Here is a 57,671-nt window from a genome sequence, read left to right on the forward strand (position 1 = left end):
CCAGGTGTTCAAGGATTTCGCCAGGCACGTGGTCGCCCATGTCGACACCAGTATGCTGTCAACCCCGACCTTCCTCTACGGCCTGCAGCCGGGCGAGGAAATCGCAGTCGACATCGAGAAGGGCAAAACCCTGATTATCAAATTCCTCTCGGTAGGCGAACCCCACGAGGACGGCGCCCGGCTGGTGACATTCGAACTCAACGGCCACCCGAGAAGCGTCACCATCACCGACCGCTCACTCGCCGGCAATTTTCCCACCGCAGTCAAGGCCGACCCGGCAAATCCCGACCATATCGGCGCCACGATGCCCGGTATGGTGGTCAAAGTCCACGTCGAAGAAGGCACCGAGGTCTCCAAGGGACATAAACTCCTGGTGCTCGAAGCAATGAAAATGGAAACCACGATCTACGCGGAGAAGGCAGGGAAAGTGGGTCAGGTGCTGGTCAAGCCCGGGAACCAGGTGGAAACCGGAGACCTGTTGCTCTCAATAGGCTAAGAACGAGACTCAACGGACTTGCTCTCCGATGAAACTCAAAAACACGCAACAACGTACATATATGCTTATGCTTATTAAGCTCCTGCATACCGCCGTTTTTATTTTCTTCACCGTTTGTATATTTGTTGTCTTGAGATGCGGCATAACCGGAAAAAAATCAAATACAATGCCGCTCTCTTCTACAAATCGAAATGCCATTCGTCCATTCACAACCGACGATTGTACATGTACACCTGAAGGGACAAAAGAAAACCCGACCCTGTGGAAACATTGTTGTAATGCACATGACAGTGCCTATTGGCGAGGCGGTAGCTTCAATGAACGCCGCGGAGCAGATTCATTATTGGCTGAATGCCTAGCCGAAGTCGGGCAAAAAAGAAGAGGGAAAAGGTGGTACAAAGCATTATTTTTTACCGGTGCTGCCTGGTTGCCGACTCCCTGGCGGTGGGGATATGGATGGAAATATCCAAGAAGTTACCGGCGGCTCAAGAAATTGAACAAACAAAAGCTTATTGCAGACTCCACCGATACGGATGATTAGGACCTTTCTCATAAACTCTTGGCGATATTCTCCGGCAACAGTAATGGCCGGTATAGTGATATAAATTTCCAAAGGAGAAGTAATTTATAGCTCCGTCCCCTATCCATCTCAAACGATCCCGACACAACATATTATTTTGTGATACGTAGATATTCGATGTTTTGCCCTGAATTTTCCTTGTTATAGCCAAAATTTTTATGCCTATGAAAAATCCGAACGACATCCCGCTGTTGATTTTCGACGGCGCCTGTGGAACGACAATCCAGACCATGCACCTTCCCAAATCGGCATGGGAAACCCATGAAGGGTGCAATGAATTCCTCAATCTTTCGGCACCCGATGCAATCGTTGAGATGCACCGCCGGTTCCTCGACGCCGGGGCAACCGTAATCGAAACCAATTCTTTCGGCGCCAACTCGATTGTGCTCAGTGAATACAACCTCCAGGATAAAACAGAAGCGATCAACAAAGCCGCGGCACGCAATGCTCAGGAGGCTCGGAAAGAATTCCCCAAGGCGTTCATCGCCGGATCGATCGGACCGACAACCAAGCTCCCGACCCTTGGGCAAATTCCGGTTGAAACCCTGGCCGATTCGTTCAGAGTCCAGATACGATCCCTGATGGAGACCGGGGTCGATCTCCTCATCATCGAAACAGTGCAGGACCTGCTGCAATTAAAAACCGCGCTCATTACCGCTCACGAGGTCTTTCATGACCTCAATCATGAAGTACCCATCATGGCATCCATAACCGTGGAACGGACCGGTACCATGCTGATCGGCACCGAAGTTGCCGCCGTTGCAGCCACCCTCGAACCGTTCGACCTTTTTTCTCTGGGCTTGAACTGCGCCACCGGTCCCGATCTTATGGCATCTCATCTCCACCTGCTCAGCAACACCATGCAATGCCGGATCTCCTGCATTCCCAATGCGGGAATTCCCGAAACAAAGGGCGACCAGGTGATCTATCCCCTCCAGCCTCAGCCTTTTGCCGATTACCTTAAAGAGTATATCGAAGAATACGGGGTGAGTATTGTGGGCGGATGCTGCGGGACTACTCCCGATCATATCAGGGCGCTGGCGCAGACAGTCAACAACGTGGTCCCGGGAAAGCGAAAACCCGAAAGTAAACCCGCAGTCAGCAGTGGCTTTGTTGCTGCTGAAATTCAACAGGATATCCCCCCCTTCCTTATTGGAGAACGAACCAACGTCAACGGGTCCAAAAAGTTCCGGGAGCTGATTCTTGCCGATGATTTTGACGGTGCTCTTGCGATCGGTCTGCAGCAGCAGGAAAACGGCGCTCATGCGGTCGATCTCTGCACCGCCTATGCGGGACGGGATGAACAGAAGGACCTGACCACCATGGTAAAACTCTTCGCCCAGTCGGTGAAAGCACCGCTGGTTGTGGATTCCACCCAGGCTGAATGTATCGAATCCTCCCTGAAAAACTACCCCGGCCGCTGTATTGTCAATTCGATCAATCTGGAAGACGGTGGTAAAAACCTCGAAAAAGTCTGCACGCTGGTAAAAAAATACGGCGCAGCGGTCATTGCCCTCACGATCAATGAAAAGGGCATGGCAATGACTATTGAAGACAAAGTCGAGACAGCCAAAGCGATATACCGTCTTGCGGTGGAAAAGCACGGGCTCCGCCCCGAAGACCTGCTTTTTGATGTTCTCACCTTTACCATCGGCTCGGGTGACACAACCCTGCAAGACGCTGCCTATAACACCATTGAAGCGATCAGAAAAGTCAAAGAGAAATTGCCCGGCGTCTCCACCAGCCTGGGTGTCAGTAATATTTCATTTGGTCTTCTGCGTCAATCACGGAAATTTCTCAACTCGGTATTCCTTCATGAAGCAATAGAAGCCGGACTCGATGCGGCGATTATCGATCCCGCAAAAGTTATTCCCCTGGCCCGAATGGATGAAGAGGACCGCAGGGTCTGTATGGATCTCATTTACAACAGAAAAAGCGACGAAGTACCGTCACCGCTGGAACAGTTTATCAATCATTTCAGCGAAGCGGCTCAGGATGAAAGTGAAGAGAAAGACTCCGGTAAAGAGGTTATTCCCGAAGTAGCGCTTGCCGATAAAATTATGAAAGGCGATAAAAACGGCATCGAAGACCTCCTTTCAATTCTTATGGGACGGATGACACCTGTTTCCATTGTCAATACTCATCTTGTACCCGCCATGCGTCGCGTGGGAGAAATGTTCGGACGGGGTGAAATGCTCCTCCCCTTTGTACTCAAATCCGCGGAGACAATGAAAGCATGTGTGAAATACCTTGAGCCTTTTATGGAGAGTACAGAGCAGGAATCAAGCGTAAAAGTCCTTCTTGCCACAGTGCAGGGCGATGTGCACGATATCGGTAAGAACCTGGTCGATATAATCCTTTCCAATAACGGCTATAAGGTTTTCAATATCGGCACCAAGGTTCCGGCCGAGGTGATTATTGAAAAGGCAAAGGAGCATGACGTCGATGTTATCGGCCTGAGCGGCCTTCTGGTCAAATCGGCCCTGGTCATGCGAGACAACATGGAACAGTTTCAGGAAGCCGGTCTGACTGCCCCCATTCTTTTAGGAGGTGCGGCGCTTACAAAGAAATTCGTGGCCGAATCCTGCGTTCCAAACTACACCGCACCGGTGGTGTACTGTTCCGATGCCTTTGCCGGATTGACTGCGCTCCAGCAGATTGAAGAAGGAACGCTCAAACCAACCACAGTGGAAGTCGCCTCCGAATCTAAAAAGATGAAACCCGGGGCAAAAAATGAACACATTCGTCGTGACGTAAAGATCCCTTCCCCGCCCTTTCGTGGGACAAAAGTGATCGCCGATATCAATACCGAGACGCTGCTGGAGTATATCAATACCCAGGCCCTTTTCAGAGGACGGTGGGGGTATCGACGAGGTTCCATGTCGGCTGAAGAGTATAAAAAAATGATCGAGGAGAAAGTTGCCCCTCTCTATGAATCGCTCAGGAAACGGCTTATCGATGAAAAACTGGCCCGGCCTGCTGTTTCTTACGGCTATTTCAATTGCAATTCAAAGGGTGATTCACTCGAGATACAATCGAACGGCAAAAACTATGAACTCACCTTTCCCCGTCAGGCCGATCCGCCACACCTGTGTATCGCCGATTATTTTAAGCCGGCCGGAGAGGGAACCGATGTTGTAGGCTTCTTTGTGGTAACCATGGGACCGGCAATCTCCGAGGCCACCAAAGAACTCTATGAATCCGATCAGTACCACGACTACCTTATGCTCCATGCCTTAAGCGTGGAGCTTACCGATGCCCTTGCCGAATACTGGCATGAGGTGATGCGTACCGAAATGGGAATCAATACGCAAAAACCGAACGATATTCTCGGCTATGCTGTCCAGGATTATCAGGGATCTCGATACGGATTCGGCTATCCTTCATGCCCCGATCTCGAAGCACACAAGGTTGTGTTCGAACTTCTGGAGCCGGAAAATATTGGAGTAGAATTAACCGAAAACATGGAGATGGTACCCGAGCAGTCAACCTCTGCGTTAGTGGCCCATCATCCGCAAGCCAAATATTTTGCAGTATGAAACGATATATCTGTACACAATGCGGTTATATTTATGATCCCGCCAAAGGCGATCCGATGAATAGTATCCCCCCGGGAACTTCCTTTGAAGACCTTCCGGAGGACTGGGTCTGCCCGATGTGTTATTCCGGCAAAAATGCATTCGACATGCTCGATTAATTGCGCCTGTGCCGTAAAAATACGTTGGCTCGATTGTAAATAAAACATCCACATACCGGGAGAAGAAATGAAAAATATCATCGACAGAATGAAAGAGAAACCTCTTCTGTTCGACGGTGCGACTGGGACTATGTTGTATCAACGGGGCGTGTTTATCAATACCTGTTATGATGAGTTATGCCTGACAAAAAAAGACATTGTAAAAAGCATTCATGAAGAATACGTTGCGGCCGGGGCGGAGGTCATCGAAACCAATTCATTCGGGGCAAATCGAATAAAGCTCGGAAGTTTCGGACTTGTCGAGAATGTCGATGCGATCAATCGCGCTGCAGCATCCTGTGCCCGTAAAGCAGCAGGAGACACGGTTTATGTAGCCGGGTCGGTTGGTCCCTGTACCAAGGCACCCGAGGCATTTCCCGCTTCTAAATATGAAGCGGTCAAAGAGGCATTCAAAGAACAGATCGAAAGCCTTACAAGAGCCGGAGTCGACTGCATTCTTTTTGAAACCTTTTCAAAGGAAGATGAGCTGAGACTGGCGATTGAAGCAGCCGCCGAAATTTCGATTCCCATCATCGCCTCCTTTACGGTAGGAACAAACAAAAAGACGGCATTCGGGACGCCGATGATTGCCATGGTCTCGATGCTTCAGGAAAACAAACACGTGGATGCAATTGGAATCAATTGCGGTACCGGTCCTGCTGAAGCCCTTTCGGCACTTGAGCAGATTGTGAAACAGACCGACAAACCGGTTGTTGTCATGCCGAATGCGGGATACCCTCGTGAAGTTGACGGTCGTTTACTGTATCTGACTAATCCCGAGTATTTTTCCGAATATGCCAAGCGTTTCATCCAGGTCGGTGCCAGGGGAATCGGCGGCTGCTGTGGGACAACTCCCGGGCATATTGCAGCGATGACCCGCACAGTGAAAAATATCGACGGGATTAAGACCTATGCTACAGTAAAGAAGGCAGTAGAGCCGGCACCTGATATCGAAATAATACCGCCGAAAAATAAATCCCGTCTTGCGGCACGATTACTCGCAGGCAAAAAAGTAACATCGGTTGAGTTACTCCCCCCCCGTTCAATCGATATGTCAACCATGATCGAAAAGTCCCGTGCTTGCGCCCGCGCTGGTGTGGATGCCATCAATATCCCCGACGGACCCCGGGCAAGTTTGCGCATCTCCCCTATGATCGCTGCAATGACCATCGCCAAAGAAGCCGGTATCGAACCGGTACTCCATTACTGCTGCCGCGACAGAAATCTCATCGGCATGCAGGCCGATATTTTAGGCGGATACGCAGCCGGGGTTGCCAATTTCCTGATTATCACCGGTGATCCACCCAAGCTGGGAGCCTATCCCGATGCAACAGGTGTCTTTGATGTCGATTCTATCGGCCTCACCCAGGCTGTCACAAATTTAAACCGGGGTATCGATATCGGCGGTAGTTCTGTTACCCCACCCACCGGTATCTTTATTGGCGTAGGCGCCAACCCCTGTTCACTCGATATGGAACGGGAAATCGAACGGTATCATCTCAAAATCAAAGCTGGAGCCGAGTTTGCAATTACTCAGCCGGTGTTTGATATTGATGCTCTCAACCAGTTCCTTGACAGGGTAAACAAATTCGAAAAGAAAATCCCGATCATTGCAGGAATATGGCCGCTGATAAGCTATCGTAACGCCGAATTTATGAACAATGAAGTTCCTGGTGTTGTTGTTCCCGAACCGATTTTAGACCGTATGCGCGCATGTACGAAAAAGGAAGAGGGAATCGAGGAAGGAATCACTATCTGCCGTGAGTTGATCGACCGGATAAAAGATCGGGTAGACGGCTTTCAGGTAAGCGCACCCTTTGGTAAAGTAGAAATTGCGCTCCGGGTCCTCGAGAGCATTCTGTAAGATAATTGATCTTCTACTGTCCACGAAAAAGTCTGGATTTCAGCCTCCGCGGAATTCTTCAAGCCGTTTAATGTGTTGCCGTTCATCACCGGCAAGTTTCATAAGCGTCGCTCGTACTGAAGGTATTTTGGCATCCCTTGCGAGTGAAGAATAAAATGCGGAAGTCTGCCGTTCGTGCTCAATAGCATCCTGAATGAGGCCCTCAGTTGTTTCACGATCTGTGGTTATTCGAGATGGGGTTATCTCCGCCGGTTTTATCGGAACCTCCTTAACTTCGGGATGTTTTCCGCTCAATTGCCGAATATGGGCAATATGTTTTTCTTCCTCCCGGGCAAGGTCCAGAAAGAGTTCTCTGAGATCGGCATTACCCTGGCGCTGGGCCAGAAGGTGATAATCTCCAGCCGATGCTTCCTCGAATTGAGCAGCGGCATCAAGAATAATAGAACTCAGCACCCCGGCTTTCGGCATTACTCCTTCTGCAGCCGTCTCTTCTGCCCGGGCCTGAAAGGCATTGGCAAGCAGTATAATTCCAAAGACAATAAACAACACGGCCGCGCCACCTTTGAGATAATGAATCGGCACGGCTTTTTGCAAAAAGGAGCCTGTAGCTACGGCGATTAAAGTTGCCAGAACCAGGGCAGACGCTGCGCCAGCAAAGACTGAAAGAGGCGATTTGGAACCTGCCGATGCGGCAAAGGATGCCAACTGCGTTTTGTCGCCAAGCTCCGCAAGAAAAATAAGCGAAAAAGTGCTGAAAAATAATTTCATGTCCATATACAGATCCTTCACCACGTTCAAAAAGACTTTTCTGAACAGATACTATTTAAGAACTTCGTTCATAGACCCGGTCCGATATCCTCTGCAATCGATTGCAGCATAAACAAATCCCGCATCCCGACATAGGCTGTCGATTTTTTCTCTCAGTGACCAGGCTTTATCCATGTCGGAAGCTGCAATTTCTATTCGCGCGAGATTCTCATGACTCCGCACCCTGAACTGGGTAAACCCCAGCGCGCGAATTTCCTCTTCTGCCTTCCCGACCCTTTCCAATTTCTTTTTCGTGATTGTTTCTCCATAGGGAAAGCGGGAAGCCAGGCATGCATAGGACGGCTTATCGGCGGTTGCCAGTCCCAGGCTGCGGGATAAAGTGCGAATATCATCCTTTGACAAACCAGCGTCGCAAAGGGGAGATTTGACGCCTCTTTCGGCTAAAGCCTTTCTCCCCGGACGAAAATCATGAACATCATCGGCATTACTGCCGTCAAAAACTACCTCATATCCCTCTGCCTTTGCTATATGCCCGATAACATCGAAAAGCTCCCCCTTGCAGTAATAGCAGCGGTCGGGAGGATTGTTGGTAAATCCCGGTATGTCGAGCTCTTCGGAAACAATGATGCGCTGTTGCAGACCCAGGTTCCGGGCAAGGGCCTTGGATTCTTCCAGCTCAAAATGGGGATAGGTCGACGATGTTGCGGTAATCAGTAGAATATTGTCACCAAGGACATCACCGGCCACCTTTGCCAGAAAGGTACTGTCAACGCCCCCGGAAAAAGCTACTACCGCACTACTGTAAGAGGATATTATCTTCTTTAACTGCTCAAACTTATCTGTGTTCATTTCTGCAGTGCGCCTTTTCATCGGTAAAAATCGTACATAAATATCTGTTTCAGATACTCACAGTATTAAAAATATATCATTCACTAACCTTGACAATTCTATTGCCGGCAGGAATAAAAAAGTTGCTGCATGCCTCCGTGCATGCAGCAACCACTCAGAAAGGAAAAGTGCTTTACGTTGGCGGGATTAACTATTAACATCAATTATCATGCCGGCATTGTAATGCCGCTTCTCAGTGATTAATACCGCGAATCGATTTTACTGAATTCGGCATCCTCAACCCATTGTTTGGGATTTCGTACCATTCTTATGATCTCCTCAACAATTCGCACATGTTTTTTTTCTTCACCAATAATAAAACCAAGTACATCTCTGGCATCCGAAGCTTTTACCTTTTCCAGTGCATCCTTGTAATATTGCACACTCTTCTTTTCCAGGCCCAGAGCTTTTTTATAGGCGTTTTCGGAATCATTAATAACTGCCGATTCACTGAATTTCGCCGATATTGCCTCAAAAGCCTTTCTGGCATTCCCGAGAATATCCTCTTCTGAGCCGCCATTTGCCGGATGTTTCTTTGAAATTTCATCGAAAAGATTATAGTGACGGCTCTCTTCATCGGCCATCTGATTAAATACCCCCTTCAATTCGGGCACGGATGTCTCTTGGGCGAGTGTGACATAATAATCACGACCTTCCCGCTCCAGACTCTTTGCAAAATCCCAGATTTCATTCATAGAAGACCCTTTCGTAAGCTAACATTTGTTACCGTGTAAATTTCTATTAAGCGCCTTTCATTGCCGATTCGATGCCCTTACTGAAATCGGTGGGAACAGTGGTAATACGCGCAGCAAGGTCCCGGTCGATCATCATGAGCGCCTGAGCATTATCACCCGCTACCTTCAGCATACCGATGATGTCATTATCATTTTCCTCTTCTTCAACCTGCTCCGTAACATACCATTGCAGAAAAATCTGTGTGGCATGGTCTTTCTCCTGTATAGCAAGCTCAATCAGATCGTTAAAACACCGGGTAATGAACTGCTCGTGCTTCAAGGTGGCCTGAAACATGTCCATCGGGGATTTCCAACTTGACGGCGGTTCTTTGATCGCCTGAAGCTTGGCGCTTCCTCCCTGGCGCTGGATGTATTCATACAGTTTCATCGCATGAAGCATCTCCTCGTGATACTGCACCATAAACCAGTTGCCAAAACCCTTGAGCCCCTGATCGGTGGAATGAGCAGACATCGCCATATACAAATAGGCAGAGTACATCTCATTATTGATCTGACCATTCAACGCCTCTACCATTTTATCACTCAACATAGAAACTCCTTTGAAGTAAGTTTAAAAAATATTCCGACAAAAATTATTTGCAATATATATGCCATTAAAAACACTCCTCGGAAGGCACTTTGTCAGCCATCCTTCTGTCGCTTAAGGTATTCTTCATACGAGTCAAGATAGCGGTCTTTGCCGGGCACGACAAGAAAACGAAGCTCTGCCCGGCGTCCACCGATATGAGCGCCGCCCATATATATTTTATCGCCATTCACATGCCTGTCGGCGATACGGTGAACCGTTGATGCCCGCTCCGATGCATCATCCCAGGCTTTCTGCATCACCTGCTGTACACTGTCGTTTCCCAATCGATTAATGTTCGATATCGCCCAGGTAAGGTGCCACACGTTGAAATCTTCTTTTAAGCTGTCGATATAGTCAAAGTAAAGATCTGATACTTTCTGTGCCTGATCGGAACCGAAAAACTGGTCTCGCACCGCCCAGAGAGGAAGCACACAACCCCATCCGCCTTTCTCCATCTCGCTCCGGGCAACTTTTAACGTCTGATCGATATCGATCCCCCCGATTATTACATCTCTCCGCTCATGGGTAAAATACCAAAGACAACTGCTATGAAGAAGCAGAAGAACCAGTGCTCCACAGGCTACATTCGATTTCATATTTTTCTCCTTAACGGCATTCTCCAGTCAAGCAGAGAAACCCGAATCTTTCAACGTAATATCACTTAAAAGGGTTGGAAAGTGTATTGAAATTAGAAGCTCAGAACGTATTACTATACACTTGTGCCCCTAATCTAACCCTTTTTTTCTTTTCGAGCCAGATCAAATTTCTGCCCGGCAAAATCCCAGTTAACTAATTTATCGAACCAGGCATCGATATAGTTTTCCTTTTCATTTTGATAATCCATATAATACGCATGCTCCCAGACATCAATCGTTACAAGCGGAATCTGCTTATCCAGCAAGGCATTGTCGTGATAGGTGGTCCTGCTGACGAGTAATTCGTCTCCATCGTAAGCAAGCCATACCCATCCACTGCCGGGCATCATTGCCTTCTTTACAAATTCCCTTCTGAAAGCATCAAAGCTTCCAAAAGATTCGTCTATTTTTTTACCAAGATTCCCTTCAAGCTTCCCACCGCCACCGGGTTTCATGCTTTTCCAGTATAAATCATGATTCCATGCCAGGAGTGCCATATAAAAGGTGGCTTCCTCAATACCCTTAATGCTCCCATGGGTTTTAAGAATGATTTCAGACAGGGGAATGTCTGCATATTCAGTCCCCTTTATCTGTTTTGAAACCAGATCATAATAGCCTTTATGATGCTTGATATAATGCAAATCCACCGTTTTCTTACTGATATACGGCTCCAGCGCATCCAGCGCATAGGGCAGTGACGGTTGGACTAACCCTTTCTTTTCTTGGGCAGCAAATGTTTTCTGAGGATTAAAAAATGAAGTGGCGGCAATACCTGCTGCGCCGATGGCGATTCTTTTTGCAAAATCTCTTCGATCAATACCACGGGACCCATATTCATCCATACACAAAGCTCCTTTAAAGGTTATATTTGGCATACAATGCCCATAAAGGGACTAACCAAATATATAAATATACTTCGGAGGATGCAATTATCGTGCCAAATTGCCCCAAATTGAGCCAAAATAACCAGGCATGCAAATTGCAGTGATAGTTTTTAAGAAATTTAAAAAACAGACAATCCCAGGTGGAGAGAAAACAGTATGAATTCCCGTGAAATTTGGAAAGAACTTGAAATAATAATCGATCAGGCAAAAACTGCAGTTCTGGCAACAGCCGATAAAAAAGGCAGGCCCCACATGCGATGGGTCACGCCAGCGATTGTCGACAACCGCTTCGGATCGATTTTCATGATCACTTCACCGGGATTTGCCAAGGTCAACCATATTCTGGCAATGCCGGAAGTTGAGTGGTTGTTTCAGACAACAAATCTGGACACGATTATCTCCATAAACGGAACAATGAAGATTAATCGCAACGCTTCATTGAATTCCGAAATTCGTGAAATCGTATCAACACGGCTTGGAACATTCTGGAAACTAAACAAAGATCCACACGATACGGTGGTACTTGAAACGATGGTAACCAATTCCATGCTTTTCAAACCGCTCCAAGGAACCAAAGATATTATTACCTTTTGAAGAAAAATTGCGCTATGGCTTTATCACGAAAGAAAAACAAAGAATCAAATAAGCGGTTGTCATTAAAACTTTTTCGGACGATGCTTCTGATCCGCCGTTTCGAAGAACGGGCATCACAGATGTACGGTATCAGGAAAATCGGTGGCTTTTGTCATTTGTATATCGGTCAGGAGGCTGTTGCTGCAGGCTCAATTACATCACTGGATCTAACAAAAGACTATGTTGTTTCCGCCTATCGCGATCACGGCCAGGCCCTTGCTTGTGGTCTCTCTCCCGACGAATTGATGGCCGAACTTTTCGGAAAAAAAACCGGGTGCAGCAAAGGAAAAGGCGGTTCAATGCACTTTTTCAGCGCCGAGAAACACATGTTGGGCGGTAACGGCATTGTCGGGAGCCAGATTCCGGTTGCCACCGGAGTTGCCCTGAAACTCAAATACAAGAAAGAACCGGGTGTCGTACTCTGTTTTTTCGGTGACGGCGCCATTCATCAGGGAGCATTCCATGAAAGCCTGAATCTCGCAAAGATCTGGGACCTCCCGATTGTCTACATTTGCGAAAATAATCAGTATGGGATGGGCACCGATTTCAAGCGGGTATCATCGGTGACCGAGCTCTCTATTACCAGTTCGGCCTACGGCATAGCGGGAGAACAGGTTGATGGCATGGATGTTATGAAAGTATATGACGCCGTTTCTCGAAAAACAGCAACAGCGCGAAACGATCATGTTCCCGGCTTTCTGGAAATAAAAACGTATCGATATAAAGGCCATTCCATGAGTGACCCTGCAACCTATCGCACAAAGGAAGAGGTTGCCGCTTATAAGGAACAGGATCCGATTCTTCTTCTTAAAGTCCAGATGATCAAAAACAGAGAAATAACCGAAGAAAAGTATAAAAAACTCGATAACGAAATAAAGGAGATTTGCCGGAATGCCGTATCTTTTGCCGAGGGGAGCGAAGAGCCGCTAGTTGAATCACTGTACAAAGACATAATTGCATGAAAGAGGAATACCGATGGCGGAGAAAAGCATGCGTGAAGCATTGAGGATGGCTATGGATGAAGAGATGGCTCGGGATAAAAACATCATTCTTCTCGGCGAAGAAGTAGCACAGTACAACGGCGCCTATAAAGTCAGCCAGGGCTTGCTTGACAAGTACGGCCCCGAACGGGTAATTGATACTCCCATTTCCGAGGAAGGATTTACTGGTGTCGGTGTTGGTGCTGCCATGGCAGGCCTTCGGCCGATTGTTGAATGGATGACGTTCAACTTCGCTCTCATGGCAATCGATCAGATCTACAGCAACGCATCGAAAATGCGATACATGTCGGGCGGGCAGTTCGGGGTACCGGCAGTTTTTCGCGGTCCCAACGGTCCTGCAGAATATCTTGCCGCACAACACTCACAGGCTTTACAGTCGATATATGCCCATGTTCCCGGCCTGAAGGTTGTTTCACCTTCAACACCCTATGATGCCAAAGGTATGCTGAAAAGTGCGATCAGGGACGATAATCCGGTGATCTTTATGGAAGCCGAATTGATGTATGGGTGGAAAGGTGAAGTCCCCGACAAAGAGTATCTTATCCCTTTTGGTGAAGCTGCGGTAAAACAAAAAGGAAATGATGTCACCCTTCTCGGATTTTCCAAACCCATGAGTGTGATTCTTGAGGCGGCAGGGGAACTGACAAAAGAGGGCATCAATGCGGAAGTTATTGACTTGCGGTCATTGCGACCCCTTGATGAGCATTCGATTTATGCCTCGGTTCGTAAAACAAATCGTTGTGTGATTATCGATGAAGCCTGGCCCTTTGCGAGCGTGGGTTCCCATATCGGATGGCTCATTTCAAAAAACTGTTTTGATTTTCTCGATGCCCCGGTCGAACTGGTATCATCAGAGGATGTCCCCATGCCCTATAACCATACTCTCGAGCTCGCAGCACAGCCATCGGCAGAAAAAATTATCCGTGCAGCGCGGAGAACGCTCTATAGAGAATAAAGGAAAACTATTATGGCCGAAACACTTGTCATGCTTGCCTTGTCCCCAACCATGGAATCGGGTAAAATTGCTCAATGGAGTAAAAAGGAAGGCGATCCGATAGAAAGCGGAGATGTCCTTTGTCAGGTCGAAACCGATAAAACAACGATGGATTATGAATCAACCTCAGAGGGAGCACTGCTGAAAATTATCGCTCCGGAAGGCAGTGAGGTCAATGTCGGCGACAACATTGCGATTATCGGAGAAAAGGGGGAGGATATTTCGGAACTGCCTTCTGAGACCGTGCAACCGGAGTCGGAAAAAAAGGAGATCGCCGAACCGGAGCAGGCAACTCACCAAAAGAACCCCCAAGAAAAATCCATTTTGACAGCGCAACCGGCTGAGTCTGAAGGGAATTTTCCCAGAGGAGTACCGGTATCGCCCCTGGCCCGTAAAATGGCGGCCGATAAAGGGATAGATTTGCACTCGGTTAAGGGAAGCGGCCCCCGGGGTCGTATTGTCAAAAAGGATGTCGAGGGATATTCCCCGCCGCAGCCAAACCTCCATGCGCCGCCACGTGGCGCGGCATTACGTGATGAAATCATACCGGTATCGGAAAAACGGCGGGTTATTGCGCAGCGACTCTCGAATTCCTTCTATTCCGCTCCCCACTACTCTCTCTCGGTCGAAGTTGTCCTTGAAACCCTTCTTTCGGCACGGACACGAATCAACAAAAGCTCAGGGGAGAAAATCTCCCTCAATGCCTTTATTGTCAAATTTACCGCTCAGACGCTGGTTAATCACCCCATGGTAAACTCATCATGGGAATATGAAACAATCCATAGATACGGTACTGTTGATATAGCACTGGCGGTCGCTCAACCCGACGGTCTCATTACCCCGGTGGTCCACGACTGTGAAACCAAAGGAATCAGACAAATCGATCATGACCTCAAAGAGCTTATCGGTAAGGCCCGGGAAAACCGTCTTGCCCCCGAAGAATATTCCGGTGGTACCTTTACCATAAGTAATCTCGGCTCAATGGGCATACGGGAATTCACCGCCATCATCAATCCTCCCCAGGCCGCGATTCTGGCCGTGGGTGAAATCGTGAAGAAACCGCTGGTCGATGAAAACAATGACCTGGCGGTTCATAACACAATGATGCTGACACTGTCCTGTGATCACAGAATTCTCGACGGGGCGGTCAGTGCGGCCTTTTTGAGTGATCTAAAGAAGTTTCTGGAATACCCGATAGAAGCGCTTCTGTAACAAGGATTAAAACTATGAACGAAAAATATGATCTAATCGTAATCGGCGCAGGCCCGGGCGGCTATGTCGGCGCGATCAGAGCAGCCCAACGGGGATTGAAAGCCGCGGTCATTGAAAAGGACAAACCCGGCGGCGTATGCCTGAATATCGGCTGTATCCCATCAAAATCGCTTATTCACGAATCCAATAATTTCCGGCTGATACCATCATTGAAAGAGCTGGGGGTGAAAATCGATGCAGAAGAATTTGACTACAGGAAAGTATTTGAACGATCACGGAAAGCCGCCGACACCCTTTCAAAGGGAGTCGATTATTTGCTTAAGAAAAATGGCATAGAACTCATCAAGGGAATAGCCACACTGAAAGATTCTTCAACGGTCCTGATTGACGGCGACAGGGAACTGACCGCGCGAAACATCCTCCTTGCAACCGGCTCCCATCCCCGGCAGATCCCCGGCTTTGAATTCGATCACAAGCAGATACTTTCTTCCGATGATGCCCTCATGCTGACAAAGCTTCCGAAATCGATCTGTATCCTCGGCGGTGGGGCGATCGGTGTGGAGTTTGCACATATATTCAATGCATTCGGGGTCGACGTTCATATCGTTGAAATGCTCGGGCACCTGGTCCCATTGGAAGACGATGACATTGCCGCCGAATTGCAGAAAAGTTTTTCAAAAAGAGGGATACATATTCATACATTATCGAAAGCAACAACCCTGAAAAAAACAAAGACCCGTTGCAAAATAACCATTGAAAATGTCGAAAAAAATCAGGAAACCCTCTCGGTCGATCAGGTACTGGTTGTTGTCGGCCGCGTACCCAACACCGGAAAACTGGGACTCGAAAACAGCGGGATTCAAACCGACAAAGGATTCATCCCTGTTGGTGATTATTATCAAACTTGTTCAACAGGAGTATTTGCAGTCGGCGATGTTGTCGCATCGCCCATGCTTGCCCATGTGGCATCGAAGGAGGCCCAAATTGCGGTAGAATTTATGGCTGGCGACAATCCACAAAAATGGCTTGACAGCAATCATATCCCATCAGCGGTATACTGCGAACCACAAATCGCAAGCTTCGGACTCACCGAAAAACAGGCAAAAGAATCCGGCATTCCCTTCAAAAAAGCGACGTTTCCTTATCGGGGAGTCGGTAAATCGGTTGCAGTAGGCAGTCCTGAAGGCATGGTGAAAATTATTTTTGATGATAAATACAAAGAAATACTGGGATGTCATCTTGTGGGCGCAGACGCGACTGAGATTATTCACGAACTTTTACTTGCTAAAAAATCGGAACTGCTTCCCGAAGACATCGCATCCATGGTGCATGCCCATCCTACACTCTCAGAAGCAGTGATGGAATCCATGCGCGCGGTTGAGGGATGGGCGGTGCACGTGTAGGGATTGAAAAACAACGAGAACGATTAAGATGGACGAATGATTTTACAATATTCTGGATAAATAATATATTTATGAACTCTCTTGGATTGCATTACACCCGGTTTGATCCGGTTAAGATTATTAGTTTAAAGAAGTTATAAATTACTGTGAAGTTTCCAAAAAAAGTTCAGTTTCTCAGGCAGAAAAATATGTTACGAGTGCTTTATGCACTCGCTCCTGTGGCACTGATTTCGGTGTATTTCTACGGATGGCGATTTGCCGCTATGATCGCCGTTGCAGGTGCTGCGGGATTTGTTACCGAATGGATCATGGCCCAGCGGCGAAACGGCAAGGTAAGTTATGCCTGTTTTGTAACGACAAGCATACTGGCAATTTCACTGACTCCTACAACGCCTTTCTGGATTATCATAATCGCTTCGGTTATTGCCATACTTTTCGGTAAGGAAGTTTTCGGGGGATTTGGAAAAAATGTTTTTAATCCGGCGATTGTCGGCCGTGCCTTTGTTTTTGTCTCTTTTCCCATCGAAATAACATCACGGTATGTCCCCGTATTCCGGGGTTTTCCCGGTGGATTTGCACAATGGAGCTGGTTAACACAGGAGAGAGCGCCTCAATACCTGCGGCAGGCGGGTCTTTCACTTGCCGATGCGGTCAGTGCGGCAACACCCATGTGGGCTCGTCGTGACCTCGATTACGTCACATCAATAAAAGACCTGTTTCTGGGTACGATAGGTGGCGCTTTTCAAAGTGATGGTTCCTGGAATGCCCTTTCCTCAGGATCGGGTGGAGAATTATCCGCGCTGATCATTCTCTTTGCAGGTATTTATCTCGTCTGGACCAAAACCGCCCAGTGGCGTCTGATTGTGGCAACCTGGTGCGGTGCAATAGCCATGAACATCCTGTTACGGCATATTCTGGGCATTGAGGCTGCACCAACGATCCCTTTCACCCTCTTTTCCGGTGCACTGATGTACGGTAGTGTCTATATGGTTACCGATCCGGTAAGCGCACCCAAAATACCGCTGTCGCAGTGGATCTACGGTCTTTTTATCGGTTCGATGGTTGTCTTTTTCAGGGCCAAGGCAATTTTTACCGGAGGAGTATTGTTCTCGATTCTTCTGGGCAACATGCTGTCGCCATCACTTGACATGTGGTTCAAACGCATTCGGGCCATGCGTGCATCGAAAGCAAAGGAGAAACCGGCATGAAGAAATCCTCACCGGCATATATCCTTCTGTTTATCGTTGCTATTTCGGCCATCTTCGGGTTTGGTGTTTCGATGGTACACTACAGCACCGAAGATCTGCTTGAACGTAATCTGGCACTTCATCGTAACCGGACTATCGCCCGGGCCTTCGATCTCGATGTGACCGGTGATTCTCCCCAGGATTATCTGCAGACTGTGGAGCGTAACGTTGAGGACACTACGATGGTTATAAACAATCGGAAATGGGAAATTTTCTTTGCAAAAGACGGGGAAGGTGAAGTCGGTTTCATCTTTTCCGGTATGGGTTTCTGGGACAGAATCACCGGTATTCTGGTACTTTCATCCGGTTTACAAACTATCAAGGATATTAAATTTTTGTCTCAAAAAGAGACACCCGGCTTAGGTGCTCGAATTGAAGAGCAATCCTTTACAAAACAATTTGAAGATTTACCGGTAGATTGGGATACACCTCAGGAGAGATATATTATCATTGGCCCCGGTAATGGTGCCAATAGTGTCGATGCAATCACCGGTGCAACACAGACATCGCTGGCTCTGATGAAGATGCTCAACAACGAGCTGCATTTATTCAGAAATGCTTATAAAGAAATCGCGAAGGCACAAAGAAGCAGATAATGTTCATGAAAAATAAGAACACAAGACAATTATGGCGGACACCCCTAAATTAGTATTCTTTAAAGGCATCTGGAGAGAAAACCCGATCTATCGGCAGGTGTTGGGCATTTGCTCTGCCCTGGCGGTGACTAATCTGCTGGCCAATACGCTTTTCATGTGCGGCGGAGTGATATTTACACTCGCATTATCGAGCTTTACCATATCGCTGCTGCGTAATCTCATACCGAAACGTATTCGTATGATTGTGCAGGTACTTATTATCGCATCCTATGTAATGATGGTTGACATAACAATTCGCGCCGTTGCGCCGGATATCCATCGTTTTATCGGCCCCTATGTCGGACTTATCATTACCAATTGTATAATTATGGGACGAGCCGAGGCCTTTGCAAGTCAGAATAAGCCCTTTTTATCATTTTTTGATGGGATCGCTTCCGGACTGGGATACTCGTTTGTATTGATCGCAATTGCTCTGGTCAGAGAACCGCTGGGATTCGGAACGCTCCTGGGAATGGAACTTCCGGCAAAAACCCTTTGGTGGCACCAGTGGACAATCATGGTCATGCCGCCAGGAGCTTTTTTCATGCTGGCGATTATCACCTGGCTGGCACGGTATCTTTCGATGGAAAAATCTGATTGATCAATTTAATATAAAGGATTTCTTTCGATGGAACATATAAGCAGTAACATATTTCTTTCCATGCTCCTGATATTCACTTCAGCAGCCTTTACCGACAACATCCTTCTGGCCAGATTCCTTGGAATGTGCTCCTGCCTGGGCGTATCGAAAAAAGTCGACACCAGTATCGGCCTGGGATTTGCAGTGATATTTGTGACAGCCAGTACTGCGGCGATCAATTATCTGGTCTATGCATACGTGCTTTTGCCGCTCGGTCTGGGCTATTTGCGATTGATCACCTTTATCGTGATTATTGCTGCCTTTGTTCAGTTTGTCGAGATGGTAATCGAACGTGTTTCCGAGCGGCTCTATAATGCACTCGGTATCTTTTTGCCGCTGATAACGGTCAATTGTGCAATTTTAGGAATTTCTCTTTTCATGTTGAATAAACCCTACGGATTTCTCCAGACCTTTGCATTCGGTGCAGGTGGCGGATTCGGGTGGTTTCTGGCAATTACGCTCATCGGCGGTATTCGTGAAAAGATAAATGAGAGCGCACTCCCCAAAGGCCTTGAAGGCCCGGGGATAACGCTCATTATTATAGGAATAATGTCGCTGGCCTTTGTGGGTTTTTCGGGAATGATAAAAATATAGAACTACGATGCTGATATCAATTCTTATTTCGATTGCCTTTCTGTCCGGAATGGGCTTGATTCTTGCCGGTTTATTGATAATGGCCGAAAAGAAGATACTCAATTACGGCCCCTGCACAATATCAATCAACGACGGCGATAAGGAACTGACAGTCCAGGGAGGATCATCGCTGCTGTCCCTGCTTGCGGAGAACAACATATTCATCCCTTCGGCATGCGGCGGCCGCGGAAGCTGCGCTTATTGTAAAGTTGCCGTCGAGGAAGGCGGGGGAGTTATCGGCCCTGTCGAAAAGCCCTATCTTGGCCCTGAAGAACGAAAAAACAATATCCGGCTGTCATGTCAGGTTAAAGTTAAAAATGATCTGAAAATCAAAATTCCCAAAGAGCTTTTTTCCGTTAAAAAATTTACCGGGACACTGTTACATAAAAAGCCGCTCACCGACGATATTGTTGAGTTGCGAATCCAGCTTATCGAACCGCAGGAGATCGATTTCACCGCAGGCCAGTATATTCAGCTGGAATCCAGAGAATACAAAGGAAACGATTCGGTCATGCGCGCCTATTCGATATCATCACCACCCTCCGATAAAAATCACATCGAACTGGATATCCGCCTTGTGCCGGGCGGTATCTGTACCACCTGGGTATTCGAGCACCTCCAGGAGGGAGACAAAGTCAGTTTCAGCGGCCCCTACGGTGAGTTCAGGCTGTCGAATGCCGAGGGACCCATCATCTGTATTGCCGGAGGAAGCGGCATGGCGCCCATATGGAGCATAATCAGAGACATGATGGAAAAGGGTATCACCCGGCCTACTCACTACTTTTTCGGCGCCCTTACTCAAAATGATCTCTTCTATTACAAAGATTTAAAGAAAATCGATGATGATAATCCCTGGTTTACCTATACACCGTCCTTGTCGCGGGAACCGGAAGGCTCCGACTGGAACGGTGAACGGGGACTTATCACCGATACCGTTGCTCGTCATTACCCCGACACATCAAAACACGAAGCGTATCTTTGCGGATCTCCCGGTATGATCGACGCCTGTGTGAAAACTTTGACAAAGGGCGGCATGCCGGAAGAAAATATCTATTATGATAAGTTTGCATAAAAGGATGGTGTATTTATGAAACAATCTCCGTCAAACGGCGAACTTCACGAAAGATTAGGCCCCTCCCCGTTCTCTTCAGGAGGATTTCTTGGTCATGACACACGGCCGGTCGATGAAATTATCAATGATGATGCCCGTGTGCTGGAGTCGCTTGATATTACACAGGAACAGCTGGCCGATGCGCTCACCGGTGCCTTCGAAAAAACACGCGAAGGCCTTGGTGCTGAAGTCGAACTTTTCCCGAATGTAGTTGGCAAATTTTATGAATCCATGGGAAGAATTCCCTCACCTTTTCGTGGTGAAGGCGTTTTTGAAAAAGGTGAAGCTGTTGTTACCGACACGACCACCAATGAAAAAATCATAATTTCACGCCTCTCAATTAATCTCATCAGAAAACACTGCTTTTTTCAGGGAAAAGGATCACGCTTTCGTATTGAACCGAAAAAAGCAGTTTCAATTCTTCGACTGAAATAGCTATTGAACAAAGAAGTGTTTTGTGATATTCTCAATATTAAACATCAATTCTTCATCTCCATTCTCTTATCCCAAACAGGCATTAAAAAGGAACTTGAATCCCCATTTTGTAACCCATCAGGTGCAATCTTCGAATACCGGCCGGCACAAATATTTGACATTCGAGGACAAGTGTTTACCAGCATAAAACAGAGAAGCATTCCCGGAGACGGCTCCTATTTAATGGTCATCAAATCCTCTAATTCGGAACCGATGATTCGGGTAACGGATTAATATGAAAATTCATCCCATACATATCCTCGGATCCAATGCCTATATCATTGAAACTGAAAATGAGCTCTATCTCATCGATGCCGGGTATCCGGGGTTTGAGAAAAGGATACTGAAAAAAGTCCATTCCCTCGAAAAAAAACTGCGACTGATCATTCTGACCCATGCTCATTTCGACCACTATAAAAGCGCCGCAGCGATGCGGAAAGCAACAGGAGCGCTTATCGGAATCCATTCATTGGATGCCGATTATTTGTGCCAGGGTACGACGCCCCTGGACTCAGTCAGTATTCTCGGGCTTTTTGGGAAACTAATATTACCGCTTGCAGAAAAGATCACCAAGCCGCCACCTACTCCTCCCGATATACTCTTTGAAGATAACGATTCACTCGATAAATACGGACTTGACGCAAAGATCATTCATACTCCGGGACATACAAGTAAAATTATTCGAAGACAAAAGGTAGAAAAAATTCCCCTTACCATCAATGAATAGTTCGTTTTACTTCCATCTATCCATTTTAGCTATGTTCCTCGAACCGCTTCCGGATATAAGCAAAAAAAATGGCCAAAGCATAAGCCCCGGCCCTCTTGAATGAGAAAATTTTGTTATTGCCTGTATACTACATTTTTGCAGGAATCCAGCTTTTAACAACATCCTCATTAGCAGTCATCCATTCCCGGGCAACCGCTTCGATATCTTCTTCAGAATTCTCAATCTTGAGCATCAGGTCAGCAAGCTTTTCATCGCTGAGTTTCATATTTTTGAGGAATGCAGCAAGCTCGGGTTTGTCTTCGGCGATTTTCTTTCGACCAAAAATATGAATACTTCCCTCTTTCCACATGACCTTATTTTCATCCTGTTTCAGGAATTTCAAATCCCACCGTCCGAATTTCCAATGAGGGCGCCATCCGGTTACAACGACCCATTCTTGATTATCGACAGCCTTTTTGAGTGCCGCGGTCATTGCAGGTCCACTGGATGATACAAGTTTCAGATCAAGATCATATTCTTCAATGACCTTTTCGGTGGTTTTCATGATACCGGCGCCGGCATCGATACCGATTATCTGATTATCGAATTCCTCTTTATGTTCGTTAAGCTGAGAAATGCTGTCGATTGTTACATACGAAGGAACGACCAGTCCGCTCTGAGTGCCTTCATAGACAACGCCCAGATCGACTACATCTTCCTTATATTTCTCAACATAATCCTTATGAAGAACCGGGAGCCAGGTTTCCATAAATGCATCCTTATCTCCCTGGGCGATGGAGGTATATGCCGGGCCGACATCAGCGGCAGTAATGTTAACGGTATACCCCATTTTGTCTTCAAGAACTACCTTTGCAAGATGGGTATAGGCAACGCCTTCGGCCCAGTTTACATACACCAGTTCGGCTTTCTTGCTTTCCTGCTTTTGTGCGCCGCTGCACCCGGGTATGGTTGCACAGAGAAGTGCGGCAATACCAGCAACTGCTGCGAATCCTGCTATGTGACTGAATGGTTTCATAGAAACATCCTTTCGGAAAAGAGTTAAAAGTTTTGTTATTTCTTACTGTTTTTTTTCATTGCACCCAATGCCTGCGTTACCCGGTCGAGGTAAATCGCAAGAATCACAATTGAGATGCCACTTTCGAATCCCAGCCCGATATTCAACTGGGTAATGCCCTTGAGTACTTCATTCCCGAGCCCTCCAGCGCCAATCATCCCGGCGATAACCACCATCGACAATGCCAGCATTATCGTCTGATTAACTCCGGCCATGATCGTCGGCATTGCGACCGGAAGTTCTGCCTTGAGCAGCGTCTGCTGGGTTGTCGAACCAAAGGCCTGTGCCGCTTCCTTTATTTCCTCAGATACCTGCCGTATACCAAGATTGGTAAACCGCACAACTGGAGGTAATGCAAAGATTAGCGTGGCAATTACTCCCGGCACCTCTCCCAATTGGAAAAAGAGCACCGCGGGTATGAGATAAACAAAGGCCGGCAGGGTTTGCATAAAATCAAGAATGGGCCTGACAATCTTTTCTACAGCATTACTCTGAGAAGCCCATACACCAACAGGAAAACCGATAATAAGGGCAATGGCTACCGAGGTAATAACCAGAGCGAGAGTCTCCATGGTCACTTCCCAGAACCCCATGAGCGATATGAGTGCGAAACCAATAAGAGAAAAAATCGCCACGTTTTTGCCTGCAATCCACCAGGCAAGAGCAACCAAAATGGCAATCATTACCGGTGGATATACCAAAATCAGAGCGTTCTTGAATACGAACAGCACGCCGCTTATCGCTGCACCGATAATATCAAAAAAGGGATCGAAATTATTGGTCATCCAATTAATAATGTTTTCAAACGTCTTTCCTATTGGTAATTCAACCATTGGCGTTTTCCTCCTTTTGGGCGGCAGGGGATGCGTTTACCTGTACCACGGGATTTTCTTTGAGAAGCATTGGTTTGTTTTCGGCGCCGCTTTCCCGCTTGACCTCGGCCATAATTGCGCTTCTACTGACAATACCGACAAGATGATTATCTTCATTCAGAACAGCTATCGGATATTTAGTCATCAACGCTGTGCCGATCAGATCCGAAATCAATGTTTCGGTCCTGGCAACAAATACATCTTCATTAATGCACGATTGCAGATTCTTTTCCCCGTCTTCAACGCATTTGATCGCATTGTCGATAGTGACAAGTCCCTTGAGGCGTCTTTCCCCGTCGGTAACATAGATGGTCGATACATCATATTTTTCCATTCGACGGATAGCGACCTGAGGACCTTCACGGGGAATGGTAATAGTAGGTGCACTGCGCATAATCTTATTTGCCGTGATTACCTTTGTTCGATCGATATTCTGCACAAAGGCACTCACATATTCATCGGCGGGATTACTCAAAATGTCTTCAGGCGTACCGATCTGAACAATAGCACCATCCCGCATAATAGCGATTCGGTCGCCAAGTTTGAGCGCCTCGTCAAGATCATGGGTAATGAAAACGATTGTTTTATGCATACGGGCCTGCAGCTCGAGCAACTCATCCTGCATTTGCGCACGAATGAGCGGGTCAAGTGCGCTGAAAGCCTCATCCATGAGAAGAATCTCGGCATCATTGGCAAGGGCCCGTGCCAGTCCTACCCGCTGTTTCATACCACCACTCAACTCACCGGGCATGCTGTTTTCGTAACCATCAAGACCAACGAGTTTCAAGGCTTCCCTGGCCCGTCTCCGCCGTTCTTCACGACCGATACCACTTATCTCCAGGCCGTATTCGGTGTTGCCGATGACCGTGCGATGAGGCAACAGGGCAAAATGCTGAAAAACCATCGACACTTTGGATCGTCGCAGGTGTAAAAGTTTTTCATGAGACATTTTGGTAATATCATCCCCATGAATAACAACCTGTCCCCGGGTTGCATCGATAATCCGATTCAGGCACCGCAACACGGTCGATTTTCCGCTTCCGGACAACCCCATAATAACAAAGACCTCACCTTTCTCTATTGCAAATGAGGCGTCGTTAATACCGATGGCACAGCCGGTTTTGGCATGAATCTGCTGTTTGTCCAGCCCCTTTTTCAAAAGCCCGAAAACCCGTCCTGCATTGGGACCGAAAATCTTAAAAAGATTTTTAACTTCAAGTACACTCATAGTTTTTTCCTTTAAAGGTCCTATGTTATATATGAAAGATAAGGGTGTATGAGATCACATCCACCTGCATCATATCACGGTACAATTGCTCGGATAGTGAATGGTGTGATCAACCGATACACCGTCATCCTCATTGAATCAGGAGGCTTAGAAATAATACCCGAGGTTAACATTGAAACGATGGTTCCAGGAGGCATCTTTAAGCCCCTTACCAAGACCGGTTCCGAAACTGTTTGTCAACCAAGGATGATTCACCCCGCTGGCAAGATCAATATAAGTATAGATCGGCCCTGCGGCGACCAGGGCACCAACCGTATTCTGCATGGTCGGTTCAAGGGGTTCTTTTTCATTGGTGATCGTATCGTAGATGCCTTCTTCCATTTTGTGTGTATAAGTGAAATCATCGTAGACGGTAACGGAATTAAAAGGTCCCTTTTCGATATTGAACGTGTATCCTGCTCCGCCGGTCACCATCAAGGCCTGGGCAGCTACAGGATAGGTTCCAGAACCATAGGCGCCCATCTGGACAACATTCGTTTCGGTGCTGTCATCGTTATCAATCATATGATTAAAATAGACAGCATGAGCTTTGAGATTCAGGTTATGGATGTTTGCATCGATATGGAGAGCGCCGGCCAGATGAGTACCGTTTTCATCCAGAACAGAATTGTACAGCATTCCAAACTGTCCCGAAAGACCGACTTCGGCATTCACCGGCTCCCCGGCGCCAACGGTATAAGCGGCACGGATATTGGCCTGGTTGCGTTCACGAATTGATGCGCCTTTGGCTGCATCGGGAATGATATCATAGGAATACCGTCCTGATCCACCAACTCCGTAGGACGGCCCCTCAGGAGCAGGTCCAGCCGGTTCGGGCATATAAAAATAGGCAAAATCAAGGTCGAGCTTTTCGGTATTGTATGAGAGTTTTAATCCCATATCATAATCGTCTTCAAGGCCGGCGTAGTAGGCCGTGGAAAACCACCAGCTGTGTGATGCGTAGGTCAAATCTCCAAAGGGAACCTGTGTTACACCGAGTTGAAGACCGACCTGTTCGTTAAAATCATAACCGATCCATCCGTGATGGATGAAATGAGTAGCAAAAGTCGGATAGAAACGATACTCAAAATTAAGTTTCATGCCGCCTTTCTGCCCACTCACATTAAGACGCCAGGTATCCCAGGTTGCCTGTATATCATTACTGGTAATCTCATCATCTTCAAACATTTTCACAAAAATGTTATATCGAACAGCCCCGCCAACAGAAAACCCTTCTTCTTCCGCCGCCGAAACACTTGACGATACTATTAAGAGCAAGAATATAATTGACCAAAAACCTGAAACAATATGGGCCTTCATAAAAACCATAAAATCTCCTCTTTCCGGAAAAATGGTGAAAAAAAATATGTCTCATTTCGATATGCACAACAAAAGTGCCTCGAAATAAAACTAAACCTGATTATAGTAACGGATTATTAGAATAATGAAGAATTGAACTTGTTGCGGCTTAATTCAAATCATGCCAGCCGATTTCCGGCCATAAATAAAGCAAATTCCTCTGTTACCTATCCAACTTAAAGCTGAAAAAGATTGTGTATTTTCAGCACAAAATAAATTCATATAGTTGAATGCATTTCTGACGATCATACTCTACGCTCCTTTCTCGATCTTGCTGCTCAGTCAGAAATCGACTTTTGTTTTTAGGGTAGTATATGAATGTTCAAGTAATAGACAAAATAATGTCCCTATAAGAGTATTTTCAAAAAATATGGGATTTTGATGCACAAGGGAGAGTAATGTGGTAATAAGAGTGGTATTTCGGCAGTTATGTTTCTAATTGTTGCAGACGAGCAGGCAGGTAAGATCAAAAAAGCTGTTAATGACGGGATGTTGTTCGATTATTTTTGAGTGCTTCCATTTCTGAGGTTAGTACATTGCTCAAATAGCGGATTTTGTAGGTTTTGGCTTCAATAAAAGCATTGAATTCTTTAGGATTTGACAGGGCTTCATTGGTTTCATCACTTAAAAGTTTCTTTATCCGTTCTGCTTCCATGATAAATTCACTTAAAATAGATTCAATCTGCTGCGGCAGAGTAAGATTGTGAATATCCTGTACCCGTTTCATCGCTTCGATACATTGAACGGTTATTACAGCACCTTCAGACCGAGAAGAAGTGCCCTTCCCGATATCTTCAAGACAGGAGATAAAAAAATTTATAACATTCTGCGAACGAATCAGTGCATTAAGGTCTGGTGTGGGAACAACAATCGCATCGACAACAAAGCTTTTGCGATTCCTTGTTTCATAAGAACTGCGCTTGTCGGTATTCTTAAGCATTATCGGGGCCGAGTTGTGATAAGTTTATATATATGGTACTATAATAACAATATAACTAAAAAATTACATTTATACAAGGAATCAACACAACATCCGAATACCTCCAATCGGAATCGACCAGAAAGGTCAAATTATTGCTGTACACTGATGTTTATTTATTTTTTCCCGAGGCGATCCGGGAGACTGTTTTGATAAGTTCGGTAATATTGTAGGGCTTTTGTATAAAAGTACAGGCGCCGTCATTAATAACTGCCTGTGTATCACCATCAAGACTGTATCCCGAGAAAAGGATAACTTTTGCCAGGGGATTAATTTTTCTGATTTTGCGGAATGTCTCTTTTCCGTTAAGCTCGGGCATGATCATATCCAGAAGTATGACATCGATATTTTCCCATTCATTCTCATAAACAGAAAGCGCTTCTTTCCCTCCGGAGCATGACATGATATCGAAGCCTGCTCGGATGAGCACTTTTTCGGCACTGAGCCGAACCACATCTTCATCATCAATTATAAGTACTCGGGCCGGATGAGTCGTTTCATCATGGATTTTTGACGGCCCTGAATTTGCCGGCACATTACACAATGGGATATATATTTGAAATTCGGCACCTGCCTCAGGTTCACTCACCACGCATACGGCCCCATGATTGCTCTCGACAGCTCCGTACACTGCAGCCAGGCCCATACCAATTCCTTTCCCTCGCTCTTTTGTAGTGAAAAAAGGCTCGAAAATTTTGCTTTGAATCTCTTTTTCTATCCCTTTTCCGGTATCTGCAACAGAAAGCATTATATATTCACCCGGTGAATCAGCCAAGCTTGGTGATGGTGATTTATCTTTACTGATAGTTGTGTTGGCAGTTGAAAACCTGAGAGCCCCGCCTTCGGGCATGGCATCCCGTGAATTTGTAGCAAGATTTATCAATATATTCTGAAATTGAGCAGGGTCACCCTGAATCAGAGCTTTCTTTGCATCGAATTGACGATCGATTTTAATACGCTTATCGAAAGTGTGGCTGAGAAGCGATATAACATGGTCGATTACTGAATGAATATCAACGACTGTTGATTGTTGTTTACCTTTTCTGGCAAATGAGAGCAACTTCTCGATAAGTTCGCCGCTTCGCTGTGCAGCAGTTACAACAGTGTCGGCAAGCTCGTAGAGTTCGCTTTCTCTGGTTAGTTCCAGTTTTATGATATCGGCACAGGAGATTATTCCTGTAAGCTGATTATTAAAATCGTGAGCAATACCACCGGCAAGCTGGCCTATGGCCCGCATTTTCTCTGAATGTAAAAGCTGCTCTTCCCGTTGACGAAGTTTCTGGGTTCTTTCTTCAACTATTTGCTCCAGATTTTCATTTAATGATCGTATCTGCTGTTCGGCAGCTTTTCGGTCTTCTATCTCCCTGGTCAATTTTTCATTGTCCTTTTTTATAATATCAAGCAGCTCAGTAAAATTTTTTCGAAAGACGATACTGATAAAAACTCCAATCCAGATCAAAATGATGGATGTTGAGAAATGATGATGGGCAGCAGCTATATCAGTAATGCTTTCTACACCAAGGGTTTGTCTGGGAAGTATCGTAAAAATCGGGCTGAACCACGCGATAAGCAGAAGGCTGGTTGTTGCTATCGCTCCCCATAACACCGTCTCTTTCATGGTGAGAAAAACACCGCAGATTATTATTCCTACAGAAATCGCAAACGTCGAATCGTTTATATGGGAACATGATAAAAAGATCAGACAACCGCTGATTATAAGCATAACAAAGAAATGTACGGCGATCCGCAAGTAGCCTTTTCGAGTCAAAAAGCATGCAAATGCGGTAAGAGCAAAGAACAAGCCCTCACTAAAAGCCATAACATTCCATCTAAAAAATATGAAGAGAAAGACAACCGGCAAGGTAAGAAATAGTTGAATAGTACAGAGAAGACGGTAAAAGATATTGAGCCGGAATTCAGTTTCCCGGGATGAATGTTCTATTTGAGGAATAAGTAAAAAATTTATTAGCTGTTTCATACTACCTGTTTGAAATCAGACATTAGTCTTTGTCAATTTAAAATAGATATTACTGCAGGCGCTGTCAATATTTAATTTTCCTGCCGGAAATTTATCACCTTTATTGTTTATGAAAACCATTGATTTCTTCTGGTTGGCACAAACCAACAATTATGTGTCCACTAATATTCTACAGCAATGTGTATTATGCAGCTCTATTCGGTAATATATTTTAACCCCGGTACTTCAGAACCATTATCAGGAGAATTACATGGCTGATTCGAAATCAGTATCTCGATTCATTCAAGACAAACTATTCCATCTGTGCACAATTACGGCTCCCCGCCCTGTTGGATCAAAATGTAACCAGGAGGCTGGTGAGTATATCGAAACGATTCTGCTCCAATCCAGTTTTAACGTTTCCCGTCAGACGTTTAATTGTCTCGATTGGATTAGCGAAGGCGCTGAGCTTGTTATTGACGGTTTATCTTTTGAAGTGCAGCCGAGTCCCTATTCGTTGGGCTGTGAAATCTCCGCCGAATTGATAGTGGTATCTACTGTCGAGGAACTGGAGAACAGTAATATTGAAGGGAAATTGCTGTTACTTATGGGCGATATTGCCTCGGAACAGCTTATGCCAAAAAATTTCGTTTTCTATAATCCCGAACATCATAAAAAGATTTATGGACTCCTCGAAAAGAAAAATCCCGCAGCTCTTATCACCGCAACAGCCAAGAACCCTGAAACTGCCGGAAGCATGTATCCCTTTCCACTTTTCGAAGATGGTGATTTTAATATCCCATCGGTATATATGAAAGATATCGAGGGAGAGAAGCTTGCTTCCTGTTCAGATAAAATTATCACACTAAAATCATCAGCACAGAGAATACCATCAACCGGCTTCAATATCTCTGCAGAGCGAGGCTCCGGCGAAAAGGGAAAAATCCTGTTTCTCGGCCATTATGATGCCAAAGAAAACACCCCTGGTGCGCTGGATAATGGAACCGGCACCGCAGTACTGCTGGCCCTGGGGGAGCTGCTTAAAAACTATGATGGTGATCTGGGCCTGGAAATACTTCCGGTAAATGGAGAAGATTACTACAGTGCGGCAGGCCAGATGAAATATCTTGAACTCAATGAAGGCAAAATAAGTGATATTGTATGTGCGGTAAATATCGACGCTCCGGGTTATATTAAAGGAGAAACTCACTACTCCTTTTATGAATGTCCCGAAACTATCCAGCGAACTGCTCATCGGACCCTCGGCAATCGACCGGGCATTCATGAAGGTGAACAATGGTTTCAGAGCGATCATATGATATTTGCCCAGAATAAGCGCCCGGCCATGGCAATATCATCCGAACATATGGCAATGATCTGTTCTGAAATCGCTCATACTCCTCACGACAACCTGGAACTCGTCGATTATGATAAACTGGCGGAGCTGGCGCTGGGACTCAGGGATATGTTCCTGGGAATTGCAGAGAAGCATTAATCTACTTATTAACTCGAACACATGTGTTTTACTGTTAACTGCGATATTGCAGGAATTCAACTTATATTTAAATGAAGTGAAGTAGTGGTTACTCCCGCATTTCTTTAATTATCAAATCGATCTTTTTTGCCATCTTATCGGGAGAAAGAGGCTTTTGCAGGATATCGATTATGCCTTCACTGATCATTTCCTGAGCCTCTTTTTCGAAACTGTAGCCGGTAAAACCCAATGCATTGACATAGGGATTTATTTTTTTCATTTTTCTGAAAAGTTCATGGCCATTCATCACCGGCATAATCATATCTAAAACAACAAGCGTAACCCTGTCGAAATTTTCCCGGTAAAATTGCAATGCTTCAATACTGTCTCCAACCGCCGTAACTTTCATACCCAATTCTTTAAGGTATTCGCTGAGCGGATCTCTGACCGCATCTTCATCATCAACAACCAGAATATGAGACTGTTTTGTTTCCGGTGAAAGAATCAAGGTACCGGTTTTATCTTTTTGTACGACAGAATCGGTTGCAGGAAGATAGACATCGAATGTTGCCCCTCTGCCGGGGTTCGTGGATATATCGATGAAACCATGATGACTCTTCACGCAACCATAAACTGCGGACAACCCTAATCCTGTCCCTTTGCCCTTTGCCTTTGTCGTGTAAAAAGGCTCAAAAATGGTGGCCAGCGTATCGGGGGGGATACCAATTCCCGTATCGGTTATACTGATACAGATATACTGTCCAGGATTAATCGTAAAAAGCTTCTCGACCCCGATTTTTTCCATAATATTGGTGCCTCGTCGGCTTATTTTTGTTTTAAAGGTAAGAACACCGCCATCGGGCATGGCATCACGAGCATTCAGGGCGATATTGAGAACCATGTTCTGAAGCTGAGAGGGGTCACCGACCGTCGCAGGAGGGAAAGCATTCAAATGCTGTTTGACATTGATTCTTTTGTCAATAGTATGCTGCAGCATGGAAGCAACTTCACCGATAATCTGATGCATATCGACCGGTTCGGAACGATACTTTCCTTTACGGGCAAAAGAAAGCAAATGTTTTGTCAGGTCCCCGGCTCTGTCGGTAGCCGTCACAATCTCTTTGACATAATAACTTATCTGCTGGTCCTCTTTCACACTGGAAATAACCTATCATAAAGCAACAACATTTTCAGCTCTCTTTCCAGATAAAATAATAATAGCCTTGCATTTCAGAATGATTTGATCGAAATACAGGTAAGGGATCCATGAAAAACATTTCACTATACTTAAATTATCGAAAAGGGGACCGAGAAAGCCCTTTTTATGAAACAATGGCCCCAGATATACTATTTTATCTATAGACCAGTGCAATGCACTCTCATAATTTGTGTAAAATTTTGTAATAAATGTGTTCAGGAATTGTAATGGATGATATTTTTTCGGGTTTTAATACAGATAACCCGGCAGTTTTCATAGCAAAAGGAAAAGATCCTTATACTAATACCATAGAAGTCCTCTCAAAAATCGATTTATCGCCCGCAAGAGGAAAGAAAGTACTCCTGAAGCCCAATGCCGGCCGGATCGATATTCCTTCATCGGGGATTATAACAAATCCTCAGGTGGTTGCCGGTGCAATTGATTCGTTCAAGCAAGCCGGTGCTGAAGTTGCGGTGGGCGAAAGTCCTATAACGGGAGTCAAAGCATTCGATGCCTTTGAAGCGAGTGGGATCGCTGCTGTCTGCAGGGAACGCCAATGCCCAATGATTGATCTTGATGTTCGCTGGCCGGTTGAGAAGGATATTCCCGGCGGCATAGCTATCCGGAAAATAAAGGCCTGTGCCGACATATTCGACTTTGATTTCATTGTTTCGATTCCCGTAATGAAAATGCATATGCATACAGGGGTTACTCTTTCAATTAAAAACTTGAAAGGCTGCCTGTGGAGACGGAGCAAAGTAGAACTTCATATGCTCCCTGAAGTAGAGGGCAGTGATGAAAAGCCGCTTAATATCGCTATCACCGATATGTCTTCAATACTTCGCCCCCATCTGGCCATTATCGACGGTACTGTTGGTATGGAAGGTCTTGGTCCCAGTGCCGGTGAGCCTAAAGAGCTTGGTCTGGTCCTTGCAGGAACAAACGGGTTTGCCGCCGACGCTGTCGCGTGCCGCCTCATGGGAACTTCTGCCGATAATATCCCTTACCTTCGCCTGGCAGCACAACGGGGCTATGGACCGATTGATCTCAAAAAGATCAGTATTTTTCCCGAAAACTGGGAGACATTCATCTCTCCTTTCGCATCATCACCGGACATCATCTCAATAGATTATCCGAATATCGAGATCCATGATAAAAATTCCTGCAGCGCATGCCAGTCAACGATCCTTCTCTTTTTGAAGCGATACGGAAATATCATTTTTGACTATTTTGACTCAGACGAAATTCTTCACATTGCAATCGGCAAAGGTCATGATGACGTTCCGGATAAATGCCTTTGTGTCGGCAATTGCACCAGGGCACATAAAGAAAAGGGGAAATTTGTTCCCGGATGCCCGCCTGTGGGGAGTGCTATTTTAAAAAAACTCACCGGAATGACTCATTTGCCGGGAGAAATAATCAATACCTGAAACTTCCGGTTTAGATAAAAAAAAGCCTCGAAGAAATCCGAGGCTTTTGCAGTATTTATAACAACTCTTTTCGCTATTTAATCTCACACCCCTGTATCGTTATCGTCTGCCTGTTTTCTTTTCCTTCGGGACGAAACAGATAATAACCGCTGCTCGGAAGCTCCATCGTACTCATGTGTTCGGGATTCCGAAAAACTTTTCTTCCAACGATATTATAGACATTCAGCGGATAATGCGAAAAATCCTGAGTTTTAAATTGAGGAACGGAACTATACTTGACCGATGTCGCCGGTTCGACAAAAACAAACCAGCAGGATTCATTGAGCCCTACAGGAATATAATCGGCTCCTTCGTTATTAATAAGACACCACATGGAAAAGGATATTTCCTCGGTTTCCTCACCGTCGTTGGTGAATGTAGTATCAAATGTTAATTGTTTTTTAATGAGGTCGACTTCACCATCAATATAGTAATCAATATAAAAATAGGGAGTGTCGTTTTCGGCTATTCCTAAAACCTCAAATTCCCAGGTAACTGTTAACGGTGAGGGGCCCTGTGGTATGCAGCCGGGCTGGTGAATACGAACCTGAATCTGGGCTGAAGCTGAAACAACTAAAACTGAAACAAAAAATACTATAGCGGAAAAACTATGCATTCTCTTTCCGGTAAGAATTTTCATATAAACCTCCTTAAATTTGTTTAAAATAGCATTTGCTCCCTGAAACTTCCAAAAAAAAACATGTATTCAATTGCCTGCATTTTTATAAGTAAACTTTATTACATGCATTCCCTCCGAAACAGCCTCCTTTTGCAGGGATATAACAGCATTTGTGTTCGATTGTGGTCGTGTATATTCCGCAAGTTTTCTTCCCTTAAGATCATAGAGAGCAAATCCTGTCACCCCTTTTGGCCAATGGAATTTTTTGTCCCCGGAAATGAGAGAAAGCGACTTTTGTACTCGATTGTATTCTGCGGAGTTTTGGTGAAACCGGATCTCACGGGAGGCATTAACCGTCGAATCGGATACTCTTCCCCAGAAGTCTTTTGCCTGCACTTTATAACAGCCCATTTGTGACGGCCCCATATGGGCATAGATACCGGTAAGGAAATCAGACTGGTTAATTCTTTCATACAGACCGTCTTTGGTTTCGGAATAGAGCACTTCGTAAGTTTGAATAAACCTCGATGGCAGAGGATCCCAGGTAATGAGGAACTCATTGCCCTTATGGCCGTCAGTCTGCAGCACCCTGACATTTTGTACTACCGGCGGGACAATGCCTGGATCCTTGCATAAAAGAATCAGACTGGTCGCATCGAGCGGAAGATCTATTGTCGCAGAATATTCGTTATTGGCAAATGTTTCATCTGATGGCGGTTCCATATATTCGAGTTCCTGATTGTCCCATAGTTCCTGTAATTTGGCCGCATCAAAGGAACCGTTTGGATAGGTCTCCCATATTCTCCAGGGATTGGTATGCTCATGATCGATACGATAGTGAACCAGCTTACCGCTCGCAAAGGGTATGTTTTTTATTGTCAAATTGACCTGCTTATCGAGACTATCGACATCGCCGCTCAACCCTTCATTAAAAAGAATAATCGCAACCTGATTATCATCCCGTTTTGTGGGAATGATGCCCGACCCATTCATCGGCAGCTCCTCCTCAACCGCCAGATAGTTGTTTCCCAGCAGGGAGAGCATCACCATACAGTTATGGATCGGTTTTTTTACAAAGCTGACAACCATCGAATCACCGAACTGAGCGAGTTGTGTCCGTCTTTCCCAACTTGCCGGAAATGCATTATCCCAGCTTAACATTTCATAGTCCACCCCCATACTGTCGACAATCCGGTACAGGTGCTGATATACTGCATTACAAGTCCAGGCGGCATATACCGGTTTAGGGCGCCAGTCCATCTTGGTGGACCATCCAACAGCAGGATCACATTCGGTATTCATAAACGGCGCATTCTGAATATTCGGATAATTGCTTCTGATCCCGTTGATCAGATTAATTTCCTGATCGACCATGGATGTCACGCCGCCTTTGACATGCACCGATACGAAATCAAGACGGTTTCCGGTGTCCCCGGTAAAAAAATTCGTCCCATTGTTGCAATGGGCAAACAAGGTAGCAGTTGAATATTTCGACGCCGGGGCTGCAAGACGAAGGTGGGAATCCACATCTTCCATACCGGCAATACAGGCGTCATAATAACGGGGAAAATCCGAGGTATTCCACTCCCAGAACCCGGTACCGAGTTCATTCCAAGTCTCGAAATACCATGTCCGGACTTCATCCTGCCCATATTTATCCTGAAGGTGAGTCATTAGTGCGGCAATCATTTTTCGCCAGGCATGAACATGTTCATCCTGCGCAAAATCCCAGTCAAAACCTCCCGGCCTGCCCATCAGTTCCATAAAAGGAGTCATCTTGCTGTCATAATGCACCTGAAGCGCCGAATCCAGCCTTGTGAAATCATATTGAGGAGCCGTCGCCAGCGGATCGGAGCATTCAACCGTATGAAGCAAATAATGCAATCGAAGGTATTTCTGACCGTTATGGGGGATTGAACCCAGATACATCAGATTTTTCCACCACTGGGGGCTGAGAAGCCGTTCATTGATCGCATCCCGGTCATCCCGCTCCCTCCAGTTCTTGGGATCCGCTCCGATGCAGTTCCAGAATATCTTTAAATCGCCCTTCTCCTCTGCGCAGTCAACGGTAAAATCCAGTTGAGTCTGGCCGATCAATGAAAGCGGTAAAAAAAGTGCAAAAAATGTGGCTCTGCCTGCCCCACAGATTGAAAAGAGCGGCTTTTGTGTGCTGGTAAGCATTTTAACCCCCTCTATATGTTAAACGCAACAGCCCCATTCTAATATAATATAGCATTATTTTGCTGCAAAAACCGAAGTATATATTCAGATTATTAAAAAGAAAGATGGTATAAACCTAACATTTTCAGGAATGAAAAATAAGACAGGGGTACTGTGCGGATTTTGCAATAGTGGGGTTGTCAATTGTAATTCCGCAGAGACGGGGGTAACCCCGCCCCTGCGGAATCAATTATTAATAAGAACCAGAACCGGCAGTTGAATCCGGTAACGCATTTTCAAAAACAATCATCTTTCAACAATTACCTTCCGATTAAACAATTGATTTCCCGATTTAATCCGAAGGAGATATATCCCGTTGGCAAGGGCAGAGAGCGGCAGCATGTATGTTCCTGCCTGCACTCCGGCTTTTTGCATGATTTTCCTGCCATTGGGAGCAATGAGTTGGACCGAATGACTCCCCTCTTTAGCAAAGGTGATATCCAGAACATTTCGCGCCGCACGGACCGAAATGAATCTGTTCCCTTTGATATGCGACGGCGACGGGTATACGAGGGACGCTCCCGGAGGAAAAAGCTGAAATTCGGGAACCAGCGTGTAGTACTGTGATGGACTCTGCCATCGGAGCTGCACCCCTTTTTCCCGTCCACCGGGTAATTTGGAGTGTTCCATCTTGATATCATACGCAGTTCCTGCAGTAAGGTCGACAGTTCCGGTTGCCTCTTTTGTTCCGCCGGTCCATTCATCAATCAACTGCTGACCGTCAATCCAGAGCCTGACGCCATCGTTTGAGGTAGCATAAAAAGTGTAAGTCTCCGAAAAGAGCGGTACGATTTTTCCGGTCCACCGTACGGTCAGCGAATCGACTCCTATGGTTGTATCGCGAGTAATACTGTCTTCGGTATGAAAAACCGGCCATTCCGATTTGCCCCAGATAAAATTGACTTTTTCATCGATACGCGAAAGGGCGGGAGTTCCTGAAAAGGTAAGATTGTTGTAATACTCGCCCAAAAGCCCGGTCCCGTTTCCATGGTCGGCGGCAAAATTCATGGGGTCACGATTGCTTTTACCCATGGGCGTCTGCCAGGGAAAATCGGAGAGTACCCCGATCGCTTCGAACTCAATCATGTCATTTCCGGCCGCCACCGCCAGGGCCGCAGCTTTGTCGGCTACCGGATCGGGATCATTAAATTTCATTGTTGACGAAAAGCTTTTTGCCCCGAAATCGATACAATCGACAAGATTGTAGTACAAGTTCCCGGTCAGTGTATAATGGTCCGCATCGTCAAGATAGATGCATTGACGACGGGTATCGTGGGTCCAGTCGGCCAGATCGACCATGTCATGAAAACAATTGTGGATCAATGAACTGTTATGCCCGGTTCGCCAGGCTTCAAACGCGCCGACATCACGCGTGGTCCGCTGAACGTTTGAAATGAAATTGAAATTTATTGAATTATTGCGCGTGAAAACCCTGAGCGGTTTACAAAAAGGATCAGCTGAGCATGGTAATGGCACTCCCATCGGTACCCAGTGATTTCCTTTAGCCGATATGGCATAGCGCCGGCCGCCTTTTCCGCCCGTAATCTCGTTATGACAAATATCATTGTCTCCGCTCTGGTGCATCTGAACGGCAGAACCATTGGCAAGAAGCATTCCGAAATCGGTGAAAAAGTTGCTGACTACTTTGTTATGTTTATTATAATAAATATAAGGTCCTGTCCAGGCACAATCACCGGTCAGGTAAACGCCGACATAATTTATGCCTTCGATCCAGCATCCATATACGGTGTTATGCTGGGCATGATAGCTCATCATCACCCCCATGATTCCCGCATTGAGAATTTTGCAATATTTTACCGCACAATATTCGGCATTTTCCATATGGATAAGCCCCTGACGCATGTGATCGCCTTCACAGTTGCCCTCGCCGGGCTGATCGGAAGGATTATCGATCCGCTGCTTGTTACTCAATGCGATTTTCCGGCAATCGGAAGTTGACAATACCAAACCTTCAAGCACAATATGTTTGACAACTGACGATGTGGAACTTCCGAGAAATTCAATGACTCTGAGCATGGTAGCACCAACAATCACCTGATCGGCGATCGGCGTATTCATCGGACGGTAATACACATATCCATCATCGCTTAACGCCCATTCACCGTCTTTGTCGATAAAATCCTTTGATCCCTCAATGATGTAGTACCCACCATTATTATCGCCGTACGAGGAGGGATCACAGGTGACAAGCCGTGATGAAAAATTCACTTCACTCACCGGCCTGGCGTCGGGGAACCAGCCATTGGCGTCGCCCTGCACCCGTGCATAGCTGTAGTCCCATTGTGCGGGATATGACGAATGATACGTAAATGATGTTCTATCGAACCCTTCATATGCACCGTTTGCTGTCCCTGCATCATCGGCATTCGGGTGACGGGCGGGTTGAGCACGATAGCCGTTTTCCGAAAGAGTCCAGAATTCCCATCCGCTCTCGACCGGCGCCCGGTAGACATTATTGCCCACCGATTCCCATCCGGTAATCCGCTTTCCGCCGAAAATGTACGGCGTTTCGCCGGGGTAATTTTTGAAGGTGACCGGATTTGCTGCGGTGCCGTTATCCTGTTCGGTGAAAGTCAGAGTTGATTCGAGGAAATAGTTTCCGTCTCTGAGTATAACCACTTTTTCACCGCCACTCACGTCACGCAATACATCACGTGCCTTATGGAGTGTCTTAAAAGGGCTTCCTTCAGAGCCATCGTTACCATCATCACCGTCAGGAGCAACATAATACGTTATCCCCCATGAGGCTGATAAAAAACCCAATACAAGAATAGAGAGAAACAGACGAACCCCTCGCCCTTTACCAAATGATGCCATGAAATACCCCTTTGCTGCTAATTTTTGTTGAGCCTGGAAGTCCGGCTTCAAGCCGGACTTCCCCCAAAAAGGCTCGCAGAAATATTATCGGTTTAACAGGACCTTATGAACAGTCCTGTGCTTTGCTGTTTCGATTGAAATCAGGTAAACACCCGATGCATAGTCTTTGGTTGAAAGATTATACGTCGCCTTCTTTGTTCCCTTTTTCAAGGTGACAACCGATCCATCCGGTCGCATAAGCTTCACAATATGCGCACCTTTTCTTTCGGGAATAGAAATAACAAATTCGTTTCCTTTATGAACGAATGTCGGCCGTGCCAATGACATTGTTTCGATTATTTTCTCCGCTCCCACATTTCCGGGCTCCACCGGATAGAGTTGATGTTGCGGAATGACATGCAGAGGCATTTCAGGGCACCACCAGTCCACACCGAGAGCGTCACCGCCCGAAAACTCGACTTTAATCGAATAAGGCACCCCTGCTTCAAGCGATATGGTTTCGCCGGTCACAACATAATCGGAACCACTTCCTGTTCCATCAACCAGCAACTGGCCGTCAACCCATACCTTGACGGTACCGCGGACCTGGCCGTCGAACCGGTAGGCGCTTGTGTACAGAGGAATTATCGAACCGGTAAGCCTGACATTTTTATCCGATGTCCAGTTGATCCCGAGATAGGGTTCGGTTTTTGTTTCGGAGGGTGAACCGCTGAGACTGCTGCTTGAAAAATATTCCGCTTTCAATCCGGCGCCGTCGGCATAAGAAGGACCGATCCGGTCGAAGAGATCGGGATCACTTACCATTTCCTGGGGCAATTCATAATCTTTATGAAGCTGCCCCGGGGTCTCCCAGGGAAAATCATCCTTCACACCGATATCGTCGATATCGAATCCCTGACCGGCTGCAATACGTTTGGCTTCCGATCGGGTAAATGGATAGGGTTGGTTACCAAAATCACCTTCCATCCACCAGTTCATCACATCGATGCAGTTATAGGCGGCGATATTATAGGTTTCTGTTGTAAACCCGGCGTCATGATACACACAATTCCGGTAGGAAAGGTCGCAGTCAAAACCGTCCTGACCGCCTTCCTTGTTCCGGCTGGGACAGAAGATGTGGTACAAATCGTGGAACACGCAATTATACAGCTTGTTGCCGTATCCCGGCCACCACTGTTCATACGCTCCAACATCCGCCGTCGAATGAATGACATGAGAGATATCGTTATGATGCATGTTATTCTTGCGGGAAAGCAGATAGAGCGAATCATTGCCTGCCAGCGCAGGAATGCCGGCAAGGCGCTGTCCCTTAATCGACATCCCGTAACGGCCGCATCCGCGAATCTCATTATAACTGATTTCATTTTCACCACTCTGATACATGTGAACGCCGGCACATCCCGATTGGAGCTTACCGTAATCGTGGATATAATTGTTCACCACTTCGTTGTGATGATTGATAAAATCCCAAGGGCCGGATGTGCAGCAATAGGAGCCCAGGTAAACGCCGAAATAATTGACCCCCTCAAGCCAGCACCCATACATTTCGTTGTATTGAGAGTGATAGTTAAACACCACACCCATGGTCCCGCCGTTCCAGAGCTTACTGTACCTTATCGCACAATGCTCGGCATTTTCGAACTGTACAATACCATGGCGCATGCAGTCGTTTTCACAATTGTTCTCGTGGTCTTCATCACCGGGATTTGCAGGTGAGGTTTTACTCGAATACACCGTATCGGGACCGTCGGTTGTTGACAATGTAACACCTTCAACGGTAATATACTTCGTTGGGTTCGAAGGAGAACTTCCCATAAACTCGATAATCCGTAAAACCTTTCCCCCGACAATCACCTGATTTTCGACGGGCAGCTTTTTGGGCCAGTACCAGACATAGCCGTCACCATCAAGGGCCCATTCACCCGGTTGATCGATAAAATCTTTCGAGCCTTCGACCCAGTAATTACCGGACGGGTTCCAATTGGGCTCCATGGTGATACACCGGGTAGAAAAATCAACATTCGTTATTTCACGGGCATCGGTAAACCATCCCGGCGAAGAAGAGGCCCGGGCATTACTGTAGTCCCAGTTGTCCGGAAAATCACCCTCATTATAGTAGATGTCGTTTCCTCTCCGGGTTGCATTATAGGCGCCGTCCAGGACCTTATAATTTCCCCGTTGGTCACCGACATTACTTTCTCCCATGATATTCGGGTGACGGGCCGGCTGAGACCGCTTACCGTTTTCGGAAAGGGTCCAGAACTGCCAATCGGTACTTCCAACATGAGCTTTGTAAATATCTCCACTCACCTTCTCCCATCCGGTGATCCGTTGCCCACCATAGATAGTCGGAAACGTACCATCCTCTCCTTTCCAGAGAACCGGATTCTGCTCGGTCCCGGCGTCATTTTCATCAAACCGAAGCGGCTCGTCAAGAAAATAATCGCCATCCTTAATGATAACGGTTTTCGATTCACCGCTTACATTCCGTAAGGCATCACGGGCATGGTGAAGTGTTTTAAAAGGGCTCCCCTCGGAACCGTCGCTGTTGTCGTCACCGGTCGGTGAAACATAATAGGTTACGGCCATTGCTGCAGATGCAGCGAAAAGTAATGCAATAAGAGTACGCATACCCCCCCCATAGGTTAAAAATTAGTAAAATCCCTTTGCTGCTGATTTACTCTGCCGAACATACTGAACACCAGGATGTTTTACATACGAATCACTTTTCCCGACCGGCTCTCCTTCACGGATACAATTCGAATGACATTTATCCCGGATGAAAATACCGATTCGGGTATAGTAATATATGACTCGGAAGTTGAATGCTTGAATATCAGTTTGCCGCTGCAATCGAATACTTTGACCGTTTTTATCCCCTTTCCTTCCAGAGGAATTGAGATCCGACCGCCACCAATATCCGGGCTAATCCCGAATCCCGGGCGAGCTGTTCGACGGGGCCGGGGCAGATGAACCGCTACCCGATCAATAATCTCAGTATCGGTGCCCTCTATATGGAATGATGCAGCATTATTATAGTCATCGATATACCCGGATGCAATGTCTTCAACAGGATCGGTAACAAAAAAATCACCGTGCCAGACAACAGCGACATCCCCATCGGGATTATTGATCGTATCGTATTCACAGGGATGACGGGTCAGGTTCATGGACTCTTCCCTGATCCAGTTGAACGTTAACAGATTAGAACCGTTCTCCATGTCTCTCCCCTGCGGCGCCCAACCGGTGAATGTACAAGTCCAGTAATCGGAATTAGCCGACCATCCACCAAGTGTTGAATTGCCCGTACCAGTCGATTGGTATACATCACGGTAAACATGATTATCCTCATCGTAAATCGGATTTTTAAGGGATGTATCCACCGCCCATGAATCCCAGAGGGTCCAGTCGACATTCCCATCATCACCGGCCCCGGGATACTCAAGAGTTTCAAATGTTATCGTATCGATTCTGTTGATTCCTACACGCGTATGCCACCCGTTATTGTTGGCAAGATAAAACATTCTCGAAGGAGAAATACCGATACCGCATCCCCCGGTACTGACAAGATTGCCACCTTCATTCCATTTCTTGCTCAGATCACTGGACAGGGTCACCGGATTTCCTCCGGCAGCGACGAGACTATCGGCGTCGGGCATGCGAAACATTGTCACATTATCACCATAAGAACCCATCATGAGTTTCGTGTCGGCACAAAGCTGCATCTGGTTCGACGTCTCACTCATGTCAACTATATGCTGCGCATCACCCGTATGTACATTGACCCGCCATATATGCTGATTGAACTTCTCGGTAGTGTACCAGATCCACTCCCCTCTTGGCCATTCCAGAATCGGCGACCATATCTTGCCGTCACCTACATCACCGTTGTCGGGAAGCTTTGTCAGTTTTTTGATAGTTTTATTGACTCCGCCTATCCTGGTTACACAAACATACCAGCCGTCGCTTTCCTTGTGAAGAAATGCACAATGGGTACCATGTGAGTTTATCTGAGGAAATCGCGACTGAAGACGATCCGGACCTGCGATCAGGAAAAGTGAATCTTGCCACTCATTATTCTCAATAAAATGAACATCAATACCGTGGAATTCACCGGTAAAATCTGAGACGGCAATACCGCTGAGTCCAAAAAGACAACTGTTCAGAGTAAACAAGGCAAAAAACAGCCATTTTAAATGCGTAAAAGATTTCTTGCCGCTATACCGTTTCATAAAACCCCCTTAAGAAGCGCTTTTATCAGTCAAAGCTTATCGTTTTTTTTATGAGGAGCATATCGAAAACAACACCTCCGTGCTATAATCGCTGTTCTCATAATATATACTTAATATATACTTATCTAATAATTTAATATAACCAAATTATGCATATTCCGCCATTTTTTCCCATATTTTGTTTGGAGAAAAAGTTCCATTTGATTTAGCCGAAAGCATAACAATTTGAACATTACTTTCCCGAGGCAGAAAAACGTTTTTATCTATGAAAGAAAATGATCCCATACGGTTACCGATCAACGGCATTTTAGACCTCCATACCTTTCGCCCCCGGGATGTTAAAAGGCTCATTCCCGACTACCTCAACGAATGCAGGAAAAAGGGAATTTTTGAAATCTATATCATCCATGGCAAAGGTAAAGGCATCCTCCGTGAGAAGGTCCATGCTGTTTTGCGGCGGTTGCCTGAGGTGGTATTCTTCTATCCCGCGCCTGAACAATTCGGTGGCTGGGGTGCCACAGTTGTGGAGCTTTCGAAAAAATCCTCCTTTTGAACTTTTATATATCCCTTAATATTCATTATTTTCAATAGCAACAAGCATCAGCACCGAAATAAGCATATTCAATAAATCCAATGAAGGGAGTCACCAATGAAAATCGATCTCAAACAGGACTGCAAATACGCTCTGCTTGTTCCAACCAGCATGGGCGTCCGAATCACCCCGGTCAATGGCCAGCCGGTCTATGGCAGTACAAATTTTATGATGCAGGCCACCAGCGCCGAAACCAATGTGGCCAGTGTTTCATCCTATCTCGACCTTCCGGTTAAAGTACTCACCACCTTTGTTAAAGACAGTCCGATTGCCCGTTTTATCAAAGACAACCTCGCAAGCCGTCATATGGACTATGAAGGCAAGGATGTTGATCAGGGCGATCCCTGGGGACACCGTCACCAGTTCAATATCGCCGACAGTGGATACGGCTCCCGTGGTCCTCGCGTGCATAATGACCGGGCCGGTGAAGTTGGTCGCACATTAAATGTCAAAGATTTCGATCTCGAAAGAATTTTCGGCAACGAGGGAGTTCAAATTATCCACCTTTCGGGTTTAATCGGTGCTCTGTCGCCCGATACCGGAACATTCTGTCTTGAGCTTGCCAGAGCTGCAAAAAAGCATGGTACCCGGATCTCCTTTGACCTTAATTACCGCGCATCGTTCTGGAAAAACCGGGGAAAAGAGCTTCGTGATATTTTCCATGAAATTGCAAGTATTTCGGACATTCTTGTCGGCAATGAAGAAGATTTTCAGCTCTGCCTGGGTGTGGAAGGTCCTGAAGCCGGCGGGCAGGGGCTTGGAGCGAAAATTGACGGTTTCAAAGGCATGATCGACCGGGTGAAAAAAGCCTACCCCGCTGCATCAGTTTTCGCCACTACCCTTCGTGAAGTAGTCAACACCAACGCTCATCTATGGGGCGCTATCATGCGGGAAGGTGACAACTGGCATATTGTGGAACCCCGTCAGATTACCGTTCTTGATCGTATCGGTGGTGGTGACGGTTTTGTCGGCGGTATGCTGTATGCTGTCCTCAAAGGATGGGAATCGGAAAAATGGGTCCAGTTCGGCTGGGCAACCGGCGCACTGGCAACAACCATGCTCACCGACTATGGTCAGCCTTCCGATGAAGATCAGGTGTGGAGCATCTGGCAGGGGAATGCGCGGGTTAAAAGATAAAAAAATAGCTTTGTTCTGTCGAAACATTTTTCTATTTTAATTAAACAGCCAATAGAAAGAAGTTTTGGAGGAATTATTTGCGATTATCACCAATGACTGGAGTTCTGCTGACAGACCGGCGAGTCGATATCACTCCGAGTTATCACCGAAGACTCGACCTCATTCTGCATGATGTCCTTTCCTTTCATTATTTTTAAAACATATTATTGATACAGATGCTCAGGCATCGGTATCTCTTTGTGAAATACCGGTAAACCACCGAGTCATCCGCTCAACCCCAATATTTTTTCGCATATTAATTCAACGGCAGGAAAAAAATGCAAAAAACGATTATCCCCGACATTGAAAAAATCCAGGCATCACTGTCACACACAAACATCGATCCTGAAATTAAAACCCTTTTCGATTCTTCAAAGATGGATGAAGTTGAAGATCGTGTCATGAACAAAATAGAAAGCAAGCCTGAGGATCTGGACTACATTCTCCCGATCCTTCGCGCACTGATCCGGAGGAAAGGCGAAGTACGGGCGGAAATGCTGCTTCAACTCCTGGTCGATACAATCAGAGAAAAAGAGAAAACCGAGCTTGAATATGAACTCTTCTCGAGTGTCCTTACGTTCTGGCCCGAGAATACTCTGGCACGTGCCGGACTTATGGAGCATATTCAAAAAGCCTACGGCGACAGCCCCGATTACGAACTCCTTGTCAATCATTGCGATATCGAAAACAGCCGCGATCCTTTTCAGGCCCTCCATCTTCTTGAAACCTGGCTTCGCTTCGGCACCGGTCAGGGAGTGTACCTTCCCCAAAGGGGAGTGGGACGGATAAAGGAAATTAAACCCCGGCTCAATGTTGTGCGGGTTGAATTTCAGGAAAACAAGAGTGAACTTCTTTCACTCCGGATTACGGAAGCCGAGCGGCTCCTCGAGTTTCTTCCCAAAGGACATATCCTGCTCGAAAAACTCGAAAATCTTCCCGCCCTTCAGACCCTTGCCAAGGAAAATCCCGATGAGCTTATTAAAAAGCTTTTTACCAGCGTGGATCGTCCTCTGAAAGTCTCTGAAATAAAAGAACATCTTTCGCAGATAATTACTCCAAAAGAATGGTCATCATGGTGGAGCAAAGCTCGTAAGAATCCACAACTGACTATCAGTTCAGGAACTAAACCCATTGTTTCCTGGAGCGATTCGGCGGCCGATGCCGACAAACAGATAGGTGAAGAATTTGCAAAGGCATCTCCCCGGGAGAAACTGGATCTGTTGCAGAAGCATTCCGACCGATCGGAAGAGCTTGTGTCGACGATGCTGGACAACCTGGCCACTACCGCCGCCGCGATTAAGGAATCAAAACCGGCACTTGCCTTTGAAACGATTCTTGCTATCGACAAAGCAGCAAAAAACCGTCCTGAAACCGAATCAATCGGTGAGTTTATCGCCCGAAAAGACGCCCCCGCGCTTATCACTAAAATTAAGGACCGCACCCTGCGAAAAAATGCAGTTGCGGCAGTGAAAGATATCAGAGAAGACTGTGCGGATATATTTATCCGTCTGTTACGCACCGAAACCGATAATCAGATTGTCACCCTGCTTTACGAATCCCTGTTAAATACCAAAGAACTTGAAACACTCCTTTCCAGTGCTGTTTCGGACCCCGAATCGGCGTCCGGCTTTTATCTCTGGATATGCCGGAATATTTTGACCCGGCCCGAGTTGAATAGAAGGCTGGACTATACCTTTGCGCAAAAACTGGTGGGAGTGATAAATAACCCATCATTCAAATCTTATCACGCGTCGTTGCGAAAACTTTTTGATCCCGGCAATGTTGTGGATAAGGCTATACGAAACTTTGATAAAGAACAGGCCATAAATTTTCTCTCACTGATCGACCGGTCCGGTTCTCTTGAGAGCTATCGTAAAGAAGACCTGCGAAGCGAAATCAACCGGATGTTTCCGGATTCCGAGGAAGAAAAGGAAGAATATTTCTATACCACCGCCGAAGCGCTGGATAGAAAGCGGAAGGAATTCGAACATCTTACAAAAGTCGAAATTCCCGAAAATACCGAACAGCTTCGTAAAGCAAAAGAACTCGGAGACCTTCGGGAAAATTTTGAATATAAAGCTGCCCGCATGCGACAGGAAATGCTCTCTTCACGAGCAAAAACACTGCACGATCAAATCAGCATGTCCAAGCTTATTGTTCCGGAATCGGTCGATACATCGGCAGTCAGTATCGGTGCTAAAGTGGTCCTCAAACCTGTCGAAAACGGCGGTGAAATTCAGACCATTACCATCCTTGGGGCATGGGAATCAGACCCATCCAGGCACATCTATTCTCATCAGGCGCCTGCAGCCAATGCTCTTTTGGGTAAAAAGAAAAGCGATAAAGTCGAATTTAACAATATTCAGTTTTATATTGAAGATATCAAAGTCTGGAATGAATAAGTGGATGGCTCATAAAGAAAAGGTTGTTGTTATAGGCGCAAAAAAAGCCCGAACGGTATTCAAACAAAGCGCTTAAAATGCTTGTTGAGTCCGGTCATCTTTTAACAGCAACCTTTATTTTATCTCGCGACACAGATTTTTCGCCGTCTTTTTCTATGGTTAAAGCAGAAAATGCCAGGTAGGTTCCGCTGGCAACAGCCCGGTTATTTTTGTTGCGGCCATTCCACCAGATAAAGAAATTAGAACCTTCCTGCGAAATCTTTATATTGATGTTATCACCCTCCTGTTCAGATTGAGGGAAATATTCCCCCCGGGCGATATGATTACCTATAGGATCGTAGATATCCACCGATAAGTCAGCAAGATATCGAACGCTTGCCGTGTCACCAGTCGAAACATCGGACTGTATTATTATCATGGCCCCACCTTTTACCCGTCCGTGGCCGGGAAAGCTTCTTAATGAATCGTCAATATCCGGTGATAATGGAATAGCACCGATTTTATATTCATAATCGGGGTATCTTACAGCAAGTTTTACTTTTCGGCTTGTTTCTTTCTGGGTATTATTTCCGTCCCCCACCTTATCAGGATATATCCAAACCAGATCTCCGTTTTTAGGAAATACTTCTTCCGTCCCCAAATCAGGTTTTATTCTGCTGATTCGAAAGGAATGATTTTTCCCCTTTGCTTCAACAACACTTTCTACGACCATCAAATACGATACATTTTCATCCTGACTGAATTTGAAGGGAACGGTGTCGGTAATTTCATCCAAAGGTTCGGAAAAAACAACCTCCAGTACATTCTCCTTCTCCTGCGAAAAAGGTTTATAAACCGCGGAAACCAGTACCGGCGCCATGCTGTCGGCAATTGCATAAGTGCCGCCGGGAACAAAGTTTTCGTAGGAAGGCTTGATAAGGTACTTATCTATGTGGAGCGTATCTTTGTCCGAATCGACCGTGGTATTAATGGTTGCTTTTGTTGTATCCTGTGTTACCACTATAACAAAGGCTTTTGGATCATTCCGCAACGGTTTGATTGTATCCACGCTCATGTAGCGATGGGCAGGAAGGTCACTGTCGGTTATTCTTTTTTGCAGAGAATCGAGTTCATCGCTTGCAATATTTTCACCAAGATGAACTCTGATCTCATTGATATAACCATCACCGTCAGTATCAAAATAGGCCGGCTGTACGGCACTAAGCTTAATACATTCATACAGAAGACCACTTATGGGATCGAACTCCTGCAAACTGATATCTGAGCTTTGCCTGACCGTAAAGGAGGCGGATATTGTAGTATCGCCATCATCAGGAGCACCGCTCTGGGAATAGGAATAATCCCAGGTAAGACTGACCGACACATCGACACCGGAACCGGACAATGGAACAGCCTGGGGAAAGACAAAGCTTGTATCCGTTTCCGCTGATGATTGTTGTCCTGTAAGGGTACCGCCCGAGGGGGTTACCGTTGCCGATATGGGATTTTCTACAACAATATTCTGCAATTTTCCGAGCAGGTCGGTGTCGGGATTATTGACCGGAGAAATACTGCTTTTTTCATTTGTTGCTGAATAACCGTTGGTTTTAATATGCTCGGTCATTGCAACAAGATTCGCATGGGGTTCCGAGCAGTCTTTACATAAATAATAGGTATAAGTAGTTGGTACATTTTCTCCGAATCTGTAATCATCCCGACTATCCAGTCGTTCATCATTTACATACCCGGCATCACCGTCGGAAAGAAAAACAATATACTGCCGGCGGGGATCAGTGGGAGAATTTTTGAAAGCGTCTTTTGCAGCTTCAAAGCCGAGGCTTATATCAGTCCCGACAACACCCGCACCCGATGAGCGTTCCTCGGGACGTGTCGTTTTTGTAGCGAGTGTAACGATGTCCCCTCCAGGATAATAGGCGGTATCGGTAGCAAGCCACTCTTTTATGTTTTCGAGGCCGTTTTTATTATTTGATAATACTGAATCGAGCGGAATCAGAGGAATATAGGCATCGTTATATTCATAATTGCCGATTTTCGACAGGATACCGGGATCATCCCGGAAATCCCACTCCAGTCTGTCGGTAAATACTGCAACACCGACCCGGACATAGGGATAGGTTTGATACATCTGTTCGAGAAATTGTTTGGTTATCTCATATCGCGCACCATTAGGATCATTTTGCGCCATACTGCCCGATTCATCGATAACAAAAAATATTGATGCCGTATCCTGAAAGGAACTCTGAAAAACGATTTCGGGAAGACACGCTTTAACATCACGAGATATTTCGCTAATCTCAAGCGGTACCTCAATAGTTTTTCCATCGATATTGCTCAGATTGCAGGCATCGATTCGCAGAAAACAGGTACTGTCGGCGGCATTCAGGTGTAAGAGTAGAGTCGCCGAAAAAATGCAAAAAACGACTTTTTGAAATAGTCTCATTAATTCCTCCAGAAGGTAAAAGCCTGCGGGTACGCCTTTTTTGCCGCAGGCAATGCCAAAAACACCAATATAAGACCGGTCGGCCTCATTTATCCGGTTACCGGGTAACGGCTATCAATTGTTTAACGGTTTCGGTATCTCCGTCGATATCTTTAAGAAAGATATAGGCAACATAGGTTCCGCTGCCCACGATTCTGCCGTTTCTATTAATGCCGGTCCAGGCCGTATAATACTTGTCTTTATCACCTTTCTCATAACGGGCAATTGCCAGATTCTCAATGACGATATTACCAACCGCATCATAGATCGTAACATACGACTCATCGGTAAGGAGTTTCTTAGAAATCACCTGAATAAAAGTGCCGGTCTTTGCCTGTTTCACCCGAGAGTCCGGATTATTTTCCAGAAACGTCGTCACCCCTTCGGGAAGTTCTGCTGTTGGTGAAAAAGGACTCTTGACGGCAGGCACCGGTTTCAGATCCACTCCCCATTGAATCAAAACAACATTCCCCGGAGGCAGATGATCGCTGTTATCGATAACAAAGGGAGTACCCTTTATCAGTGACAGAGAATCTTCACCGGGATCGATTTTCAGGGTGTTGATGAGCCTAAAGGGGACCGTTATATAGGCATATCCGGATGAGTCATCCGAAGATGGACGGGTAAGAGTCAGCTCCGACATATCAATTGTCGTCCCATCAGGTTTACGAATAGTAAAAACACTGTCGATCGGAGTATCTTCGGTTCCCTGGGGCCACTTGACATCTTCATTGAACTTAACAATCATGAGATCGGGATTTGTAGTAGAGGCCAGGGGCTCATTGCCGGGAAAATAAAGTACTCTGGTAACTGAAGGCCCCGGATCGTAACGCAAGGTGAGTTCTGATGATGCACTGTCGGTTCGATCGCTGTTGATTTCCACCGAAACTGCAGCCTCCAGTGTCGCCTCGTTTCCGCCGGTTATATCGAAAATCGCTGCTTCGGCAACCTGATTAGATTGATCAATCTCTTTGCTGCCGACAAATTTGAAAGGGATGGTAACAGTGAATTGTGAACCGCTTTCCCTTGTGGCCGTAAACTCCCCCTTATCGCCGCCTTCATTGGGAATCTCGATATTTAGCGTAATTTCATCGGTTTGGGCCTCCGATACGATCACGGCAACAAATGATGATTCATTGGGCCATATTACTTCATCAACAGGCGTACTTGGATCCGATTCCAGGGCGAAATAGATATAGGTGTTTACCTTCAGACGGACACTTTTTTCAGCCGGTACATTGCCGGGTTTATCGGTATAAGGACCACTGTTGTTGAGAAACAGGTAATCCACTGCACTCAGGTCGGCGTCTTTAGGAACGGCCAGCCTGTAGGTCAAACCGTCACTGCTCACGGATATTCGGGAAACAGTACTCAGGGTCTGCGATGAACCGTAATTGTCTTCGGTGTTATGTTTTAAAAGCTGTTTCCAGGGTTCGTCACCGGTACTCTCAAGGGGTTCTGAAACGACAAGGACAAGGGTATCGGGATAGCTGCCTGCAGCCGGTGATGTGCGCAATGTTGCGTTTACCGGAACAGGTTTGATTCTGTCCTGAATATCAACCGTACTTTTGCCCGGAGCAAGGCTATATTCCGATGAAGAGGGCGAAACATGGGCATAGGGTTCATTTCCAGTTGAAGAAATGCCTGTCAGGTTAGCGTCGAATTGATCGGTAAACGTATAGGCTACTATCGAATCGTTACTACCGATAAATTCGGCTGTGGGATTCTCTTTTTTATAATCATCACCCTCCTGGTTCCAGTACGCATAATCAACAGGAAAAGCTTCCGGAATGGGACGATTATAAAATATTACGATTGAATCTCCCCGTCCATCGACATCACTGTCGTAAATAAACGCTGAATCGGGGGCAAATAATACTTTTGATATGGGAATTGCCACCCGTGCCACATCGCGGGGGTCACGGGGATAGCTCCAGGTAGCGATCAAACTATCGGATGTATTACTCTCCAGCTTCAGGTTATTATTTGTAGGGTCGGCGGTAGGAAAGCTCAGCGCCAACTTCTGTTGAAGAATAATCCTTTGACCATCAGTACCAAAGGCATCCGAAGCAGTGTCAAGTGTCAAGTTTTCACGATCATCCTTTTGTTGAGTAACAAGGGAAGGCTTATACTTGGAAAGTAATGGTGGTGTTTTGAGTTGCACATAGAAACTATCGTCTTTTTCATCAAGGCTGGAGACCACGTTTTCATCAATGTCCAGAATAGAAAGTAGTGATGTATCCAGACACTCGGTTTCCAGAAAAGATGATGAAGGAGGATCGGAGCCGGAAACATCAATAGTAAAATTGGCTTCATCGCTGGTCCCGTCTAAATATTCAATTTTCAGATAAATTTCATTAGTGCCTTCTTCAAGAGCAACGATACTGTCAAGACCGAGATACATTTTGTTGTTTTTAAATGTGCTCCGGCCTCTAACACTTTTACTTTCCTGTCCATTCGTTTCATTTCTGATCGTTACATCAATGCTTTTCTGCGTAAGCTGATTAATGAGGATCTCATCCATAACTCTGTTCAGGCTGTCGACATTCTCGGGCGGAACAATAAAAAACTCGCCGCCTGTTGTATCGGACAAAAGTGCAAGAGAACGGTAATCTTCATAGTCATTATAATCAGGGTCTCCCAGAAAGATGCCGTAAACCGGGGGCATGGTACCACCATAGGGAGGCGGAAACGATTGATCGAATACAACATTAAGCCACTGCTCATCAATTTCTCCGGGCTTGCCGTCGGAAACCATGATAATCATCGATTTTTCATTATACCGTACATTCGGATTATTCAACCATTTCTTTGCTTCGGTAAGGGGAATACTGTAGGAGGTTTCTGACAAAAACTTGATATCGATGTTATCTTTAAGCAGATCAATATTCGATTGATCGTTCAGTTGCCTTAGAAGAACATTATTAGGTCCGAGCTGCTGTCCATGCTCAATAAATCCGGCGGCTGACGAATCGTTCAGCTCTGCCATCCTGTCAATAGCAGTCTTTATTACATTTGCCCTTTGACCATAGGGATCGCCGGATATTCTGCCATGGGGACAACCACTGCAGACATCGATTTCGGTTGGACTGCCGTTATAAGTTATTGTTGTAGTCCCTAATTCTCCGTTACAATCAGCATGGCAGAATACCGAATCACCACCCTGAACCGAGACTGCCAGTGACTGCATACTTCCTGACTGATCAAGAATAAATACGACATCGGCAGCAAGGGTGTCCATTGAGATCCTGGGGCAGAGGACCAATCCATCTGCCGGAATTCTGGTAACCGATGACGGCACTGTAATAGTCTGCCCATCAATTCCAACAGGATCGATACACTGGGTGGTATCGGAAATCAGGTTACATCGCTGTTGCGCTCTTGCTGAAAAAGACATAAGAGTTAAGAGAATAAACAGGATTAAATAAGCGCTTAAACCCTGTTTGTTCGTGTATTTTGAGCCATTTCTGAATAACTTCATAATTTCAGAATCTCCTTCCAGCAAACTTAATTTATTTATACAATATAAATTCAATCACAAAAAAAACAAAGCAATTTTCAGCACCGGCAAGAAAGCGAATAAGCCCCTAAAAATTAATTTTCACAAGAATAGTCGTGTAAATTGTTCAAATTGTTCAAAAAAACGGCCCCATCATGCCTCTGATAAAGCTTTTGTATCCGGCTTACAGATGTTTTCCTCTTTTCGGGAATTTTGGGGGAGGTTTGAGATTGAAATAGAGGCGGATAAAAATCGCATAGGCAACTTCGAATTTTTCGCTGTAGGCAATTTCCCGATTACGCCGTGAATTGGTGAGTTCTTTCTTTTGCCACTGTTTTGTTTGATATATCAGTTCCTTGATGATTATTCGCAACCTGATAATATATTCGGGATTTGCTCTCCATTTCCCAATTCTGGCATCGGATTTTGGGGAACGTAAAGAGACATCAAAGAGTTCATCGGGTATTTGGGCAACAGGCGGCAGGGCGCCTTGAGAATTGCGAGCTGCGCAGACCAGATAATAAAAGCCCTTTAAAAAACGCGGAAAATAGGCATCGAGGTATAAGCATTTTCCCCAGCGCTCGCGCTGAAGGTCCTTTTCCAGACCGTTCAGGGTCTTGATAAAGGTTTTGCACACCTTGTCTAACTGTTCCGCTTCAAAATCGGAAATGATATATGATTTTTGTCCACGTTCTTTATAAATCTCCTTTTTTATACCATGTCGGGTATGTTTCGAATAGGTGTCATCGATTCGTGATATAGTCCAGACATCCTGATCGCCGGAATAGGTGATACGAACTTTCTCGAATTGCCCCGAAACCTCATCTTTAGCAACGCTCAATTTAGCCAGTGGAATATCAAAAGACTCACGGGGTTCTACCCCCCAGAGAAGAGAAAAGGACACACCGAGGAGAAAAAATATCCGAAAAGCAGAAAGAGACAATTTTTCCAGGTTCAGAGCCATATGTTTTTTAGTCGATGTCACTTGTCTCTCAAATATAATAAAAATGGCCTTCAAAATCAGATAATATAGTGCATTTTCATAAAAACCCGGCAGGATTTTAACAGTCTATCGAGAGCTGGGGAAATTATCCGGATACATAAAGACTACTTTTTAAGAGATTTCAATCCAAAGTAGTTCCTGATAAACAGAGCAAATACCTCTTCAAACTCCCCTCCGTATGATATTTCGGGATTTCGTTTTCTGTTCGCCAGCTCTTTTTTCTGAAGTCTTTTCAGCTGGAATATCAATTCTTTTGTTATAATTCTCAATCTGATTATTTGCTCTTTATCGCTTTTCCATGCATTAATCCGTTTATCCGATTTTACAGATGCCAAAGAAACTTCATATAACGAATCGGGGACCAGACTGATTTCAGGCAGGGCTTCTGAAGAATTGCGTGCCGAAGTATACAGATAATAAAACCCTTCGAGAAATCGCGGAAAATATCCGTCGAGATAGAGACATCTTCCCCATCGTTGCTTCTGCAGGTTTTTCTCAAATGTTTCAAGCGTTGAGATAAACGTTTTAACAACATCACCCAGCACTTCGGCCTCGAAATCGGTCAGCATAAAAGCCCGGGCGATATGCTCACGGTAAATGGTTTTCTCGGTTCCTCTCCGATGCACTTTCATTGAATAATCGTTTACTGCGGTAATAACCTGATAATCTTCTGAGCCTTCATAATAGACTTTCACTTTCTCACAAACTGACGTATTCTCTTCAAAACTTACGCTCAGTTTGGCAAGAGGAATCGAATAGGGAGAGCGCTGGGCAAGTTCCGGCTGTTTCTGTGAAAAAGATTGAGGAATGAAGCCAAACAGAATTACAGCCAGAATTCCCGGGGCATGCATGCGCACGAGCACTGTTGTTTTTTTCCGGTACATCCCTAGTAGTATATGATGAGTGAGGATGAAGTGCAATGTGTATCGAGAGAAACTGAGAGGTCATGGGCGGGTATTTGCTTACAGTTCACCAACCTTTTTTACCCGCAAAAAATTGGTTGCGCCCCTGGCAGGTGTCGTACCGCTCAGAACAAGCACCAGATCGTTTTTTTTCACACACTTGCTTTTCAGAAGAATCTGTTCCGCCTTTTTTTGCAACGAGACGATATTTTTATCAAAATCGATAAGAAATGGGGTTACATTCCATGCAAGGGCCAGGAGCGAAACAACTGCAGGATCAGGCGAAAAGCCGAAAATATGTGACTGGGTTCTGATTTTCGACAGATATAACGCGGTATTTCCACTCACGGTAAAAACAAGCACCGGCACATTATCAAGATCTTTGCCCGCCCAGGCAGCCGCTTCACAAAGAGCATACGGCGGATATCGATATTTCAAAGAAAGGTCTGTAATATCACGGGGATAATAAGTGCTTTTTTCGGTAGTAGAAATAATACGCTCCATCATGGTGACTGTTTTTGCGGGATAGGAGCCTACTGCGGTTTCCCCCGAAAGCATAAGTGCATCGGTGCGATCGAGTACTGCATTGGCGACATCGGCTGCTTCGGCTCTTGTGGGCCGTGGACTGTTTATCATCGACTCAAGCATCTGCGTGGCGACAATAACAAGTTTCCCCATTTCGTTGGCCCGGGTGATCAGATGTTTTTGCAGAATCGGAACTTCCTGAGGTGAAGTTTCTACCCCCAGATCTCCCCGTGCCACCATGATGCCGTCACAGACATTCAAAATATCATCGACCCGCTCGGCCGCTTCAGGTTTCTCGATTTTTGCCAGAACTTTGATCGGTTTTTTCGAACGTTTGACCGCATTGTTGACTTCGGTCAAATCCTCGGCCATCCGAACAAATGAAAGGGCGATATAATGGACCTCCTTTTCAAGAATGAATTTCAGATCCCGCCGGTCTTTAGGGGTCATCGACGGTATACTCAACTCACTGTCGGGCAGGTTAACACCTTTACGTGATGAATAGGTTCCGGTATTCAGGATTTTACAGTGAAGCGCGTTTTCTTTTATATCAACTTTTTTTACCGTCAACTCAATTGCTCCGTCATTGATAAGAATGTGTTGTCCGGCCTTTACATCATCAATCAAAGCCGGATAATCGACATAAATTGTGTCGGCATTACAGAGCCCCTTTCCCGGACGAATCAACACCGAACGCCCATTAATCAGCACAACGGAAGAATCGCTTTCGGTTTTGCCGGTCCGGATTTTCGGTCCCTGTAAGTCGGCCAAAATACCTGGATGTTTTTTTAAACCGATTCCGGCTTGAGCGATATTCTCAAGCGTTTCCCGATGATCGTCATGGGTGCCGTGCGAAAAATTGATCCTGAAAACATCAGCCCCTTTGCCAAGCAATAACCGAATCTGCTTTTTAGACCGTGATGCAGGACCGAGTGTCGCTACGATTTTCGCTTTCTTTATTGAAAAGTCCATAAATTGTCACTCCTTTACGTTTAAGCTTCGTAATTGGAACCAGAGCATCATAAAAATCCAGTCCTCTGCTGTTAACGTCCCCGATACCCTCCGGTAAAATTCGGTGCCATGACAGGAGCAGAAAGAATTAAGAATCTGTTATCTGCCCGAATGGACAAACACACCGCACCACCATTCGTCAAGTTGTTTTTCGGCGCACAAACGGAATCCCGCATTCCCGGCATCTTGAATGACAGCCTTTTTCTCTACGAGAAGCAGTCCGGACCAGACAAAGGTACCTGAAGGTTTCAAAAGATTGTTCACTTTCTGTACCAGAGGTCCGGAATGAACACGCAACATATTCATGACAATCCAGTCGAAGGCTGCTTTTTTTCCCACGGAATCGAGCGTGCCGACAACGAAATCAACCGTTCCCCTTGATGGGTTTGCATTGCGATTTTCGGCGATATTTTCCCATGCATTGCGATCGATCTCTATTCCGAGACACTTTTGTGCCCCCAGACAATCGGCAATAAAACAGAGAATACCGGTTCCTGAACCGATATCGAGAAATGTGGTATTAGGAATGCGGCCCCTTTCGGCCTCAATTACCGATGCCACCAGACGGGTGGTTTCGTGATGTCCGGTACCGAATGTCATTTTCGGTTCGAGTTTGATCCATTTCTCTCCGGCCTGTAATTGCGGAGGTTTCCACGATGG

47 protein-coding genes (1 of these 47 running past the window's edge) are annotated in these 57,671 nt (G+C 45.9%); 22 read left to right on the forward strand and 25 right to left on the reverse strand.

Annotation, left to right across the window (positions count from 1 at the left end; all coding sequences use genetic code 11):
• The 5 genes from GF401_06035 to GF401_06055 all read left to right on the forward strand — a co-directional run.
• On the forward strand, window positions 1-496 hold a 496-nt coding region (locus tag GF401_06035; protein MBD3344602.1), incomplete at its 5' end, for a pyruvate carboxylase.
• Window positions 497-524: 28 nt separating this feature from the next.
• Window positions 525-1,037, forward strand: coding sequence for a hypothetical protein (locus GF401_06040; GenBank protein ID MBD3344603.1), 513 nt, complete (start codon window positions 525-527; stop codon window positions 1,035-1,037).
• A gap of 197 nt (window positions 1,038-1,234) precedes the next feature.
• Window positions 1,235-4,615: a methionine synthase gene (gene metH, locus GF401_06045; GenBank protein ID MBD3344604.1), complete on the forward strand. Its 3,381-nt coding sequence runs from the start codon at window positions 1,235-1,237 to the stop codon at window positions 4,613-4,615.
• The gene (locus GF401_06050) at window positions 4,612-4,773 is read left to right on the forward strand and encodes a rubredoxin (GenBank protein MBD3344605.1); all 162 of its coding nucleotides are present in this window, start codon (window positions 4,612-4,614) and stop codon (window positions 4,771-4,773) included. Before metH ends, GF401_06050 begins: the two co-directional genes overlap by 4 nt.
• A 67-nt stretch (window positions 4,774-4,840) precedes the next feature.
• Window positions 4,841-6,676 (forward strand): bifunctional homocysteine S-methyltransferase/methylenetetrahydrofolate reductase, encoded by a 1,836-nt coding sequence (locus GF401_06055; protein MBD3344606.1) that lies wholly within the window; start codon window positions 4,841-4,843, stop codon window positions 6,674-6,676.
• A 39-nt stretch (window positions 6,677-6,715) separates the two neighbouring features.
• On the opposite strand, the gene GF401_06060 is transcribed toward GF401_06055, so the two are convergent.
• The 6 genes from GF401_06060 to GF401_06085 all read right to left on the reverse strand — a co-directional run bounded on the left by GF401_06060 (window position 6,716) and on the right by GF401_06085 (window position 11,132).
• Complete coding sequence (locus GF401_06060) at window positions 6,716-7,450, reverse strand: hypothetical protein (GenBank protein ID MBD3344607.1); 735 nt, start codon at window positions 7,448-7,450, stop codon at window positions 6,716-6,718.
• 45 nt (window positions 7,451-7,495) lie between these two features.
• Window positions 7,496-8,293 (reverse strand): ATP-dependent sacrificial sulfur transferase LarE, encoded by a 798-nt coding sequence (larE, locus tag GF401_06065; protein MBD3344608.1) that lies wholly within the window; start codon window positions 8,291-8,293, stop codon window positions 7,496-7,498.
• Between the two features lie 239 nt (window positions 8,294-8,532).
• Window positions 8,533-9,027, reverse strand: coding sequence for a hypothetical protein (locus GF401_06070; GenBank protein MBD3344609.1), 495 nt, complete (start codon window positions 9,025-9,027; stop codon window positions 8,533-8,535).
• Window positions 9,028-9,073: 46 nt separating this feature from the next.
• Entirely contained in the window at window positions 9,074-9,616 is a 543-nt protein-coding gene (locus tag GF401_06075) for a ferritin (GenBank protein MBD3344610.1), read from the reverse strand.
• A gap of 92 nt (window positions 9,617-9,708) precedes the next feature.
• Window positions 9,709-10,251: a hypothetical protein gene (locus tag GF401_06080; protein ID MBD3344611.1), complete on the reverse strand. Its 543-nt coding sequence runs from the start codon at window positions 10,249-10,251 to the stop codon at window positions 9,709-9,711.
• 134 nt (window positions 10,252-10,385) lie between these two features.
• Window positions 10,386-11,132, reverse strand: a complete 747-nt coding sequence (locus GF401_06085) for a superoxide dismutase (protein MBD3344612.1) — start codon at window positions 11,130-11,132, stop codon at window positions 10,386-10,388.
• Between the two features lie 198 nt (window positions 11,133-11,330).
• Here GF401_06085 and GF401_06090 point away from each other — a divergent pair, with 198 nt between their 5' ends.
• From GF401_06090 to GF401_06145, 12 genes are all read left to right on the forward strand, one after another.
• Window positions 11,331-11,768, forward strand: a complete 438-nt coding sequence (locus GF401_06090) for a pyridoxamine 5'-phosphate oxidase family protein (protein ID MBD3344613.1) — start codon at window positions 11,331-11,333, stop codon at window positions 11,766-11,768.
• Window positions 11,769-11,782: 14 nt separating this feature from the next.
• The gene (gene pdhA, locus GF401_06095; GenBank protein ID MBD3344614.1) at window positions 11,783-12,769 is read left to right on the forward strand and encodes a pyruvate dehydrogenase (acetyl-transferring) E1 component subunit alpha; all 987 of its coding nucleotides are present in this window, start codon (window positions 11,783-11,785) and stop codon (window positions 12,767-12,769) included.
• A gap of 13 nt (window positions 12,770-12,782) precedes the next feature.
• Window positions 12,783-13,763, forward strand: a complete 981-nt coding sequence (locus tag GF401_06100) for a pyruvate dehydrogenase complex E1 component subunit beta (protein ID MBD3344615.1) — start codon at window positions 12,783-12,785, stop codon at window positions 13,761-13,763.
• A 30-nt stretch (window positions 13,764-13,793) separates the two neighbouring features.
• Window positions 13,794-15,014, forward strand: coding sequence for a hypothetical protein (locus GF401_06105; GenBank protein MBD3344616.1), 1,221 nt, complete (start codon window positions 13,794-13,796; stop codon window positions 15,012-15,014).
• Between the two features lie 14 nt (window positions 15,015-15,028).
• Window positions 15,029-16,417: a dihydrolipoyl dehydrogenase gene (gene lpdA, locus GF401_06110; protein MBD3344617.1), complete on the forward strand. Its 1,389-nt coding sequence runs from the start codon at window positions 15,029-15,031 to the stop codon at window positions 16,415-16,417.
• 188 nt (window positions 16,418-16,605) lie between these two features.
• Window positions 16,606-17,625 carry a hypothetical protein gene (locus tag GF401_06115; protein ID MBD3344618.1) on the forward strand — a complete coding sequence of 340 codons (1,020 nt, stop codon included), beginning with the start codon at window positions 16,606-16,608 and terminating at the stop codon, window positions 17,623-17,625.
• The gene (locus GF401_06120) at window positions 17,622-18,260 is read left to right on the forward strand and encodes an FMN-binding protein (protein MBD3344619.1); all 639 of its coding nucleotides are present in this window, start codon (window positions 17,622-17,624) and stop codon (window positions 18,258-18,260) included. The genes GF401_06115 and GF401_06120 overlap by 4 nt, the downstream gene beginning before the upstream one ends.
• Before the next feature lie 31 nt (window positions 18,261-18,291).
• The gene (gene rsxE, locus GF401_06125) at window positions 18,292-18,900 is read left to right on the forward strand and encodes an electron transport complex subunit RsxE (protein MBD3344620.1); all 609 of its coding nucleotides are present in this window, start codon (window positions 18,292-18,294) and stop codon (window positions 18,898-18,900) included.
• Between the two features lie 27 nt (window positions 18,901-18,927).
• Entirely contained in the window at window positions 18,928-19,533 is a 606-nt protein-coding gene (locus GF401_06130) for an NADH:ubiquinone reductase (Na(+)-transporting) subunit E (GenBank protein MBD3344621.1), read from the forward strand.
• A gap of 7 nt (window positions 19,534-19,540) precedes the next feature.
• Complete coding sequence (locus GF401_06135; GenBank protein ID MBD3344622.1) at window positions 19,541-20,644, forward strand: 2Fe-2S iron-sulfur cluster binding domain-containing protein; 1,104 nt, start codon at window positions 19,541-19,543, stop codon at window positions 20,642-20,644.
• 15 nt (window positions 20,645-20,659) lie between these two features.
• The gene (locus GF401_06140) at window positions 20,660-21,118 is read left to right on the forward strand and encodes a hypothetical protein (protein MBD3344623.1); all 459 of its coding nucleotides are present in this window, start codon (window positions 20,660-20,662) and stop codon (window positions 21,116-21,118) included.
• Between the two features lie 274 nt (window positions 21,119-21,392).
• Window positions 21,393-21,884: an MBL fold metallo-hydrolase gene (locus GF401_06145; GenBank protein ID MBD3344624.1), complete on the forward strand. Its 492-nt coding sequence runs from the start codon at window positions 21,393-21,395 to the stop codon at window positions 21,882-21,884.
• A gap of 127 nt (window positions 21,885-22,011) precedes the next feature.
• Here GF401_06145 and GF401_06150 read toward each other — a convergent pair whose 3' ends face one another.
• The 6 genes from GF401_06150 to GF401_06175 all read right to left on the reverse strand — a co-directional run bounded on the left by GF401_06150 (window position 22,012) and on the right by GF401_06175 (window position 29,393).
• Window positions 22,012-22,899 carry a glycine/betaine ABC transporter gene (locus GF401_06150; GenBank protein MBD3344625.1) on the reverse strand — a complete coding sequence of 296 codons (888 nt, stop codon included), beginning with the start codon at window positions 22,897-22,899 and terminating at the stop codon, window positions 22,012-22,014.
• A 35-nt stretch (window positions 22,900-22,934) separates the two neighbouring features.
• On the reverse strand, window positions 22,935-23,771 hold the full coding sequence (locus GF401_06155) for an ABC transporter permease subunit (protein MBD3344626.1): 837 nt from the start codon (window positions 23,769-23,771) through the stop codon (window positions 22,935-22,937).
• Entirely contained in the window at window positions 23,764-25,038 is a 1,275-nt protein-coding gene (locus tag GF401_06160) for a betaine/proline/choline family ABC transporter ATP-binding protein (GenBank protein MBD3344627.1), read from the reverse strand. Before GF401_06160 ends, GF401_06155 begins: the two co-directional genes overlap by 8 nt.
• Window positions 25,039-25,185: 147 nt before the next feature.
• Window positions 25,186-26,406 carry a hypothetical protein gene (locus GF401_06165; GenBank protein ID MBD3344628.1) on the reverse strand — a complete coding sequence of 407 codons (1,221 nt, stop codon included), beginning with the start codon at window positions 26,404-26,406 and terminating at the stop codon, window positions 25,186-25,188.
• Window positions 26,407-26,914: 508 nt separating this feature from the next.
• Window positions 26,915-27,376: a hypothetical protein gene (locus tag GF401_06170; protein MBD3344629.1), complete on the reverse strand. Its 462-nt coding sequence runs from the start codon at window positions 27,374-27,376 to the stop codon at window positions 26,915-26,917.
• A 151-nt stretch (window positions 27,377-27,527) separates the two neighbouring features.
• A complete protein-coding gene (locus tag GF401_06175) occupies window positions 27,528-29,393 on the reverse strand; it encodes a response regulator (GenBank protein MBD3344630.1) in 1,866 nt (621 codons plus the stop codon).
• Between the two features lie 250 nt (window positions 29,394-29,643).
• Between GF401_06175 and GF401_06180 the strand changes: the two genes are divergently transcribed.
• Window positions 29,644-30,867, forward strand: coding sequence for a M28 family peptidase (locus GF401_06180; protein MBD3344631.1), 1,224 nt, complete (start codon window positions 29,644-29,646; stop codon window positions 30,865-30,867).
• 88 nt (window positions 30,868-30,955) lie between these two features.
• On the opposite strand, the gene GF401_06185 is transcribed toward GF401_06180, so the two are convergent.
• Window positions 30,956-32,002, reverse strand: coding sequence for a response regulator (locus GF401_06185; protein ID MBD3344632.1), 1,047 nt, complete (start codon window positions 32,000-32,002; stop codon window positions 30,956-30,958).
• Window positions 32,003-32,253: 251 nt separating this feature from the next.
• Between GF401_06185 and GF401_06190 the strand changes: the two genes are divergently transcribed.
• Window positions 32,254-33,474, forward strand: a complete 1,221-nt coding sequence (locus GF401_06190; protein MBD3344633.1) for a DUF362 domain-containing protein — start codon at window positions 32,254-32,256, stop codon at window positions 33,472-33,474.
• Window positions 33,475-33,547: 73 nt separating this feature from the next.
• On the opposite strand, the gene GF401_06195 is transcribed toward GF401_06190, so the two are convergent.
• From GF401_06195 to GF401_06215, 5 genes are all read right to left on the reverse strand, one after another.
• A complete protein-coding gene (locus GF401_06195; protein ID MBD3344634.1) occupies window positions 33,548-34,153 on the reverse strand; it encodes a hypothetical protein in 606 nt (201 codons plus the stop codon).
• 66 nt (window positions 34,154-34,219) lie between these two features.
• Complete coding sequence (locus GF401_06200) at window positions 34,220-36,313, reverse strand: hypothetical protein (protein MBD3344635.1); 2,094 nt, start codon at window positions 36,311-36,313, stop codon at window positions 34,220-34,222.
• A 285-nt stretch (window positions 36,314-36,598) separates the two neighbouring features.
• Complete coding sequence (locus tag GF401_06205) at window positions 36,599-39,190, reverse strand: T9SS type A sorting domain-containing protein (protein ID MBD3344636.1); 2,592 nt, start codon at window positions 39,188-39,190, stop codon at window positions 36,599-36,601.
• Window positions 39,191-39,274: 84 nt separating this feature from the next.
• Window positions 39,275-41,821 carry a hypothetical protein gene (locus tag GF401_06210; protein ID MBD3344637.1) on the reverse strand — a complete coding sequence of 849 codons (2,547 nt, stop codon included), beginning with the start codon at window positions 41,819-41,821 and terminating at the stop codon, window positions 39,275-39,277.
• A gap of 80 nt (window positions 41,822-41,901) precedes the next feature.
• Window positions 41,902-43,422: a hypothetical protein gene (locus GF401_06215; protein ID MBD3344638.1), complete on the reverse strand. Its 1,521-nt coding sequence runs from the start codon at window positions 43,420-43,422 to the stop codon at window positions 41,902-41,904.
• A gap of 265 nt (window positions 43,423-43,687) precedes the next feature.
• On the opposite strand from GF401_06215, the gene GF401_06220 reads away from it, so the two are divergent.
• From GF401_06220 to GF401_06230, 3 genes are all read left to right on the forward strand, one after another.
• On the forward strand, window positions 43,688-43,975 hold the full coding sequence (locus tag GF401_06220; protein MBD3344639.1) for a DNA mismatch repair protein MutS: 288 nt from the start codon (window positions 43,688-43,690) through the stop codon (window positions 43,973-43,975).
• Window positions 43,976-44,071: 96 nt separating this feature from the next.
• A complete protein-coding gene (locus GF401_06225) occupies window positions 44,072-45,151 on the forward strand; it encodes a sugar kinase (protein ID MBD3344640.1) in 1,080 nt (359 codons plus the stop codon).
• 317 nt (window positions 45,152-45,468) lie between these two features.
• Window positions 45,469-47,592, forward strand: a complete 2,124-nt coding sequence (locus tag GF401_06230; protein ID MBD3344641.1) for a hypothetical protein — start codon at window positions 45,469-45,471, stop codon at window positions 47,590-47,592.
• Between the two features lie 94 nt (window positions 47,593-47,686).
• Here GF401_06230 and GF401_06235 read toward each other — a convergent pair whose 3' ends face one another.
• The 7 genes from GF401_06235 to GF401_06265 all read right to left on the reverse strand — a co-directional run.
• Window positions 47,687-50,032, reverse strand: a complete 2,346-nt coding sequence (locus GF401_06235; protein ID MBD3344642.1) for a VWA domain-containing protein — start codon at window positions 50,030-50,032, stop codon at window positions 47,687-47,689.
• A 97-nt stretch (window positions 50,033-50,129) separates the two neighbouring features.
• The gene (locus tag GF401_06240; GenBank protein MBD3344643.1) at window positions 50,130-53,552 is read right to left on the reverse strand and encodes a hypothetical protein; all 3,423 of its coding nucleotides are present in this window, start codon (window positions 53,550-53,552) and stop codon (window positions 50,130-50,132) included.
• A gap of 202 nt (window positions 53,553-53,754) precedes the next feature.
• Complete coding sequence (locus GF401_06245; GenBank protein MBD3344644.1) at window positions 53,755-54,534, reverse strand: hypothetical protein; 780 nt, start codon at window positions 54,532-54,534, stop codon at window positions 53,755-53,757.
• A gap of 143 nt (window positions 54,535-54,677) precedes the next feature.
• Complete coding sequence (locus GF401_06250; protein MBD3344645.1) at window positions 54,678-55,436, reverse strand: hypothetical protein; 759 nt, start codon at window positions 55,434-55,436, stop codon at window positions 54,678-54,680.
• A gap of 99 nt (window positions 55,437-55,535) precedes the next feature.
• Window positions 55,536-56,972 carry a pyruvate kinase gene (pyk, locus tag GF401_06255; protein MBD3344646.1) on the reverse strand — a complete coding sequence of 479 codons (1,437 nt, stop codon included), beginning with the start codon at window positions 56,970-56,972 and terminating at the stop codon, window positions 55,536-55,538.
• Window positions 56,911-57,093, reverse strand: coding sequence for a family 1 glycosylhydrolase (locus tag GF401_06260; protein ID MBD3344647.1), 183 nt, complete (start codon window positions 57,091-57,093; stop codon window positions 56,911-56,913). The genes pyk and GF401_06260 overlap by 62 nt, the downstream gene beginning before the upstream one ends.
• 17 nt (window positions 57,094-57,110) lie before the next feature.
• Window positions 57,111-57,671, reverse strand: partial view of a methyltransferase domain-containing protein gene (locus GF401_06265; protein MBD3344648.1) — the 3' portion only. 291 nt of this gene lie beyond the right edge of the window; 561 of the gene's 852 nt are visible here — the last part of the coding sequence; its start codon lies off the right edge, out of view — the gene reads right to left on this strand; the stop codon is at window positions 57,111-57,113.

Source organism: Chitinivibrionales bacterium (assembly GCA_014728215.1).
GTDB lineage: Bacteria > Fibrobacterota > Chitinivibrionia > Chitinivibrionales > WJKA01 > WJKA01.

What these genes read in the sequence shown, in the direction of transcription:
- GF401_06205 (MBD3344636.1), bottom strand. Translation starts at nt 39,190, where the DNA reads ATGGCATCATTTGGTAAAGGGCGAGGGGTTCGTCTGTTTCTCTCTATT.
- GF401_06230 (MBD3344641.1), top strand. Translation starts at nt 45,469, where the DNA reads ATGCAAAAAACGATTATCCCCGACATTGAAAAAATCCAGGCATCACTG.
- GF401_06050 (MBD3344605.1), top strand. Translation starts at nt 4,612, where the DNA reads ATGAAACGATATATCTGTACACAATGCGGTTATATTTATGATCCCGCC.
- GF401_06070 (MBD3344609.1), bottom strand. Translation starts at nt 9,027, where the DNA reads ATGAATGAAATCTGGGATTTTGCAAAGAGTCTGGAGCGGGAAGGTCGT.
- GF401_06245 (MBD3344644.1), bottom strand. Translation starts at nt 54,534, where the DNA reads ATGGCTCTGAACCTGGAAAAATTGTCTCTTTCTGCTTTTCGGATATTT.
- GF401_06130 (MBD3344621.1), top strand. Translation starts at nt 18,928, where the DNA reads ATGGAACATATAAGCAGTAACATATTTCTTTCCATGCTCCTGATATTC.
- GF401_06080 (MBD3344611.1), bottom strand. Translation starts at nt 10,251, where the DNA reads ATGAAATCGAATGTAGCCTGTGGAGCACTGGTTCTTCTGCTTCTTCAT.
- GF401_06040 (MBD3344603.1), top strand. Translation starts at nt 525, where the DNA reads ATGAAACTCAAAAACACGCAACAACGTACATATATGCTTATGCTTATT.
- GF401_06175 (MBD3344630.1), bottom strand. Translation starts at nt 29,393, where the DNA reads ATGAAACAGCTAATAAATTTTTTACTTATTCCTCAAATAGAACATTCA.
- metH (MBD3344604.1), top strand. Translation starts at nt 1,235, where the DNA reads ATGCCTATGAAAAATCCGAACGACATCCCGCTGTTGATTTTCGACGGC.
- GF401_06120 (MBD3344619.1), top strand. Translation starts at nt 17,622, where the DNA reads ATGAAGAAATCCTCACCGGCATATATCCTTCTGTTTATCGTTGCTATT.
- GF401_06235 (MBD3344642.1), bottom strand. Translation starts at nt 50,032, where the DNA reads ATGAGACTATTTCAAAAAGTCGTTTTTTGCATTTTTTCGGCGACTCTA.
- GF401_06100 (MBD3344615.1), top strand. Translation starts at nt 12,783, where the DNA reads ATGGCGGAGAAAAGCATGCGTGAAGCATTGAGGATGGCTATGGATGAA.
- GF401_06090 (MBD3344613.1), top strand. Translation starts at nt 11,331, where the DNA reads ATGAATTCCCGTGAAATTTGGAAAGAACTTGAAATAATAATCGATCAG.
- pyk (MBD3344646.1), bottom strand. Translation starts at nt 56,972, where the DNA reads ATGGACTTTTCAATAAAGAAAGCGAAAATCGTAGCGACACTCGGTCCT.
- GF401_06135 (MBD3344622.1), top strand. Translation starts at nt 19,541, where the DNA reads ATGCTGATATCAATTCTTATTTCGATTGCCTTTCTGTCCGGAATGGGC.
- pdhA (MBD3344614.1), top strand. Translation starts at nt 11,783, where the DNA reads ATGGCTTTATCACGAAAGAAAAACAAAGAATCAAATAAGCGGTTGTCA.
- GF401_06085 (MBD3344612.1), bottom strand. Translation starts at nt 11,132, where the DNA reads ATGGATGAATATGGGTCCCGTGGTATTGATCGAAGAGATTTTGCAAAA.
- larE (MBD3344608.1), bottom strand. Translation starts at nt 8,293, where the DNA reads ATGAACACAGATAAGTTTGAGCAGTTAAAGAAGATAATATCCTCTTAC.
- GF401_06200 (MBD3344635.1), bottom strand. Translation starts at nt 36,313, where the DNA reads ATGCTTACCAGCACACAAAAGCCGCTCTTTTCAATCTGTGGGGCAGGC.
- GF401_06240 (MBD3344643.1), bottom strand. Translation starts at nt 53,552, where the DNA reads ATGAAGTTATTCAGAAATGGCTCAAAATACACGAACAAACAGGGTTTA.
- GF401_06060 (MBD3344607.1), bottom strand. Translation starts at nt 7,450, where the DNA reads ATGGACATGAAATTATTTTTCAGCACTTTTTCGCTTATTTTTCTTGCG.
- GF401_06150 (MBD3344625.1), bottom strand. Translation starts at nt 22,899, where the DNA reads ATGAAACCATTCAGTCACATAGCAGGATTCGCAGCAGTTGCTGGTATT.
- GF401_06215 (MBD3344638.1), bottom strand. Translation starts at nt 43,422, where the DNA reads ATGAAACGGTATAGCGGCAAGAAATCTTTTACGCATTTAAAATGGCTG.
- GF401_06220 (MBD3344639.1), top strand. Translation starts at nt 43,688, where the DNA reads ATGAAAGAAAATGATCCCATACGGTTACCGATCAACGGCATTTTAGAC.
- GF401_06210 (MBD3344637.1), bottom strand. Translation starts at nt 41,821, where the DNA reads ATGCGTACTCTTATTGCATTACTTTTCGCTGCATCTGCAGCAATGGCC.
- GF401_06180 (MBD3344631.1), top strand. Translation starts at nt 29,644, where the DNA reads ATGGCTGATTCGAAATCAGTATCTCGATTCATTCAAGACAAACTATTC.
- GF401_06115 (MBD3344618.1), top strand. Translation starts at nt 16,606, where the DNA reads ATGTTACGAGTGCTTTATGCACTCGCTCCTGTGGCACTGATTTCGGTG.
- GF401_06155 (MBD3344626.1), bottom strand. Translation starts at nt 23,771, where the DNA reads ATGGTTGAATTACCAATAGGAAAGACGTTTGAAAACATTATTAATTGG.
- GF401_06075 (MBD3344610.1), bottom strand. Translation starts at nt 9,616, where the DNA reads ATGTTGAGTGATAAAATGGTAGAGGCGTTGAATGGTCAGATCAATAAT.
- GF401_06165 (MBD3344628.1), bottom strand. Translation starts at nt 26,406, where the DNA reads ATGGTTTTTATGAAGGCCCATATTGTTTCAGGTTTTTGGTCAATTATA.
- GF401_06160 (MBD3344627.1), bottom strand. Translation starts at nt 25,038, where the DNA reads ATGAGTGTACTTGAAGTTAAAAATCTTTTTAAGATTTTCGGTCCCAAT.
- GF401_06195 (MBD3344634.1), bottom strand. Translation starts at nt 34,153, where the DNA reads ATGAAAATTCTTACCGGAAAGAGAATGCATAGTTTTTCCGCTATAGTA.
- GF401_06105 (MBD3344616.1), top strand. Translation starts at nt 13,794, where the DNA reads ATGCTTGCCTTGTCCCCAACCATGGAATCGGGTAAAATTGCTCAATGG.
- rsxE (MBD3344620.1), top strand. Translation starts at nt 18,292, where the DNA reads ATGGCGGACACCCCTAAATTAGTATTCTTTAAAGGCATCTGGAGAGAA.
- lpdA (MBD3344617.1), top strand. Translation starts at nt 15,029, where the DNA reads ATGAACGAAAAATATGATCTAATCGTAATCGGCGCAGGCCCGGGCGGC.
- GF401_06140 (MBD3344623.1), top strand. Translation starts at nt 20,660, where the DNA reads ATGAAACAATCTCCGTCAAACGGCGAACTTCACGAAAGATTAGGCCCC.
- GF401_06170 (MBD3344629.1), bottom strand. Translation starts at nt 27,376, where the DNA reads ATGCTTAAGAATACCGACAAGCGCAGTTCTTATGAAACAAGGAATCGC.
- GF401_06225 (MBD3344640.1), top strand. Translation starts at nt 44,072, where the DNA reads ATGAAAATCGATCTCAAACAGGACTGCAAATACGCTCTGCTTGTTCCA.
- GF401_06055 (MBD3344606.1), top strand. Translation starts at nt 4,841, where the DNA reads ATGAAAAATATCATCGACAGAATGAAAGAGAAACCTCTTCTGTTCGAC.
- GF401_06190 (MBD3344633.1), top strand. Translation starts at nt 32,254, where the DNA reads ATGTGTTCAGGAATTGTAATGGATGATATTTTTTCGGGTTTTAATACA.
- GF401_06145 (MBD3344624.1), top strand. Translation starts at nt 21,393, where the DNA reads ATGAAAATTCATCCCATACATATCCTCGGATCCAATGCCTATATCATT.